Annotated in this window: 51 protein-coding genes (2 of these 51 running past the window's edge); 24 read left to right on the top strand and 27 right to left on the bottom strand. The window is 69.4% G+C overall.

The genetic code is table 11. The features are described from left to right. The 6 genes from ACWGE0_RS04530 to ACWGE0_RS04505 form a co-directional block, all read right to left on the bottom strand. Window positions 1–335, bottom strand: the start of a protein-coding gene (locus ACWGE0_RS04530; RefSeq protein WP_452259507.1) for a FecCD family ABC transporter permease. 730 nt of this gene lie to the left of the window's left edge; only the first 335 of its 1,065 coding nucleotides appear in the window; its start codon is at window positions 333–335; its stop codon lies off the left edge, out of view. A gap of 50 nt (window positions 336–385) precedes the next feature. Then, window positions 386–835 (bottom strand): hypothetical protein, encoded by a 450-nt coding sequence (locus ACWGE0_RS04525; protein WP_452259506.1) that lies wholly within the window; start codon window positions 833–835, stop codon window positions 386–388. 82 nt (window positions 836–917) lie between these two features. Continuing rightward, window positions 918–3,629, bottom strand: coding sequence for a BTAD domain-containing putative transcriptional regulator (locus ACWGE0_RS04520; RefSeq protein WP_452259505.1), 2,712 nt, complete (start codon window positions 3,627–3,629; stop codon window positions 918–920). A 68-nt stretch (window positions 3,630–3,697) separates the two neighbouring features. Next, the gene (locus tag ACWGE0_RS04515; RefSeq protein ID WP_452259504.1) at window positions 3,698–4,084 is read right to left on the bottom strand and encodes a hypothetical protein; all 387 of its coding nucleotides are present in this window, start codon (window positions 4,082–4,084) and stop codon (window positions 3,698–3,700) included. Continuing rightward, window positions 4,081–4,911, bottom strand: a complete 831-nt coding sequence (locus ACWGE0_RS04510; RefSeq protein WP_452259503.1) for an alpha/beta hydrolase — start codon at window positions 4,909–4,911, stop codon at window positions 4,081–4,083. Before ACWGE0_RS04510 ends, ACWGE0_RS04515 begins: the two co-directional genes overlap by 4 nt. Window positions 4,912–5,073: 162 nt before the next feature. Then, entirely contained in the window at window positions 5,074–6,171 is a 1,098-nt protein-coding gene (locus ACWGE0_RS04505; protein WP_452259502.1) for an AraC family transcriptional regulator, read from the bottom strand. Between the two features lie 126 nt (window positions 6,172–6,297). Here ACWGE0_RS04505 and fabG point away from each other — a divergent pair, with 126 nt between their 5' ends. Both fabG and ACWGE0_RS04495 read left to right on the top strand, forming a co-directional pair. After that, the gene (fabG, locus tag ACWGE0_RS04500) at window positions 6,298–7,002 is read left to right on the top strand and encodes a 3-oxoacyl-ACP reductase FabG (RefSeq protein WP_452259501.1); all 705 of its coding nucleotides are present in this window, start codon (window positions 6,298–6,300) and stop codon (window positions 7,000–7,002) included. An 11-nt stretch (window positions 7,003–7,013) separates the two neighbouring features. Beyond that, window positions 7,014–7,631: a LuxR C-terminal-related transcriptional regulator gene (locus ACWGE0_RS04495; RefSeq protein ID WP_452259500.1), complete on the top strand. Its 618-nt coding sequence runs from the start codon at window positions 7,014–7,016 to the stop codon at window positions 7,629–7,631. Here the strand turns inward: ACWGE0_RS04495 and ACWGE0_RS04490 are convergent. Beyond that, window positions 7,615–8,859 (bottom strand): beta-ketoacyl-[acyl-carrier-protein] synthase family protein, encoded by a 1,245-nt coding sequence (locus tag ACWGE0_RS04490; protein ID WP_452259854.1) that lies wholly within the window; start codon window positions 8,857–8,859, stop codon window positions 7,615–7,617. The two genes, ACWGE0_RS04495 and ACWGE0_RS04490, sit on opposite strands and share 17 nt — an antisense overlap. A 181-nt stretch (window positions 8,860–9,040) precedes the next feature. On the opposite strand from ACWGE0_RS04490, the gene ACWGE0_RS04485 reads away from it, so the two are divergent. Both ACWGE0_RS04485 and ACWGE0_RS04480 read left to right on the top strand, forming a co-directional pair. Further along, window positions 9,041–10,723 carry a fatty acyl-AMP ligase gene (locus tag ACWGE0_RS04485; RefSeq protein WP_452259499.1) on the top strand — a complete coding sequence of 561 codons (1,683 nt, stop codon included), beginning with the start codon at window positions 9,041–9,043 and terminating at the stop codon, window positions 10,721–10,723. Continuing rightward, window positions 10,723–12,492, top strand: a complete 1,770-nt coding sequence (locus tag ACWGE0_RS04480) for a fatty acyl-AMP ligase (RefSeq protein WP_452259498.1) — start codon at window positions 10,723–10,725, stop codon at window positions 12,490–12,492. The genes ACWGE0_RS04485 and ACWGE0_RS04480 overlap by 1 nt, the downstream gene beginning before the upstream one ends. Before the next feature lie 57 nt (window positions 12,493–12,549). Here ACWGE0_RS04480 and ACWGE0_RS04475 read toward each other — a convergent pair whose 3' ends face one another. The 3 genes from ACWGE0_RS04475 to ACWGE0_RS04465 all read right to left on the bottom strand — a co-directional run bounded on the left by ACWGE0_RS04475 (window position 12,550) and on the right by ACWGE0_RS04465 (window position 15,208). Continuing rightward, window positions 12,550–14,187, bottom strand: a complete 1,638-nt coding sequence (locus tag ACWGE0_RS04475; RefSeq protein ID WP_452259497.1) for a SpoIIE family protein phosphatase — start codon at window positions 14,185–14,187, stop codon at window positions 12,550–12,552. Window positions 14,188–14,339: 152 nt separating this feature from the next. Continuing rightward, the gene (locus ACWGE0_RS04470) at window positions 14,340–14,963 is read right to left on the bottom strand and encodes an NADPH-dependent F420 reductase (RefSeq protein WP_452259496.1); all 624 of its coding nucleotides are present in this window, start codon (window positions 14,961–14,963) and stop codon (window positions 14,340–14,342) included. Beyond that, on the bottom strand, window positions 14,960–15,208 hold the full coding sequence (locus tag ACWGE0_RS04465; protein ID WP_452259495.1) for an SDR family NAD(P)-dependent oxidoreductase: 249 nt from the start codon (window positions 15,206–15,208) through the stop codon (window positions 14,960–14,962). Before ACWGE0_RS04465 ends, ACWGE0_RS04470 begins: the two co-directional genes overlap by 4 nt. Window positions 15,209–15,392: 184 nt before the next feature. Between ACWGE0_RS04465 and ACWGE0_RS04460 the strand changes: the two genes are divergently transcribed. From ACWGE0_RS04460 to ACWGE0_RS04440, 5 genes are all read left to right on the top strand, one after another. Next, window positions 15,393–16,286, top strand: coding sequence for a LysR family transcriptional regulator (locus tag ACWGE0_RS04460; protein WP_452259494.1), 894 nt, complete (start codon window positions 15,393–15,395; stop codon window positions 16,284–16,286). A gap of 95 nt (window positions 16,287–16,381) precedes the next feature. After that, window positions 16,382–16,708: a lycopene cyclase domain-containing protein gene (locus ACWGE0_RS04455; RefSeq protein ID WP_452259493.1), complete on the top strand. Its 327-nt coding sequence runs from the start codon at window positions 16,382–16,384 to the stop codon at window positions 16,706–16,708. Then, the gene (locus ACWGE0_RS04450; protein WP_452259492.1) at window positions 16,701–17,018 is read left to right on the top strand and encodes a lycopene cyclase domain-containing protein; all 318 of its coding nucleotides are present in this window, start codon (window positions 16,701–16,703) and stop codon (window positions 17,016–17,018) included. The genes ACWGE0_RS04455 and ACWGE0_RS04450 overlap by 8 nt, the downstream gene beginning before the upstream one ends. After that, on the top strand, window positions 17,005–17,697 hold the full coding sequence (locus tag ACWGE0_RS04445; RefSeq protein ID WP_452259491.1) for a class I SAM-dependent methyltransferase: 693 nt from the start codon (window positions 17,005–17,007) through the stop codon (window positions 17,695–17,697). Before ACWGE0_RS04450 ends, ACWGE0_RS04445 begins: the two co-directional genes overlap by 14 nt. Next, window positions 17,694–19,217, top strand: coding sequence for an FAD-dependent oxidoreductase (locus tag ACWGE0_RS04440; protein ID WP_452259490.1), 1,524 nt, complete (start codon window positions 17,694–17,696; stop codon window positions 19,215–19,217). The genes ACWGE0_RS04445 and ACWGE0_RS04440 overlap by 4 nt, the downstream gene beginning before the upstream one ends. Before the next feature lies 1 nt (window position 19,218). Here the strand turns inward: ACWGE0_RS04440 and ACWGE0_RS04435 are convergent, their stop codons facing one another. The 4 genes from ACWGE0_RS04435 to ACWGE0_RS04420 all read right to left on the bottom strand — a co-directional run bounded on the left by ACWGE0_RS04435 (window position 19,219) and on the right by ACWGE0_RS04420 (window position 22,351). Then, window positions 19,219–20,085 (bottom strand): MerR family transcriptional regulator, encoded by an 867-nt coding sequence (locus ACWGE0_RS04435; RefSeq protein WP_452259489.1) that lies wholly within the window; start codon window positions 20,083–20,085, stop codon window positions 19,219–19,221. Next, window positions 20,082–20,369: a WhiB family transcriptional regulator gene (locus ACWGE0_RS04430; RefSeq protein WP_452259488.1), complete on the bottom strand. Its 288-nt coding sequence runs from the start codon at window positions 20,367–20,369 to the stop codon at window positions 20,082–20,084. The genes ACWGE0_RS04435 and ACWGE0_RS04430 overlap by 4 nt, the downstream gene beginning before the upstream one ends. Before the next feature lie 79 nt (window positions 20,370–20,448). After that, window positions 20,449–21,411: a DUF5914 domain-containing protein gene (locus ACWGE0_RS04425; protein ID WP_452259487.1), complete on the bottom strand. Its 963-nt coding sequence runs from the start codon at window positions 21,409–21,411 to the stop codon at window positions 20,449–20,451. 13 nt (window positions 21,412–21,424) lie between these two features. Further along, window positions 21,425–22,351, bottom strand: coding sequence for a phytoene/squalene synthase family protein (locus ACWGE0_RS04420; protein ID WP_452259486.1), 927 nt, complete (start codon window positions 22,349–22,351; stop codon window positions 21,425–21,427). A 144-nt stretch (window positions 22,352–22,495) separates the two neighbouring features. On the opposite strand from ACWGE0_RS04420, the gene ACWGE0_RS04415 reads away from it, so the two are divergent. The 3 genes from ACWGE0_RS04415 (at window position 22,496) to ACWGE0_RS04405 (ending at window position 26,527) form a co-directional block, all read left to right on the top strand. Then, window positions 22,496–23,572 (top strand): polyprenyl synthetase family protein, encoded by a 1,077-nt coding sequence (locus ACWGE0_RS04415; protein WP_452259485.1) that lies wholly within the window; start codon window positions 22,496–22,498, stop codon window positions 23,570–23,572. Between the two features lie 17 nt (window positions 23,573–23,589). Continuing rightward, on the top strand, window positions 23,590–25,050 hold the full coding sequence (crtI, locus tag ACWGE0_RS04410; protein ID WP_452259853.1) for a phytoene desaturase family protein: 1,461 nt from the start codon (window positions 23,590–23,592) through the stop codon (window positions 25,048–25,050). Window positions 25,051–25,159: 109 nt separating this feature from the next. Then, window positions 25,160–26,527, top strand: a complete 1,368-nt coding sequence (locus ACWGE0_RS04405; RefSeq protein ID WP_452259484.1) for an AbfB domain-containing protein — start codon at window positions 25,160–25,162, stop codon at window positions 26,525–26,527. Between the two features lie 16 nt (window positions 26,528–26,543). On the opposite strand, the gene ACWGE0_RS04400 is transcribed toward ACWGE0_RS04405, so the two are convergent. Then, window positions 26,544–27,131 carry a TetR family transcriptional regulator gene (locus ACWGE0_RS04400; protein ID WP_452259483.1) on the bottom strand — a complete coding sequence of 196 codons (588 nt, stop codon included), beginning with the start codon at window positions 27,129–27,131 and terminating at the stop codon, window positions 26,544–26,546. A 95-nt stretch (window positions 27,132–27,226) separates the two neighbouring features. On the opposite strand from ACWGE0_RS04400, the gene ACWGE0_RS04395 reads away from it, so the two are divergent. Beyond that, entirely contained in the window at window positions 27,227–28,270 is a 1,044-nt protein-coding gene (locus ACWGE0_RS04395; RefSeq protein ID WP_452259482.1) for an NAD(P)-dependent alcohol dehydrogenase, read from the top strand. A gap of 65 nt (window positions 28,271–28,335) precedes the next feature. Here ACWGE0_RS04395 and ACWGE0_RS04390 read toward each other — a convergent pair whose 3' ends face one another. Then, window positions 28,336–29,460, bottom strand: coding sequence for a glycosyltransferase (locus tag ACWGE0_RS04390; RefSeq protein ID WP_452259481.1), 1,125 nt, complete (start codon window positions 29,458–29,460; stop codon window positions 28,336–28,338). A 2-nt stretch (window positions 29,461–29,462) separates the two neighbouring features. Continuing rightward, window positions 29,463–29,594, bottom strand: coding sequence for a hypothetical protein (locus ACWGE0_RS04385; RefSeq protein WP_452259480.1), 132 nt, complete (start codon window positions 29,592–29,594; stop codon window positions 29,463–29,465). A gap of 275 nt (window positions 29,595–29,869) precedes the next feature. Between ACWGE0_RS04385 and ACWGE0_RS04380 the strand changes: the two genes are divergently transcribed. Continuing rightward, complete coding sequence (locus ACWGE0_RS04380) at window positions 29,870–30,319, top strand: hypothetical protein (RefSeq protein WP_452259479.1); 450 nt, start codon at window positions 29,870–29,872, stop codon at window positions 30,317–30,319. Window positions 30,320–30,343: 24 nt separating this feature from the next. Here the strand turns inward: ACWGE0_RS04380 and yjfF are convergent, their stop codons facing one another. The 4 genes from yjfF to ACWGE0_RS04360 form a co-directional block, all read right to left on the bottom strand. After that, on the bottom strand, window positions 30,344–31,333 hold the full coding sequence (gene yjfF / locus ACWGE0_RS04375; protein WP_452259478.1) for a galactofuranose ABC transporter, permease protein YjfF: 990 nt from the start codon (window positions 31,331–31,333) through the stop codon (window positions 30,344–30,346). Further along, window positions 31,330–32,307 (bottom strand): ABC transporter permease, encoded by a 978-nt coding sequence (locus ACWGE0_RS04370; protein ID WP_452259477.1) that lies wholly within the window; start codon window positions 32,305–32,307, stop codon window positions 31,330–31,332. The genes yjfF and ACWGE0_RS04370 overlap by 4 nt, the downstream gene beginning before the upstream one ends. Further along, a complete protein-coding gene (locus tag ACWGE0_RS04365) occupies window positions 32,304–33,833 on the bottom strand; it encodes a sugar ABC transporter ATP-binding protein (RefSeq protein ID WP_452259476.1) in 1,530 nt (509 codons plus the stop codon). The genes ACWGE0_RS04370 and ACWGE0_RS04365 overlap by 4 nt, the downstream gene beginning before the upstream one ends. Window positions 33,834–33,915: 82 nt before the next feature. Further along, window positions 33,916–34,884 (bottom strand): ABC transporter substrate-binding protein, encoded by a 969-nt coding sequence (locus ACWGE0_RS04360; protein ID WP_452259475.1) that lies wholly within the window; start codon window positions 34,882–34,884, stop codon window positions 33,916–33,918. Between the two features lie 201 nt (window positions 34,885–35,085). Between ACWGE0_RS04360 and ACWGE0_RS04355 the strand changes: the two genes are divergently transcribed. The 6 genes from ACWGE0_RS04355 (at window position 35,086) to araA (ending at window position 44,739) form a co-directional block, all read left to right on the top strand. Next, on the top strand, window positions 35,086–37,563 hold the full coding sequence (locus tag ACWGE0_RS04355; RefSeq protein WP_452259474.1) for an alpha-L-arabinofuranosidase C-terminal domain-containing protein: 2,478 nt from the start codon (window positions 35,086–35,088) through the stop codon (window positions 37,561–37,563). Next, window positions 37,560–38,993, top strand: a complete 1,434-nt coding sequence (locus tag ACWGE0_RS04350) for a family 43 glycosylhydrolase (RefSeq protein WP_452259473.1) — start codon at window positions 37,560–37,562, stop codon at window positions 38,991–38,993. Before ACWGE0_RS04355 ends, ACWGE0_RS04350 begins: the two co-directional genes overlap by 4 nt. An 83-nt stretch (window positions 38,994–39,076) precedes the next feature. Next, window positions 39,077–40,090 carry a LacI family DNA-binding transcriptional regulator gene (locus ACWGE0_RS04345; protein WP_452259472.1) on the top strand — a complete coding sequence of 338 codons (1,014 nt, stop codon included), beginning with the start codon at window positions 39,077–39,079 and terminating at the stop codon, window positions 40,088–40,090. Window positions 40,091–40,874: 784 nt separating this feature from the next. Further along, window positions 40,875–42,560, top strand: coding sequence for a ribulokinase (gene araB, locus ACWGE0_RS04340; protein ID WP_452259471.1), 1,686 nt, complete (start codon window positions 40,875–40,877; stop codon window positions 42,558–42,560). After that, a complete protein-coding gene (locus ACWGE0_RS04335; RefSeq protein WP_452259470.1) occupies window positions 42,560–43,213 on the top strand; it encodes an L-ribulose-5-phosphate 4-epimerase in 654 nt (217 codons plus the stop codon). The genes araB and ACWGE0_RS04335 overlap by 1 nt, the downstream gene beginning before the upstream one ends. 17 nt (window positions 43,214–43,230) lie before the next feature. Next, entirely contained in the window at window positions 43,231–44,739 is a 1,509-nt protein-coding gene (araA, locus tag ACWGE0_RS04330) for an L-arabinose isomerase (RefSeq protein ID WP_452259469.1), read from the top strand. On the opposite strand, the gene ACWGE0_RS04325 is transcribed toward araA, so the two are convergent. Continuing rightward, window positions 44,709–45,524, bottom strand: coding sequence for an alpha/beta fold hydrolase (locus ACWGE0_RS04325; protein ID WP_452259468.1), 816 nt, complete (start codon window positions 45,522–45,524; stop codon window positions 44,709–44,711). The genes araA and ACWGE0_RS04325 overlap by 31 nt on opposite strands. Before the next feature lie 179 nt (window positions 45,525–45,703). On the opposite strand from ACWGE0_RS04325, the gene ACWGE0_RS04320 reads away from it, so the two are divergent. The 4 genes from ACWGE0_RS04320 to ACWGE0_RS04305 all read left to right on the top strand — a co-directional run bounded on the left by ACWGE0_RS04320 (window position 45,704) and on the right by ACWGE0_RS04305 (window position 50,958). Beyond that, window positions 45,704–46,477 (top strand): hypothetical protein, encoded by a 774-nt coding sequence (locus tag ACWGE0_RS04320; protein ID WP_452259467.1) that lies wholly within the window; start codon window positions 45,704–45,706, stop codon window positions 46,475–46,477. Window positions 46,478–46,638: 161 nt separating this feature from the next. Beyond that, window positions 46,639–48,621, top strand: a complete 1,983-nt coding sequence (locus tag ACWGE0_RS04315; protein ID WP_452259466.1) for an RICIN domain-containing protein — start codon at window positions 46,639–46,641, stop codon at window positions 48,619–48,621. 12 nt (window positions 48,622–48,633) lie between these two features. Beyond that, window positions 48,634–49,539, top strand: a complete 906-nt coding sequence (locus tag ACWGE0_RS04310; RefSeq protein ID WP_452259465.1) for a cellulose binding domain-containing protein — start codon at window positions 48,634–48,636, stop codon at window positions 49,537–49,539. Between the two features lie 141 nt (window positions 49,540–49,680). Further along, the gene (locus tag ACWGE0_RS04305; RefSeq protein ID WP_452259464.1) at window positions 49,681–50,958 is read left to right on the top strand and encodes an RICIN domain-containing protein; all 1,278 of its coding nucleotides are present in this window, start codon (window positions 49,681–49,683) and stop codon (window positions 50,956–50,958) included. A 77-nt stretch (window positions 50,959–51,035) separates the two neighbouring features. Here ACWGE0_RS04305 and ACWGE0_RS04300 read toward each other — a convergent pair whose 3' ends face one another. The 5 genes in view from ACWGE0_RS04300 to ACWGE0_RS04280 are tightly spaced (each overlapping or abutting the next) and all read right to left on the bottom strand, a layout consistent with a single transcriptional unit that may run on beyond the window. Next, the gene (locus ACWGE0_RS04300; RefSeq protein ID WP_452259463.1) at window positions 51,036–51,872 is read right to left on the bottom strand and encodes a LacI family DNA-binding transcriptional regulator; all 837 of its coding nucleotides are present in this window, start codon (window positions 51,870–51,872) and stop codon (window positions 51,036–51,038) included. Then, window positions 51,872–54,325 carry a glycoside hydrolase family 2 protein gene (locus tag ACWGE0_RS04295; RefSeq protein WP_452259462.1) on the bottom strand — a complete coding sequence of 818 codons (2,454 nt, stop codon included), beginning with the start codon at window positions 54,323–54,325 and terminating at the stop codon, window positions 51,872–51,874. Before ACWGE0_RS04295 ends, ACWGE0_RS04300 begins: the two co-directional genes overlap by 1 nt. Then, complete coding sequence (locus ACWGE0_RS04290) at window positions 54,322–55,083, bottom strand: ABC transporter ATP-binding protein (protein WP_452259461.1); 762 nt, start codon at window positions 55,081–55,083, stop codon at window positions 54,322–54,324. Before ACWGE0_RS04290 ends, ACWGE0_RS04295 begins: the two co-directional genes overlap by 4 nt. Further along, on the bottom strand, window positions 55,080–56,834 hold the full coding sequence (locus tag ACWGE0_RS04285) for a dipeptide/oligopeptide/nickel ABC transporter permease/ATP-binding protein (RefSeq protein ID WP_452259460.1): 1,755 nt from the start codon (window positions 56,832–56,834) through the stop codon (window positions 55,080–55,082). The genes ACWGE0_RS04290 and ACWGE0_RS04285 overlap by 4 nt, the downstream gene beginning before the upstream one ends. Continuing rightward, window positions 56,831–57,362 carry the 3' portion of an ABC transporter permease gene (locus ACWGE0_RS04280; protein ID WP_452259459.1) on the bottom strand. It continues 467 nt past the right edge of the window, so the window shows 532 of its 999 coding nt (coding positions 468–999); its start codon lies off the right edge, out of view; it ends in the stop codon at window positions 56,831–56,833. Before ACWGE0_RS04280 ends, ACWGE0_RS04285 begins: the two co-directional genes overlap by 4 nt.

The raw sequence follows: 57,362 nt of genomic DNA, 5'->3' as shown, positions 1-57,362 counted from the left end.
CCGGTGTCCGCGATGGGGTTGCGGGTGTGGCCCTGGATCAACGCCCCCGCGACGCCGAGCGCGACGCCCGCCACGATCGCGAGCACGGTCCGCGGGATCCGCAGGGTGTGCACGATGAGCGTGATCTCGGTGAGCCGCTGATCGGTGCCGGGATCGCCGAACAACCCATGCCACACCTCGGCCGGGCTGAGCGACCGCGCGCCGATGACCAGCGACAGCACCACCGCCACGGCGAGCAACACCACCAGGCACGCCAGCCCGAGCAGCCGCCGCTGCCGCGGACTCGCCCCGGCCGGTGCGGACTCCAGCCCGCGTTGCTCCACCACGATGCTCACGACGGGTTACGTTAGCTTCCGCCGATCCGTCGGACCCAGGGCACCCTTACCTAACTGTTGGTGACTCGCGTCTCGATCGCCTTCACCGTCTTGGCGAACGCGCCACCCAGGACCTGCTTGCCGAACAGCACGAGCACGGCGGCGAGCAGACGTCCCTTGAGGTTCTTGCCGTCGCGCACGATCTCCGCGTGCACGATCGTCGTTCCGTCGGCCTGCCTGGTGAAGGTGTAGGTGTGGCCGGAACGCCCGCCCCACAGGTTGGAGTCGACGGTGGTCAGCACGACCCGGTTGAGGTCGGACCAGTCGTAGTGCAGGCGTTCCCAGATGCCGCCGTTGCCCTCGGTGACGTCGGCTGACGTCTTACCCTGCTCGTGGACCTTCAGGGAGTCGTCGCTGCTGTTCGGGAAGAGCTGCTTGCGGCCGGGACCGAAGTCGGTGAGCCCGGCGACGAACTGCTCAGGCGTGGCGGCGGTCCGCTGGTTCAGGGTGATGGTGGTCATCTCGTCGCTCCTCGGTTGCTGTCTGCCGGAGCTACCTTCCTCGTGTTCCCGCGGATTCGCGCCCGTGAGTCACCCTGGTCGTTCAGTCCCTGGGGACCGCGGCGAGCTGCTTGCGCATCCGGTCGGCCTCGTCCTCGCGGCCCTGCTGCTCGAACATCTCCAGCGCCTGCTCCCAGACCTCGATGGCCTGGTCCCGCTGGTCGAGGGCCAGGTGCGGGTGGCCGAGGTTCGTCAGCACGTTGGCGGTGGTGTAGTCGTCGTTCTCGGCCCGGTACAGCTCGATGGCGTGCTCGTAGAGGGCGATGGCCTTGGCGTGGGCGCCCACCTGGTGCTCGATCCGGGCGAGGGTGTCGACCGCGGTGGCCTCGCCCTGCCGGTCGCCCAGTTCGTGCAACAGGGTGAGGGCGTTCGTGGCGTGTTCGCGGCCTTGGCCGGTGTCGCCGACCTCTCCGGCGCAGTGGCCGATGTTGTTGTGCGCCAACGCGATCAGCATCTGGTTGCCGGTCTTCTGGTAGTGCGGCAACGCGGCCTTGGCGTGCTCGAAGGCCTTGCCGTACTCCGAGCGGCTGGCCCACAGCCAGGCCAGGGTGCCGTGCGCGTCGGCCAGTTGAAGCGGTTCGCCCACCTGTTCGGCCAGCGCCAGGGACGAGGCGAGGTGGTGTTGTGCCTCGTCGAAGCGGTGGACCTGGCCGAGACTGCTGCCCATGATCCGGTGCGCGACGACGCGGTCCCGCGGGTCGTCGGCGGCGTCGATGGCGGTCTGCCACATGGCCAGCTCGTCGTCGAGGTGACCGCGCAGCTGGTGGTAGGCGTGCGACACCCTGGCCAGCAGCACGACCCTGTCGTTCCAGCCGCGCCAGGCGGCGGTCTGCTGGACGGCCTGGCGCGTGCCCCGTTCCGCGTCGAACCACGCCAGCGCGCCGGCCCTGTCGGCAGCAGGTGTGACAACGGTCTTCGGGGAAGCCTCGCCGAGTTCGATCAACGGGCGGTGCGGGTCGATCAGCCGGTCGTTGGCGTGCGCGGTATGCGCGTGGTGGTCGACGAGCCGTCGCAGCGCGTCGTCACGGTCGACGGGTCGTTCAGCCGCGTAGGCGCGGACCAGGTCGTGCATCCGGGCGCGGAACCCGCTGCCGATCGAGATCAGCGACGCCTGTTCCAACGCTCGCAACGTCGTCCGTGCGTCCTCTGTGGACAGACTGGCGAGGCTGGCCGCCGCCGGCAGGCCGATGTCCTCACCTGGGGCGCTGCCGAGCAGGGCGAACAGGTCCTTCTGCCGGTCGGTCAACGCGCGGTACGACCAGGACAGCACGACCGGCACGCTGACGCTCGGGTCGGCGTCGAGCGCGCCCAGGCCGAGTTCCTCGAGCTGCCGGGCGATGGCGGCCAGCGAGAGCTCCGGTTCGGTGAGAATGCGCGCGCCCACGATGCTCAACGCCAGCGGCAGCCCGCCGCACAGGTCGATCAGCCGTGCCACGGCGAGAGGTTCGGCGCTCAGCCTGGTCGCGCCGATCCGGCCGGCCAGCAACGCGCTCGCGTCGCTGTCGGCGAGCACGTCCAGCCCGACCGCGCGGGCACCGTGCGCGGTGACCAGGCCCTGCAGCCGGTTGCGGCTGGTCACGAGCACGCGGCAGGTGTCGCCGCCGGGCAGGATCGGGACGACCTGCGCGACGTCGACAGCGTTGTCGATCACCACGAGCATCCGTCGTTGCGCGGTCAGCGTGCGGAACAACGCGGCGCGAGCGCGCCTGTCGGCCGGGACGCTGTTCGCGTCGAGGCCGAGCGCGTGCAGGAACCCGCGGATGGCGACGTCCGGCTCCATCGGCGTCTCGTCGGGACTGAACCCGCGCAGGTCGACGAACAGCTGGCCGTCCGGGAAGCGGTGCAGGTTGCGGTGCGCCCAGTGCAGCGCGAGCCACGTCTTGCCCATGCCGCCCGCGCCCGCGATCGCCGCGACGCCGTCCGTGCGCATCGCGTTGTCCAGCTCGGCCAGATCTTCCTCGCGGCCGACGAACTGCGCGGGCGCGGAGGGCAGCTGCCGGGGCACCTCCGCGGCCGGTTCCTGGTCGCTCAGAAGGAGTTTTTCGTGCAGTTCGCGCAGTTCCGCACCCGGTTCGGCGCCCAGCTCCTCGACGAGCCTGGCCCGGACGACGCGGAACTGGTCGAGCGCGTCGGAGATCCGGCCGGCCTGCGCGAGTGCCCGCATGTGCTGTGCCGCAACGCGTTCGTCGAACGGCCGGGCGGACGCACGGGCCGAGATCGTCGCGAGCAACTCAGGCCCGTGGCCGAGCCGCAGCCGTGCGTCGACGAGATCCAGCTCGGCGGCATCGCGTTCGAGGGCGAGCCGGTCACGGGTGAGATCGGCCCACTCACCACCGACTCCGGTCAGCGGTTCACCACGCCACAGGGTCGACGCTTCGGACAGGATTCGCGCGATTGCCTCGTCATCGGTCTGCCGGCGCGCGTCGTCACGGAGCTCCCGGAACCGCGTGAGGTCCACAGCGGACTCGTCGACGACGAGCGCGTACCCGCCCGCCCGGCTGGCCAGCTCGATGTCGGTGTCCGCGAGCGCCTGCCGCAGCCGGGATACGTAACTGTGCAACGTTGCCCGCGACCGCGCCGGCGGATCAGCACCCCAGATGCGTTCGGTCAGCTGCGGCACCGACACGGCCCGGTTGACGTCGATCGCCAGCGCCGCGAGCACGCACCGCTGCCGCGCGGGGCCCAGTTCGACGCCATGGCCGCCGACCCGCGCGCTCACCTCTCCGAGCAGGGCGATTTCGACCGCCGATCCCACCGAACCTCCCGTCAGCGCCGTCAACCAGCCTATGACACCGAGTCGGAGCGGACGGGCGGAAATACAGATCAGCGCTGTTTCTTCGACGCGAGCAGTGAAACGACGGCCAGCCCGGTGTTCACGGCCGAGATGATCGTGGTGAGCTTCGCGGCCTTTGCCGGAAGCTCGCCGCGCTTGGCCGCGTAGAGCGCAGCGGCCGTGTCGGTGGCGTGGATGAGCACGGCCTGACGCAGAACGCGGGGAGCCGACGGGTCATCGGCCTTCAGCGTCAGCAGATCGACGCCGAGAACGAGCGTGCGGATGCCGAACATGCGGGCCGGGTAGACGAACCTCCTGTCGTCACCCAGTTCGCCGCCGAGGCTCTTCGCCATCTTCCCGGCCGCGAACAACCCCAGCGCGCCGTTGAAGATCCGGACGCAGGCCAGTGCGGTCCGCGTGACATCGCTCAGCTTCATTCAGCCACCTCTCGTTCCGAGGCGGAGTCTAGGCGGCCGGCGAGCCACCGCTCGATGTCGTGCCGGGCTGTCCTGGCCACGTCCGTGTCCCGGTTGGTGAAGGCGTGCGGCGCGTCCGGGTAGGTCCGCAGGTCGACCTCACCGCCGGCCGCCGACACCTGCGCCGCCATGGCGTGGTTGTCCGCCAGCAACACGTCCGCGGTGCCGACGACCATCAGCAACGGAGGCAGGCCCCGCAGGTCGCCGTGGACGGGGGAGATGTCCGGAATGGTCCTGTCTGTCACATGACCGGCGTACGCCTCGATGAAGTACTCGTCCGCGATCAACCGGCCGGCGGGCGTCAGTCCACTCAGGTCGTACGTGCCGAACTGCAGCGAGGCCCCGGCGAACCGATCGGACAGACCGCGATCACGCAACCGCAGCAGCGTCGTCACGGCGAGCGTGGATCCCGCCGAGAACCCGCCGATGGTCAGCCGGGCCGTGCCGAACCTCGCTTCGGCGCGCTCGATCAGCCACAACGCCGCCGTCTCGCAGTCGTCGGGCGCGGCCGGCCAGGGGTCCTCCGGCGCGATCCGGTAGTCCACGCTCACCACGACGACCCCCAGTGCCTCCGCGAGCTGCTGGTTGCGCACGTTCTCCCGGACCGTCGGGCCCAGGTAGAAGCCGCCGCCGTGGATGTCCAGGTGGACGCCACGCGGCGTGACTTCGGGAGTGAAGACGCGTACGGGCACCTGCCGTTGGAGCACTTCAACGACCTCGTGCGAGGTGGCCGCATCCCGCCCGGCCCGCAACGCCAGCAGCTCGTCGTGGTTGCTCGGGCCTTTCATGGTGTCTGCCGACACGTGTGTGTACCCCCAGGTGGTCGTCTTGCTGCCAGATTGTCCCGCAGCGGGGACACCAACCCGCCGCTGCCGGGTGCGCTCGCCGAGGCTGAGGGCGATCGTGAGGTGCGGGAGGCGCGGAACGTTCTCGAACGCGGCGGCTTCTGATCAGGGCCATGCGCGGCCACGGTCGTGGTCCTGACCAAGCGGTCGGCGATTGCCGGAGAACCGTTGGTGGCGGCTCGGATGGGCACCGGGCGTGGTGCCCGTCCATCTGCGGAACGCGCGGATGAACGCGGCGGCGTCGGCATAGCCCAGCCGCAGCGCGATCTGCTCGACGCTGAGGTGGTGCAGGGTCATGAGCTCGATGGCCTTGGCGTGCCGGACCTCGTCGAGGAGGTGGCGCAGTGACGTCCCTTCCGCGGCGAGATGCCGGCGCAGGGTGCGGGCCGACAAGTGCAGGCGTGCGGCGACGAGGCCGCCGTCGGTCACTCCTTCGGCGATGATCGTCCGCACGTTCTGCGCCACGCAGGGGGAGCAGCGTTCGCTCAGCAGCGAGCGGCACGCGCGCTCGCACGCCGTCATGGTGAGCGGATCCGACTGGGGCAGCGGAAGATCCAGCACGGTGATGTCGGTGACGATCGCGTTGTGCGGCGCGCCGAACCGCACCGGTGTCCTGAGCGCCTTCTCGTAGTCGACGGACACCGCCCGGGGGACGCGGAACTCCACGCGCATCGACGGGGGTGACTCGCCGAGAATGGTGCGGAGGATGCCTGCCGTGACCGCGATCTCCCGTTCGACGAGGAACGGCCGCAGCGCCGCCGAGGAACCGTCGTCGTCCACGATCAGACAGGCCTCGTCGCCGGACACCCGCATGCTCAGACCGGTGACCGCGTAGGTGAGCGGCAGGTACCGCATGCCGAACTCGACGGCACCCCGGACCGTCGGGCAGGTCAGCAGCGCGAAGCCCCAGACACCGTAGGCGCGCAACGAAAGCCGCTCGCCGACCGCGAGTCCGACGCCGGACGCGCTGCCGGTCGCCGTGACGAGGTTGGCCGCGACGGCGAGCTCCTGCGTCCCGCTCACCACCGTGTCGCCGTGCAGCATCGCGGGGGAGATCCCGGTGTCGTGCAAGCACTTCCGCGCGTCCACGCCGTGCTCGGCGCCGACCTCGACCATCGCCCGCACGCCGGCCGCGCCACGACGGAACCGCTGCGGATGGCCGGAAAGGTCAACACGTCGGCCACGAAGGCCATCAGGCGGCACCGTTGATCTCCCTAACCTCGAACCAGGTTGAGGGCGCCGGTGCCCGAATCCGATCCCACGATAGGGGCGGCCGGGACACCGACCTGCGGCATCACCCGGACGCCGATGATCCGAAAGGAGCACGCCATGACCCGCACAGTGCTGGTGACCGGAGGCAACCGGGGTATCGGCCGGGCGATCGCGGAGGCGTTTCTCTCCGACGGCGCGAAAGTGGCGGTGACCCATCGAGGTGGCGACTGCCCGACGGGTGCGTTCGGCGTGAAGTGCGACGTGACCGACGGAGAGCAGGTCGACGCGGCTTTCACGGCGGTCGAGTCGGAACTGGGGCCCGTCGACGTGCTCGTGGCCAATGCCGGGATCACCGACAGCACCCTCATCACCAGGATGACCGAGGACAGGTTCACCTCGGTGCTCGACACGAACCTCACCGGTGCGTGGCGCTGTGCCCGGCGGGCCGCCACGCCGATGACGCGGGCGCGGGACGGTCGGATGATCTTCATCTCCTCGGTGGTCGGGATGTACGGCAGCGCCGGCCTGACCAACTACGCCGCGAGCAAGGCGGGGCTGATCGGGCTCGCTCGCTCACTCGCCCGTGAACTGGGCGGTCGCGGCGTGACCGCGAACGTCGTCGCGCCGGGGTACGTCAACACCGACATGACCGCGTCGCTGCCCGAGCAGTACGGCAAGCAGTACCGGGACTCGATCCCGTTGCGCCGCTTCGCCGAACCCGAGGAGGTCGCCGCCGCGGTGGTGTGGCTGGCCGGTGACTCGGCGCGGTACGTGACGGGGGCCGTCCTGCCCGTCGACGGTGGAATGGGAATGGGGCACTGATGCTCGTCTCCGTGCTGCTCATCGATGACGAGGTCCTGGTCCGCACCGGGTTCCGGCACGCATTGGAAGAGGACGCCGACGTGGTCGTGGTGGGGGACACGGCTCGTGCGGCCGAAGGACTGCTGCTCGCGCAGAGACATCGGCCGCACGTGGTGATCACCGCAGACGTCACCGCGGTAGCGCGACTCCGGACGTGCGCAACCGGCGTGATCGTTCTCGCTGTGGAGAACACCGACGAGCAGCTGCACCGGGTGCTGAGCGACGGCGCGCGAGGCTTCCTGCTCAAGCGGTCGAGCCGGGAGGAGCTGCTCGCCGCGGTGCGTGCCGTGGCGCGGGGCCACGCCTACCTCTGCGCCGAGGTGACGGGACGTCTGCTGGACCGGTTCGAGATCGTGCCGCCGGCCGAGGAGCTGGATCGGGGGCTGGGACTGCTCAGCGACCGGGAACGCCAGGTGCTCGTCAGGATGGCTCGCGGCCGCAGCAACGACGAGATCGCGCGCGAGCTCTACCTCACCTGCGCCACCGTCAAGTCCCACGTCTCGCACGTCCTCGCGAAACTGGGACAGCCCAACAGGATGCACGCGGCACTGCTCGCCCAGCGCATGGGGCTGCTCAGCCGGGCCGGGTGAAGGCGAGCACGACGTTGTGGCCGCCGAAGCCGAACGAGTTGGAGATCGCCGCGCCGATCCGCGCGTGCCTCGGCCGGTCCGCGACGATCTCCAGCTTCACGTCGGAGTCCTGGTCGTCGAGGTTGCGCGTCGGCGGGACGATGCCGTCCCGCACGGCGAGCACGGTGAAGATCGCCTCGACCGCACCCGCGCCGCCGATCAGGTGACCGGTCACCGACTTCGTCGCGGTGACCAGCGGGTGCGGGCCGAGCGCCTCCAGCACGGCGGCCGCCTCGACACGGTCGCCGACCTGGGTGCCAGGTGCGTGCGCGTTGACGTGCGTGACGTCGTACGGGCTCAGCCCCGCCGACCGCAACGCCTGCCGGATGGCGCGGATCTGGCCGTCCGGTGATGGCGCGGTCATGTCGTGCGCGTCGGAGGTCATGCCGATGCCGGCGAGCTTGGCGGCGATTCTGGGCCCTCGCGCGCGGGCGAACGAGCCGCGTTCGAGCACGAGCGCGCCCGCGCCCTCACCCATGACGAACCCGTCCCGGCCGGAGTCGAACGGCCGGGACGCGCTCTCCGGCCGGTCGTGCCTGCGGGACAGCGCTCCCATCCGCGCGAACGCCGCGATCGAGAGTCTGCCGAGGCACGCCTCGGTGCCGCCGGCGACGACGACGTCCGCGAGCCCCCGGCGCAACAGCGCGGCACCGAGCGCGATCGCCTCCGCGCCGGACGCGCACGCGCTGGTGGGGGCATGCGCACCACCTCGCGCACCGAGATCCATGCTCACGGCGGCCGCCGGGCCGTTCGGCATGAGCATCGTGACCGTGAACGGCGACACGCGGTCGGGGCCGAGCTCCTGGCAGCGGTCGTACTGCTCGACCAGAGTGCCACCACCGCCCAGGCCGGTGCCGAACACCACCGCCAGCCGTTCCGGCTCCACCTCCGGCGCTCCGGCGTCCGCCCACGCCTGCCGTGCCGCGACGACGGCGAGCTGCTGGCAGCGGTCCATTCTGCGGCGTGCCACGCGATCGAGCATCGAGCCGGGATCCTCGCGAACCGGGGCACCGAGCCGCACGGGCAGATCGGCCGCCCACGGCTCGTCGAGCAGGCGCACACCGGAGGTGCCTGCCAGCAGTCCGTCCCAAGTGGACTGGACGTCACCGCCCTGCGGAGTCGTCATGCCCATGCCGGTGACGAGGATTTCCTCCTCTCCGCCCGGCAACGGCGGCAGGGACGGGTGCATCAGTGCGAAGTCGAGGAACGTGTGTTCATGAGGCATACCACGAGGAGAACACCACAACGTCCGCGGCGGCAGCGGTCGCGCGACGGATCCGCGCCTCCGTCGCGCGACCGATTACGGCGCCGCTCGATCTCCGTAACGTCCGCACCGCAAGGAAATCACCTCAGACGGGAGTTGATGCGCGGTGTCAGCGGAAACGGCGGCAGACGTGGCGAACCTGGCGGAGCTGTGTCGCAGACACGCCGAGCGCAGAGGTGAGGAACGCGCGTTCGTGTTCCTGGAAAGCGGTGTCGTGGAATCGGCCTCGCTCACCTACGGAGAGCTGGATCGGCGGGCACGCGCGATCGCCGTGCGGCTGCGATCGCTCGCGATACCTGGATCGCGCGCACTGTTGTGCCATCCACCCGGACTCGACTTCGTGACGGCGTTCCTCGGTTGCCTGTACTCGGGAATCATCGCCGTGCCGGCCCCGCCGGTGCGGCGGGCGGCCGGCGACGCCCGGCACACCCGGTTGCTCGCCATCGCGGACGACTGCGACCCCGCGCTCCTGCTGTCCACATCGGACACCATCGCAGGCGTGCAGGCGGTGCTCGGCGACCGGCTGATCGTCCCGCTCGCCACGGACACCGTCACGGACGGCGAGTCCGAGTGGCGCGAGCCGGACGAGCAGAGTGGGATCGCCTATCTGCAGTACACCTCCGGCACCACGGGCAGGCCCAAGGGCGTGGTGCTGACCCACGCGGGCGTGCTGCACAACCTGGAGCTCATCGTCCGGGGCGGCTCACGACCGGACGAGGACTACGGGCGGCTCGCACCGACGGTGTCCTGGCTGCCGGTGTTCCACGACATGGGGCTCGTCGGCGGCGTTCTGCAACCGCTCTTCCTCGGTCAGCTGTCGGTGCTGATGTCGGCGCAGTCCTTCGCGCGGGTGCCGGCCAACTGGTTGCGGGCGATCTCCCGCTACGGCGCGGAGATCGCCGCCTCGCCGAGCCTCGGGTACGAGCTGTGCCTGCGCAGGGTGACCGACGACCAGCGGGACGGCCTCGACCTGAGGCGCTGGCGCATCGCCGCGATCAGCGACGAGCCGCTGCGCGCGTCGACGATCGACCGGTTCGCGGCGCGGTTCTCCCCGTGCGGGTTCCGCCGGGAGGCGTTCTTCCCCAGCTATGGCATGGCCGAGTCGACCGTGCTGATCAGCGGTGGTCCCCTCGAAGGTCAACCGGTGGTGCGCCCGTTCGACTCGGCGGCGCTGGAACACGGCCACGTCGAACGGGCCTCGAGCGGCGCCGGCGCGCGGAGCCTGGTCGGCTGCGGCGAGCCGGACCCGTCGCTGGACGTGGTCATCGCGGATCCGGAGACCCGCGTGCCGCTCGGAGCCGGCGAGGTCGGCGAGATCCTCGTGTCCGGCCCGAGCATCGGCGCCGGGTACTGGAACGACCCCGCCGGCACCGAACGCACGTTCCGCGCGCAGGTCGGGGACCGCCGGTTCCTGCGCACAGGGAATCTGGGCTTCCTCTTCGAGGGTCAGCTCTTCGTCACCTGCCGGATCCCGGACCTGCTCGAGGTCGACGGTCGTCAGCTCTACCCGTACGACATCGAGGCGACGGTGGTGGCAAGCCATGCCGGGGTGCGGACGGCGTGTGCGGTGATGGACGGCACGCACGTCGTCGTGTTCGCCGAGGTCGACCACCGGTACCGCGGCACGTCCCAGGACGAGATCCGGCATGCCGTCTCCGTGGCGGTGCACGCGGAGAACGGGGTGGTGCTCAATCGCGTCTCGCTGCTGTCACCCGGCACGTTGCCGCTCACCACGAGCGGGAAGCTGCGCCGGGCCGCCTGCCGTTCGCTCATGCTGGGAGACAAGTGATGCACATCCGCAACGGAGTGCGGCTGCCGAAGGGCGTCGCGGGCGGCAGGCGCAAGTTCACCACGCTGGTCGAGCTGTGCCAGGCCCGTGCCGCCGCCGAGCCCGACCTGCGCGCGTACTCCTTCTACGCCGACGGGCGAACGGAGTGGGACGCGCTGACACTGGCCGACCTCGACCGCCGGGCACGGGCCTTGGCGGCGCAGCTCACCGGACTCGCGCCCACCGGTAGCCGTGCGTTGCTGTGCTTCGAGCCCGGCCTGGACTTCCACATCGCGTTCCTCGGCTGTCTGTACGCCGGGCTGATCGCGGTGCCGGTCGCACCACTCGACGGCACCCGCACGAGTCTGAAGGTGGGCAGGATCGAGTCGATCGTCGCGAGCTGCGCGCCCGAACTGCTGCTCTTCACCGGCCTCACCTTCGCCAAGTGCCTCGCGGTGGTCGAGGAGTCCCCGGCACTCGCGGGGCTGGTGCGGGTCGCGATCGACGAGACGGATCCGGCGCTCGCGCAGCGGTGGACGCCGCCCGGCATCGGCATCAACACGCCGGCCTACCTGCAGTACTCCTCCGGATCGACCGGTGAGCCCAAGGGCGTGACGCTGACCCACGGCAACGTCCTGCACAACCTCGCGCTGATCCACGACAACCTGTACCGCCCGTCCGACGAGGAAGGGCTGCCCCGCCCGCCGAGCGTGTCGTGGCTGCCGTCGCACTACAACATGGGCCTGATCGGCGGCGTGCTCGATCCGCTCTACGCCGGCCGGTCCGCGCTCCTGTTCCCGGCCGGGGTGTTCGTCCGCAGCCCGATCAGCTGGCTGCGGCTGATCTCGCAGCTCGGCAGGGCGGACAGCTGTGCGCCCAACTTCGCGCTGGACCTGTGTGTGCGGCGCATCTCCGAGGTCCAGATGTCAGGCCTCGACCTGAGCGGCTGGGAGATGGCGCTGATCGGCGGCGAGCCGGTCAGGGCCGAGACGCTCGACCGGTTCTGCGAGGTGTTCGCTCCCACAGGTTTGCGCAGGGGCACGCTCGTGCCTGGATACGGCCTCGCGGAGTCCACCGTGATGGTCACCAGTTCGGTGGTCGGCGAGGGGCCGGTGGTGTTGCGCTGCGACGCCGACGCCCTGACCAAGGGGCGGGCCCGGCCGGTCGACCCGCCAGGGGGACGGCGGTTGGTGGGCAGCGGTCCGATCTCGCCGTCGATCACCCTGGTGGTGGCCGATCCCGACACGCTGCAGGAGTGCGCTGAAGGCGAGGCCGGCGAGATCTTCGTGCAGGGCCCGAGCGTGGGTACCGGTTACTGGAACCGGCCGGACGAGGTGTTCCACGCCGAGCTGCCCGGCAGGCGCGGCACGTTCCTGCGCACCGGCGACACCGGCTTCCGCTGGGACGGCGAGCTGTTCGTCACCGGCCGGGCCAAAGAGGTGATCATCGTCGCCGGCGCGAACCACCATCCGCACGACCTGGAGGCGACCGCGGAAACCGCGCATCCCGCCGTGCTCGCGTGCTGCGTGCTCGGCGTCGACGACGGGCAACGCGAACAGGTCGTCGTGCTGGCGGAGGTGCTCGGCGAGGTCGACGCGGAGGAGATCGCGATGACGGTGCGGCGGACCGTCCACACCGGACACGGCGTGCGGGTCGACGACGTCGCGGTGGTCCCGCCGGGGTCGTTGCCGCGCAGCTCGAGCGGCAAACTGCTGCGCGCGGGATGCCGGGACGCGTACACGGCGGGTGCGCTCGGCTCGGCCGGCCTCGGATCCGGCACCGGGCGGTGACGGACGCTCAGAGCCAACCCGCGGGGCGCCTCGTTCGTCGCCGGCACGGGTGCGACCTCACTGCGCTGCGCCTCGCACCGGTGGTTTGTGGCGCAGGGCGAGTACGCAGACGTCGTCGCGGCCTCGGTCGGGGGCGGCGGCGTTGATCACCGCCGGTACGAGGTGGTCGAGGCGTTCGGGCACATGTGGTGCCGTGACGGCAGCGCACAAGGTCTGGATGCACGTGTCGATGTCCGCGTCGTGATGTTCGACCAGCCCGTCGGTGTAGACGAACAGCACGTCACCTGGTCTCAGCGATGTCTCGAACGCGAGGTAGTCGGCCTGTGGCGTGGCTCCCGTGATCAGCCCGTGCCGGTGCGCCATGGGACGCGCGGTGCCGTCGTGGACCAGTAGCGGGTGGGGGTGGCCTGCGTTGGCGTAGCAGAGGGTGCCGTCCCAGGGGGTGTAGACGCCGTAGAAGACCGTGGTCATCGTCATGTCGCTGCACGAGCAGACGAGCCGGTTCAGTTCACGCAGCACGTGGTCGGGAAGGGGGTTCTGCATCGCATAGGCGCGCAGGGCGCTGCGGACGTTGCCCATGGTGACCGCGGCTTCGACGTCGTGCCCGATCACGTCGCCGACCGCGATCGCGAGCCTGCCGTCCGGCAGGGGGAACGCGTCGTAGAAGTCGCCGCCCACCCCGGCCGCGCTGTCCGCGGGTTGATAGGCGGCGGACAGCTCGACGCCCTCGACGTCGGGGAGACTGGGCGGCAGCAGAGCTCGTTGCAGCTGCAGCACGACCTGTCGCTCGTCCTTCAGCTGCGCGGTCATCTCGTCGGCCCGCACCACGGCCGCCCGTGCGGTGGCCTCGGCGGTGCGGCGAGCGGTGCGGTCGACGCACATACCGCGCATCGCCACCACTGTGCCGGTGGTGTCCGCGACCGGCTCGGCGATCGACGAGACCACGACCATCCGTCCGTCGGGCGTGCACAACCGGTACTCCACGTCCGATACCGGTGAGTGCACGGTGTGGCCGCTGAACGAAGCACGGGCTACCTCGACGTCTTCCGGGTGCACCAGCGCGAGGACTTCCTCGACGGTGTTCGGCGACTGGGTCACACCGGCGATGCGGCACAGGTTCACCGACCACGCGACCCGCCCGGTGCGCAGGTCGATCTCCCACGACCCGGTACCGCCGGCACGGTGGGCCCGATCCAGCCGGTCGGTCCACTCGGCATGCAGGCGCAGCCCTTCGAGCTCGGCGACCTCGTGGGACTCGGTGACGTCCTGGACCGCGATCACGGCGGCGACCACCTCGTCATCGTGGCCGCACAACGGGAACAGGTTGAGCAGGAGGTGTTTGGCGGCCTCACCGGCCTCGCCGCGCGTCTCGACATCGCGATGCACGGCGCCGGTGCGGAGCACGTCGTCGATGAGGGGTTCCACGGTTGTCGCATGGGCAGGCGGAACGATTTCGCTGATCGTTCGCCCGGCGTACTGGCGCGAGGACAGGCCGTGCACCGCTACGAACGCCGGGTTGACGTAGAGGACCCGCATCTCTTCGCCCACGACCGCGAAGCCCACGGGCGCCCGTTCGAGCACCGCCGTGATCTCCGGGAGCGATCCACCCGAACCTGCGAGACCACGTGCCAGTTCGATACTGCCCACCGGCGCGCCGTCGAGGAACTTCGAGGCATTTCCGTCCACAGACCACATTGCTGCTCGTTCCTCCTGTCTCACCACACAGGCCTGACTCCAACTCCCTTGTCATGGCACCACTTCCGGACAATCCAATACCCGATCAAGGACCTGAGTAAACATGCTCGTGGTCAGTCGATGAGCGGGTGCAACAGATCGCTGACCTGCGCTCAGCCGGTGAACTCGTTGACGCCGAGGGCGAAGTCCCAGTGGCCGACCCCGTTGCGGGCGAGGCCCATCGTGACCAAACCCATTCCTTCCAGCCAGTGCGCCATTGTCAGGCCGCCGACGTCCAACGGGCGCAGCCCGAGGCTCTCGATGAATGCCGCCACCCCGGCCTTGGCCCGCGCATCGTCGCCGGCCATGAAGACGTTGGGCCGCCCCTTCTCCAGGACGTTGCGGAAGATGGTGTTGAACGCCTTCACCACGCTGGCGCCGGCCGGGGCCACCTTGGCGACCTCCTGCGCGACCGAGGTCTCCTCGTTGTGGGCCAGTCCGTCGAACGTGGCGTTGAAGGGGTTGCTGATGTCGACGACGACCTTGCCCGCGAGGGCGTCTCCGTATTCGGCGACGACCGGAACGACACCGTTGTACAACAGGGCCGTGACGACGATGTCCCCGGCCGGGACGGCGCCCCACTTGCCCGCCGTCGCGCCGCCGCCCAGAGCCTCGGCCAGGCCGTCGGCCTTGGCCTGATCGCGTCCCATGACCTCGACGGTGTTGCGGCCCGCGACCGCGAGCGTGCCGATGGCACGGGCCATGTTCCCCGTACCGATGAGGGTGATGCTGCTCATGATGTGTGCTCTTTCTGTTTCGAGGTGCCGCTCTGTCTCGTTCGCGGCATTCCTGGCGTGCCCATCTCCCCGCGGGGGATGAGGGACTCGAATGCGGCCTTCGTCGCCTCGTCGTCCAGTGCTTCCTGCCGCCGGGCCTGGATGAAGACGTGCGCTCCTTCCTCGACGAACAGTTTGGCGCCGGCCAGTGCCATGCCGGTGGATCCGCCGGTGATCACCGCTACCTTGCCGTCGAGCTTTCCCACGATCACTCCGTTGAATCAATCGATATCCGATTCTCGGCCTGAGCCCTGCTGTCAAATACCGCTGTCGAATTCTTGTACCGAATTCGCTCGGGCCCCATTGACGATGTCATTGGGCTGAGTGTGTGTCCAAGACTTCTTTCAGCCGCGGTGATACCTTGGAGGCATCACCAGGCCAGGAGGCGTCATGGATCTGGACCTGCGCAAACTGCGCTACTTCGTCGCCGTGGCCGACCGGTTGCACTTCGGCCGCGCCGCCGAAGAGCTGCACATCGCGCAGCCGGTGCTCAGTCGGCAGATCCGCGCGCTGGAGCAGGATCTCGGCGCCTCGCTGTTCACCAGGGATCGCCACGGCGTGGCGCTGACCGACGCGGGCCGGCAACTGCTGACCGACGCCGGTCCGCTGCTCGCCTCCGCGCACGCGGTCCGCCGCCGGGTGTCCGTGGCCGCCCGCGGCAGCCGGCGGCTGGTGGTCGGCTTCCGGGCCGGCATCCCGGTCATCCCGGCGGCCAGGGCGTTCGGGGCCCGGCATCCGGACGTGGTCGTGGACGTGCAGCGGATGGAATGGGACGACCAGGCCTCGATGCTGCTCGACGGCCGCGTCGACGTCGGCTATGTGCGGCTGCCCATCGACGAGACCGCCCTGCGCCTGACCCCGCTGTACACCGAGCCGCTCATGGTGGTGCTGCCCGCGGGCCACCGGCTGGCCGGCAAGGAGGAGGTCACCGAGGCCGACCTGGCCGGTGAGCCGCTGGTCTGGCATGCCGACCCGAGCACGCAGCCCACCAGGCGCCCGCACCCCGACTCCGGGCTGCGGGTGCGCGGGGTGGAGGAGACGCTCGAGCACGTCGCGGCCGGCCGGGGAATCTCGTTCGTGGGGCGTTCTGCGACGGTGTTCTACTCGCGTCCGGACATCAGCTACGTACCCATCCCGGAACTCGCGCCCGACCAGGTGTGCCTCGCGGTGGCGGCATCACGCACCTCGCCGCTGGCCGACGACTTCTTCTCCGCGGCGCTGGCGACGGCCGAGATCACGGCGGAATGCGGGAACTACGATTCGGGTGCGGCTGTCGTGGAGTGATCACGCGGCCGGTGCGATGAGCCCGCCGACGTCGTCAGTGCCGCCGTTGTGCAGACCCGCCGCAGCGCCCATACGGTCGTTGCGGGAGGTCGGTGATGCGAAGCCAGTACGAGTACATCGTGGTGCTGGGCGCGTGTGTGCTCATCACGGTGCCACTGGAATGGATGGGACGCGGCGTCTACCGGCGCGGCTCGGAGTTGGTGCGTGCCATCGCTCCGGTGCTGCTCGTGCTCGCGGTCTGGGACGTCGTCGCGATTCTGCGCGGTCACTGGAGTTTCCACCCCGAGGCCACCACGGGCGTGACGATCGGCGGGGTGCTGCCGATCGAGGAAGTCCTGTTCTTCATCGCCATTCCGATCTGCGCGGTGCTGACCTATGAGGCCGTGCGCGGACGTTCGGACCATTGGTTGCGCGATGGTTGAGGAGTACCTGTTCGCCGCGATGGCGGCGGTTGTCGTGGTGCTGCTGCTTGAGCTGTGTGTGCTGCGCACGGGGTTGTTCAAGCGGCCAGCCTATTGGGTCACGATGGTCATCGTGCTCGCGTTCCAGGTTCCGGTGGACGGGTGGCTGACGAAACTCGACGCGCCGGTCGTGCTGTACGCGGACTGGGCCATCAGCGGCTTGAGGGTGCCGTGGGACATTCCGGTGGAGGACTTCCTCTACGGGTTCGCCATGGTCACCGCTGTGTTGTTGTTGTGGGAGCGGGGAAGGCTGGCACGTGAACAAGCTTGAGGTACCGCGGAAGTTCGACCGCGCCGCTCGTGGTTACGACTTCCTCGTCGGGCTCAATCCCGGCTATCACGAGGCGTTGCGCCGCTCGGCCCGGGCGCTCGGCCTGCGCCCCGGCATGCGGGTGCTGGACCTCGGTTGCGGCACCGGTGCGTCCACCGCTGCGTTGGTCGCGGCCGCGCCCGGTGTGGAGATCGTGGCCGTGGACGCGTCGGAGGGCATGCTCGCGCGGGCGCGGGAGAAGCGTTGGCCGGGCAGGGTGAGGTTCGTGCACAGCCGTGCCGAGGACGTGGACGAAGGGATGTTCGACGCGGTGTTCGCCGCTTACCTGGTGCGCAACCTGCCCGAGCCGGACGCCACGTTGCGGCGTGTCCGCGACATGCTGAAACCTGGTGCGCCGTTGGTGCTGCACGAGTACTCGGTGCGGGACTCGCTGGTGAGCACAGCACTGTGGACGGTGCTGTGCGGGTTCATCGTGCCGGTGGGATGGCTGGTCACGGGCGACCGCTCGCTCTACACCTACCTCTGGCGCAGCGTGATGAACTTCGACGGCGCGACCGCGTTGCGAGACCGGTTGCGCCGCAACGGTTTCGTCGGCGTGCGCAGTGCTCAGCTGCCGGGCCTTCAACTCGGCGTGGTGCACACCTTCGCCGGTCACGTGCCGGAGCAGGGGCAGCGGTGAGGGATCGCAGGGCGGTGCGCGTTCCCGCGCCGGTCGGGCGGGCGCAGTTCGAGGGAGACGCGCCCGCGATCGTCGTGGTGGGCGGTGGCATCGCGGGGCTCTCCGCGGCGACTCTGCTCGCCGAGCGCGGGGCTCGGGTCGTGCTCTGCGAACGGGAGAACTACCTGGGCGGCCGGGTCGGCGGCTGGAGCACCAGGCTCGCGGACGGCAGCGAAGCCACGATGACGCGCGGGTTTCACGCCTTCTTCCGTCAGTACTACAACTTGAGGGCGTTGCTGAAGCGCGTCGACCCGGCCGGACGTGCCCTGACCGGGCTGCCGGACTACCCGCTGCAACACGCCTCCGGTCACCGGGACGGATTCGCCGGGCTGCCGACGGCCGTGCCCTGGAACGCGCTCGCGTTCCTGCGCGGCAGCCCCACTTTCCGCTGGCGCGACCTGCCCCAGGTCAACGCGCGCGGTGCGCTGTCGCTGCTCGACGTGTCCGTACCGCGGGTGTACGAGGAGCTCGACGGCATCGACGCCGCGTCCTACCTCGAACAGATCCGCTTTCCCGAGGCCGCGCACGCGCTCGCCTTCGAGGTGTTCTCCCGCAGCTTTTTCGTGCATCCCACCCAGATGTCGGCCGCCGAGCTCGCGGTGATGTTCCACATCTACTTCCTCGGCTCCGACGAGGGCCTGCTGTTCGACGTCGCGGCGGACCCGTTCCCGCACGGCCTGTGGGAGCCGCTGAGGCGCCACCTCGCCTCCCTGGGCTCGACCGTGTGCACAGGAGTCGAAGTCAGGTCCGTGCAACCGGGCGAGCACAAGCGTTTCTCGGTCGCCATCGGCGACGGCGCGATCGAAGCGGACGCAGTGGTGCTCGCCGCGGACGTCCCAGGCTTGCGCACCCTCGTCGGTGCGTCACCCGCGCTCGGGGACGCGGCGTGGCGCGAGCAGATCGGCGAGTTGCGCACCGCACCCCGGTTCCTCGTGTCGAGGTACTGGCTGGACGCCCCGGTGGATCCGGACCGGCCGGGGTTTCTGGGCACCAGCGGCCATGATCTGCTCGACAACATCAGCGTGCTGAACCACTACGAGCACGAGGCACGGGCGTGGGCCGCGCGCACGGGTGGTGCCGTGGTGGAGCTGCACGGCTACGCGTTGCCGTCCGATGTGGACGAACGATCGGCGCGTGCCCGGCTCTGGGAGCAGCTCACCGAGGTCTATCCGGAGACCAAGCGGGCGGTCGTGGTCGACGAACGGCATGAGCTGCGTGAGGACTGCCCGTTGTTCCCCGCCGGGGGTTACCCGCGCAGGCCGGCCGTGGTGACACCGGACGACTTCCTGGTGGTCGCGGGAGATCTGGTGCGCATCGACCTGCCGGTCGCGCTGATGGAACGTGCGGCCACCACGGGTTTCGCGGCCGCCAACCACCTGCTGAGCCGATGGGGCGTGGCGGGCACCGATCTTTGGACCGTGCCGGTCGAAGGCCGGGTGCCGTTGCTGCGCTCGGTGGCCCGTCGCTGGAGGACGTTGTGATCTAGTGCCGCACGCGATCCAGCACCAGCTTGAGCGCCTCGGCCAGGGTGCTCGGCCGATGCACGAGTGACGGCAAGGACAATCCCGTCCACCCGGCTCCCGCGACCGCGAGCAGGGCGCTGGACCTCGCGCCGAGTTCTTCGAGGGGCACCTGTTGTGCGAGATCCGCGCGATGCGCCCAGATCAGCACGACGGTGGGGCGCAACCGGTGCACGGCGTCGCACAACGCGTCCGCCGGCACCCGTGCGCCGAGGGTGCGCCAAGGGCAGTCCTGTTCGGACAGTGCGGCGCCCAGAGCCTCCAGTGCGAGCGTGTGCTGCTCGTCCGGCGCGCAGGACAGAAGGGCGGACAGCACACCGGGCTTGCTCGGGCGCGGAACGCCACGCAACGCGCTCTGCAGGCTCGCACTCGCCACGTGCTCGACGTCCACACCCCGGCCGCTCTCGGCGACCAGGTGGCCCAGTTCCACCAGGCACGGAACGAACACCGACTCCCAGGCGGAGACGACGCCGTGATCGGTGATGAGGCCGGCGGCGAGTTCGAGCATCAGCGACTCGTCGAGGCGCTTCGCCGCGGTGAGGAATCCCCGCCGCGCTGAACGCGCCGACTCGTCGCTGATCTCCGCGTGCCGGGTGTCCGGTCTCGCCACCGGTTCCTGACGGGCCAGCACTGCCGCGGAGGCGGGAGCTACTCCCTGCCCGGTCCACATCACCATGCGGCGCAGTACTTCGACGTCCGCTTCCTCGTAACGGCGATGCCCACCGTCGGTGCGGCCGGAGGGGCCCAGCCCGTAACGCTGGTCCCACGTTCTCAGCGTGGTGGGGGCGATTCCGAGCATCGCCGCGACCGCACGTGGCGCGTAGATCATGGTTTGGGCGCACGCCCCGCGAGGATCGCTCTCAACTCGCTCTCACCGAGCCCTCCCCAGATGCCGAAGGTCTCGTGCACCTCCAGCGCGTGTGATCGGCACTTTTGCATGACCGGGCACCGTTGGCAAATGGCCTTGGCCGCGGCTTCGCGCTGCTCACGGGCTGCGCCGCGTTCGTTGGGCCGGTGGAAGAAGTAGGTGCTGTCCATGCCGCGGCACAGACCGGACAGCTGCCAGTCCCACGACTCCGTGACCGGCTGAGGCAGACGGGACAGTTCTGGCATGACGCACGTCCTCTGCTGGGTCGACGCGGATGATGCCGCCATCCTAGAATCGACTCAGAAACGTTTCAACTCGACGCGGTCAGTCTGGAAAACGGCCTGCCCGGCGCAGTGCGTACCGGCGTTCGGCGTAGGCGAGGTCGTCGCGCCACAGTCGTGCCGCCGCCCAGCGCATGACCGGTCGCAACCCCCCTGCGGCGGGCCTGGCCAGCGCGAACCCGCGACGGCCGGAGTGCGCGATGGTCGCCTCCACGACGGCGGTCCGGCCGTCGCGGATCGGGGTCGCGTGCGTTTCGACGACGCTGCCCTCACCCTCACCTTGGACGATGTGCATCACCACGGTTCGCGGCTCCGGGCAGGTGAACGCGGCCACGACCGGCACGCCGACGCGGCCCGCGAGGCGGAAGGTGACCTCGACCAGGAAGCGGTCCTGCGCCTCGGTCGGGGTTTCCAGAACGTGCAGGTTGGCGAACGAGTACGGGTGGAACCACGCGCCGTGCCAGGGATCGAGCCGGTTGGCGACGACGTCCTCCGGATCGCAGCGGCCGACGAGCGTGGCCACCGCGTCGATCGACCCCGGCGGCGGGCGTTCGGGCAGCACCGGTGCGGGCAGCGGCTCCTCACCGCCCGCGTGGTCCAGCCGGACCCACACCAGCACGCCGTCGTCGTGCGCGGGGTAGGGCGTCCACGCGCCGAACCGCGTGCCGTCGAGCGCGAGCCCGTGCCAGCGGCAGATCAGCTTGCCCTCGGCCACAGCGCCGTCGCACAGCGGAGCGCCCAGGTGCGGGCACGAGCCAGAACCCGCCATCAGGGCGTTGTGCGGTCCGCGCCAGAGCACGACCTCGTGACCCGCGATGGTGCGCCCGCACGGCTTTCCCTTGACGACGTCACTGCTCGCCCCCGCCACGAACCAGTTGCCGGACGGCCGGGCGGTCGCGCGCTTGAGCGCGGCCTCGATCAGCGCCGGCTTCGCGTCCTGCCACGTCGGCCGTTGTGCCCGCCACGGCGGACTCGAATAGATCCGCAACGGAATGCGGTCGCTCAAGGAAGTCCTCTTCTCACGCGGCACGGGCGAACACCGCCCTGGCCAACGCCGGTAGCGCCACGGCAAGCCGTCGTCCGTTGGACACGACGACACGGCGCGACAGCACGTCGTAGTCCGCGTTCTCCACGAGATCGAGAATGCGTCCGTACAGCTGATAGGCCGTCGACACGCACGGGCGTGATCTCGGCGCCAGCATTCCGATGCCGGGCAACGCACGCGTGTACACCTCGCGGGCTCGCCGCACCTGATCACGCAGAGCGGCCCGGACCTGCTGGTCGGCACGCCCCGCAGCCCGCGCCCGCAGCAGGCGTTCGCGGTCAACGCCGAACTCCGCCAGCTCGTCCGCGGGCAGGTACACCCGGCCGCGGTCGAGATCCTCACCGACGTCGCGGATGAAGTTGGTGAGCTGGAAGGCGATCCCGAGCGCGGCGGCGGCAGGCTCTGCATCCTCCCTGGACACGCTGGTCCCGAGCACCGGCAGCATCTGCAGGCCGATGACGGCGGCGGAACCGTGCACGTACCGGCCGAGATCGGCGTAAGTCGGGTAGTCGGTGACGGTGAGGTCCATCCGCATCGAAGCCATGAAGTCCTGGAAGTGCCGGACCGGGATGTCGTGGCGGTGCACGGTGTCGATCAACGCGGCCAGGACGGGTTCGTCGGACGTGCCGGTTTCCAGGGCTGCCTGCAGCCGGACGTCGACGGCTCCCAGCTCCGCCGCCTTGTCGTCTGGTCCACTGTGGACGTTGTCGACCACGTCGTCGACCCATCGGGCGAACCCGTAAAGCGCGTGCACAGCAGGACGTTGCTCCGCGCTGAGCAATCTCGTCGCCAGGTAGTAGGTGCGGCCGTGCTGGGCGTTGAGCGCACGGCAGCGCCGGTACGCGTCGCGCAGCGCCGGAGCGGTGACGCCCGCGGCGTCCAGTTCGCGCTCAGCCGACATGAGCGGTCCTTTCGCGGAGGAGATTCCTCCACGCTAAGTCGGCGAGTTGCCCTTCGCACAACGGCGGCACTCATCATGCAGACCCCTCGGCGCGCTGCTTAGCTCGAATCACCGAACTCCGACCGAACCCCAGAGGGACCGCCGATGTCGCTGGTGACCAGCGTGGACGCTGGCCCGTCGCAGGTGGACGACTTCCGCGTCCTCCTCGACGAGGCGTTGCACGACTTCCTCCGCGCCAGACAGGACCTGGCACCCGAGCTCACCGCGGAGCTGCGCCGCCTGATCCTGGCCGGTGGCAAGAGGATCCGGCCCACCTTCGCGTGGTGGGGATGGCGCGCGGCGGGCGGCTCACCGCGTGCGGACGACGTGGTGCGGGCCATGGTGGCGTTGGAACTGCTGCAGTGCTGCGCGCTGGTGCACGACGACGTGATGGACCGCTCGACGACCAGGCGCGGCAGGCCCTCCGTGCACGAGTCGTTCGCGGCGCGGCACCGGCACGAACGGTGGGCGGCCAGTGCCCGCCAGTACGGTGACTCCGCGGCGATCCTGGTCGGGGACCTGGCGCTGGCCTGGGCGGACGACGCTCTCGTGACGGCCGGGCTGCCCTCCGGCGCGCTGAGCCGTGCCTGGCAGCCGTGGCAGGCGATGCGGACCGAGATGATCGCGGGACAGCACCTCGACCTGCTGGCCGTCGCCCGGCGCGAGGAGTCCCTGGAACACGCCGTCCGCGTGGCCGCGTTGAAGACCGCCGCCTACACCGTGGAACGGCCGCTGCACCTCGGTGCGGCGCTTGCAGGAGCTGATGACGACGTCGTGGAGTGCTTGCGCGCGTATGGACACGACATCGGTGTGGCCTTCCAGCTGCGGGACGACCTGATCGGTGTGTTCGGCGACTCCTCGGTCACGGGGAAGCCGGTGGGGGAGGACCTGAGGGAGGGCAAGCGGACGGCGTTGATGGCGATCGGGCTTTCGCGCGCGCAAGGCAAACCCTCGGCGCAGAGGCTGCTTCGGCGATGCCTCGAGAGCGGGAACATCAGTGAACGGGCCGTCGGTGAAGTGAGTGCGCTGCTGGTGGAGCTCGGAGCCGTTTGCGCTGTGGAGGAGCACATCGAGGCGCTGGCCGATTCCGGGCTGGCGGCCCTGGAGCGTGCCGAGATCGACGACGAGGCACGCCGGGAACTGAGGCGGCTCGCCGGCCGTGCCGTCACGAGAACGACCTGACCAAGGAGATCGCAGTGGTGCACGTGGTGAAAGGCCGCACGGACCGCGTGGTCGTGGTCGGGGCGGGGCTCGCCGGGCTGTCGGCCGCGCTGCACCTGCGTGGCGCGGGGCACGAAGTCGCCGTCCTCGAACGGAACGCGCACCCAGGTGGGCTTGCGGGCCGCCTCGACATCGATGGCCACCGGATCGACACCGGCCCGACCGTGCTCACCATGCCGGAACTGCTCGACGACGCGTTCGCCGCTGTCGGCCGACGGCGAGAGGACTACCTCGAGCTGCTGCCGCTGCATCCCGCCTACCGCGCGACGTTCGCTGACGGCACTGCTCTGGACGTGCACACCGACGCGCACCGCATGGAACAAGCGGTGCACGACTTCGCTGGCGGCCGGGAGGCACAGGGATACCGCGATCTGCGAACCTGGCTCACCCGGCTCTACGAGGTCCAGCGCGACAGGTTCATCGGCGCGAGCTTCGACTCGCCGCTCGACCTCGTGGGACCTGATCTGGTGCGACTCGCCCGGCTCGGCGGCTTCGGCTCACTCGCCCGCGCCGTGGGGAAGTTCCTGCACGACGAACGGCTCCGGCGGGTCTTCACCTTCCAGTCGCTCTACGCCGGCGTCGCACCGCGAGACGCCCTCGCGGCCTACGCCGTCATCGCCTACATGGACACCGTGGCCGGCGTGTGGTTCCCGCGCGGAGGCATGCGCACCGTGCCACAGGCGCTGGCTGACGCGGCTTCCGATGCAGGGGTTCGGTTCCACTACGGCGTGGAAGTCGAAGAGCTCGAACGTGTGGGACACCGGGTGGCCGCCGTGCGCACGTCCGACGCCCGATTTCCTTGCGATGCGGTCGTTCTGGCCACCGGGCCCGCGCAGAGCACCCGTCTGCTGCGCGGCGAGCCGCGCCGGATCAGGCCGCTGCGGTGGTCGCCGTCCGCGGTCGTGGTGCACCTGAGCGCTCGCCGTGTGGTGGACGACCTCGCCCACCACACGATCTCCTTCGGCGACAAGTGGAACGGCACGTTCGACGAGATCATTCGCCAGGGGAAGCTGATGAGCGATCCCTCGTTGTTGCTGACCACGCCGACGCTGACCGACCCCGCGCTCGCCCCCGCGGGAAGGCACCTGCAGTACCTGCTGGCGCCCTGCCCGAACCTGGACAGTGCCCCGATCCGTTGGGACGCAATGGCACACCGGTACGCCGAACAGCTCGTCGAGGAGATGTCCTCCCGCAAACTCGTCGTCGACGCCGAGCCGCTCGCCGTGGTGACACCGGACGACTGGGCACGCGACGGCCAGGCCGCCGGCACGCCGTTCTCCGCCGCGCACACCTTCGCGCAGACGGGTCCGTTCCGGCCGGGCAACCTGCCGTTCCGCGACGGCAACGTCGTGCTCGCCGGCAGCGGCACCACGCCCGGTGTCGGAATCCCGCCGGTGCTCATCTCCGGCAGGCTCGCCGCCCAACGGCTCCGGCGCTAGCTGGTGTTATCGCTAACGTTGGTAGAAGGCCATTGCCACCCGGCCAGCAAAGCCTCATAGTGTTAGCGCTCACTATCCGGTGCCTCTCAACGTTGCAAGGAGCCGGTCCATGCGCTCGTCCCTGCCGCGCGCTGCCCGTTTCGCGCGAAAGTCCGTGCTGTTCGCAGCCACGGCCATCCTCGTTGTCGTCGCGAGCATCCTCGTCCCGCCGGTGGCTTCGGCCGTCGGTCCTGCGCCGCACTACCTGATGACGGCGTTCACCAACAGCAGCGAGTCGAACATGTACGTCTACGACTCGGCGAACGCGACCAACTTCACGCAGGTCAGGGCCAACGCCTACACGCCACCGTCAGGCCTGATCCGCGATCCCAGCGTGCTCCGGCACACCGATGGCTACTACTACATCGTCTACACGACGAACTGGACAGGCGACACGATCGGTTTCGCCCGCAGCGCCGACTACGTCTCCTGGACGTTCCTGCGCAACGTCAGGGTGGGCCTCAACGGGGCCACTGGCAGCACGTGGGCGCCGGAGTGGTTCAAGGACTCCGACGGCAGCGTGCACGTGATCTTCTCGGCGTCGACGACGGGCACGGCCGGGCAGTTCCGCCCGTACCGGATCACCGCGACGAACTCGGACCTGTCGGCGTGGACCAGCCCGGTGGCGCTCGGCATCCCGGCCAACTTCATCGACAGCTTCGTGGTCAAGGTCGGCGGGACCTACCACAACTTCCTCAAGAACGAGACCACGAAGTACATCGAGCACGCGACCGCCACCTCGCTGAACGGGCCCTGGACGTTCGCTGGGACGGGCAACTGGGCGGGCTGGGGCGCCGGCCTCGAGGGCCCGGCACTGGTGCGGCTGCCGGACGGCCGCTGGCGGATCTACTTCGACCAGTACGGCCAGCGGCGCTACTTCTACGCCGACAGCGCGAACCTGAACTCCTTCGGCGCCAAGGTGGAACTGCCCGGCCTGTCCGGCGTGGCACGTCACTTCACGGTGCTGCGGGAGGACTCGGGCGACAACACCGCCGTGCCGACCGGAAACCGTTCCCTGCGCTCGATCAGCGTTCCCGACCGCTTCGTCCGCCACCGCGACAACCTGGCCTACGTCGAGCCGGTGAGCTCCTCCAGCAGCGTCACCGCCCGTCAGGACGCGACGTTCGCCATCGTGCCGGGACTGGCGAACGGCAACTGCTACTCGTTCCGGTCGGTGAACTTCCCGGACCGCTATCTGCGGCACTACGCCTTCCGCGTCCGGCTGGACGCCAACTCCGGTGACTCGGTGTTCGCCCGCGACGCCACGTTCTGCGGCCGCGCCGGTCTGGCCGGTGGTGCGAGCACGTCGTTCGAGTCCTACTCCCACCCAGGCCGCTACCTGCGCCACTACAACTACGAAGTGCGGGTCGACTGGCGCACTTCCGATGCGGCGTTCGCGGGAGACGCGTCGTTCACGGTGTCGGCGCCACTGGCCTGAAAGGACAGTCGCCGGGCTAGGGACCGGTGACAGCGCGCCGGACGCAGTCGCGGAGCAGGGCCCGGCGCTGTTCGTGCACCTCGGCGGGTTCCTGAGCGGTTGCCGCGTAGACGTTGCTGACCGGTGACCAGGCCATGGACATGGCGATGACCACGGCCATGACGTCGAACGGGTCGCCGGGGCGCACCAGGCCGGCGGCCTGGGCCTCGGCGATCGCGCGCAGTTTGTGGTCGTCGAGGCGGTCGGGGGAGTCGACCAGGTGGCCGGTCGGGCGGCGCTCCAGCCGTGCCCAGGTGGCCAGCCGGATGAGGTCGGGACGGCGAAGGTATTCGTCGTAGAGACGCACGGCCCAGTCGGCGAGGTCGGAGGCGTCGATCGGGACGACGTTCACGATCCGTTCCAGCGAGCCGAAGAAGATGGCGTCGAACAGACCTTCCTTGCTGCCGAAGTAACCGTAGAGCTGCGCCTTGTTGGTGTGGGCCGCGGCCACGATCCGCTCGACACGTGCGCCGGCGATCCCGTACTCGGCGAACTCCTGGGTCGCGACGTCGAGGATGCGCTGGTACGTGGCGGCTCCACGCGTGCTCAGGGGCCGATCAGCCATGTCCTCACGGTATCAAACAGAACAGTTGGTTTGCCTCGGCCGGGGAACGCGTCTACGGTGAAATAGACCAACCAGTCTGTCTGTGAGGAGACGACATGAGGAAGACCGTTGGCTGGCAGGTGGAAAGCCCCTCGACGACGTTGCGGCGGACGACCCTGGAACGGCGCGACCTGAGGCCGGACGACCTCGCGATCCGGGTGGACTACTGCGGTGTCTGCCACACCGACCTGCACTCCATCAGCGGCCAGGCCGGCGACGAGGGCAGGCTGCTGGTGCCAGGGCACGAGTTCACCGGTGTGGTGACCGAGATCGGGCAGGCGGTGACCCGGTTCAGCGTCGGCGACCCCGTCGCGGTGGGCAACATCGTCGACTCGTGCGGCGAGTGCCCGATGTGCCGGGCCGGGCAGGAGAACTTCTGCCACGAGTTCCCCACCCTGACCTACGGCGGCGTCGACCGGCACGACGGATCGACCACGCTGGGCGGATTCTCGCGCGAGCACGTGGTCCGCGACCGGTTCGCCTACCACCTCCCCTCCGGTCTCGACCCGGCCGCCGCCGCTCCACTGCTCTGCGCCGGCGTCACCGTCTGGGAACCCATGCAGGCTCTCGGAGTGGGGCCCGGCAGCCGTGTCGCCGTGGCAGGACTGGGCGGCCTGGGTCACCTGGCGGTCAAGATGGCCGTTGCCCTCGGCGCCACGACGTCGGTCATCAGCCGTTCGCCCGGCAAGGCCGACGACGCACGCCGTCTCGGCGCCCAGGCTCTCGTCGTGTCCACGGACCATGAACAGATGGCCGCCGCCCGGGACGGGTTCGACGTCGTGATCGACACCATCTCCTCGCCGCACGACCTGGGACCGTATCTGCGACTCGTCGCCGTGGACGGCACCCTCAGCCAGCTCGGCCACCTCGGACCGGTCACCGTGGAGACCCTGGACCTGCTCGTGGGCCGCAAGAAGCTCAGCTCGGCGGGCAGCGGCGGGCGTCCGGCGACAGCGGCGATGCTGAGGTTCTGCGCTGACAACGACATCGCCGCCGAGATCGAGCTGCTCGCGTCGGCTCAGGTGAACGAGGCCCTCGACCGCCTGGGCCGCAACGACGTCCGGTACCGGTTCGTGCTCGACATGTCCGACCTGGGCTGAGTGTCGTGCTCAGCCGCGGCACAGGGGTGACAACCGGTGGACGGCTCCAGGTCGCTCGTGCCATGTCACGTGCGGACGAGATCGGCGGCACGCTGGTAGACGCGAATCGCCTCCTGCACGACACGATCCCAGCTGTACCGCGCCCGCACCCGGTCGGCGGCCGCGAGACCGAAGGCTTCCCGTCTGGTCGAGTCCGCGACGAGCTCGCGCAGGGCGACCATGAGGGCGTGCGTGTCGCCTGGCGGCACGAGCCGACCGGTGACCTTGTCGACGACCACGTCCGCGAGCGCTCCCACCGCCGACGCGACGACCGGCAGGCCGCGTGCCATCGCTTCCAGCGCGACGGTTCCGGACGGGTCCTGCCGCGGCGCGGTGACCACGAGGTCGGCCGAGCGCAGCAGCGTGATCACGTCTGCCCTGTTCGCGGTTCCGAGTACCGACACCCGGTCCTGGACACCGAGCCGCACGGCCAGCTGCCGCAGTCGTCTCGCCTCCTGGTCGGTGTTGCGATCGAGCATCTCGACCGGTGCGGCGATGACCAGAGCGGCGTCGCGCACGTCGGCCAGCGCCGCGACGACGGTGTCGAAGCCGTGACCTGTCAGCAGACCACCCAGACCGAGCACGTTCACGCGTCCGGTGGGGCGTATGGCGGCATCGGTCACGTCCTGGTCGTCGAGGTCCACGCCGGGCGATGCCACCGAGATCCGGGAGCGCGGCACGCCCGCCAGGCACAGGCCGCGCACCTGATCGCTGCTGGTCGCCACGACGTGAGCGGCGTGCCGGCAGATCAGCCGTGTGATCCGCTCGTGCTCGGGGGCCGGCTCGTGGTGGGTGTGCACCACCGGCACGGCGTGGTCCCGTGCGGCCAGCAACGTGGCGAGGCCCGCCATCGACCCGTGCGAGTGGGCGACGTCAGGCTTCGTCTCGTTCCACTCGCGGCGAAGGAATCGGGCGAAGTCGTCGGTATAGGACCACGCTGCGTCCGCGGAGATCGGGCGGGCGGGTCCGAGAGGCACGTGCACGACCTGGTAACCGTCCTGGGCGCGTTGGCGTTCCTCGAGATGCGCCGCGTTCCTGCGGGCGTAGACGACGACTTCGTGTCCGTGGCGCGCCAGCGCTCGCGCGCACTTGGCGGTACTGGTCTCGTAGATCACCTTGTCGGTGTGGCTGCTCACCAATGCGATTCGCACGCTCACACGCCTCCCCGACGACCGTCCACCGCCGACGCGGGGTGGTCAGGGCCGAACGGGTCGGTGTGCGTCGGTGTGCGCGGGTCGTCCAGCACAGCGGGTAGCAGCAGTTCCACCCGTGTTGGCGTCGCCATGGTCATCTCCTCGTCGTCAGACGAGGACTCCGGGACGAGCCGCACGGCGGGAGCGTTCCCGCCGGCTCCTGACTGAACCGGATGATCGTGCGATGTCCGGTGTGCCCCGTCCATCATGAGTCGCATCGGGCCGGCGCCACTGCTCGACGCGTGAGGACCGCGGATCTGATGAGCCTAGCGCGGTCGCGGGCTCCTTCGCACGACCGAACCGGTGACCGTGCGGATCGAACGATCAAGACGAACACCGATACGGGGAACCTGGCTAGGTTGGGCACGTGACGAACAGGCTGGTAGCTGTGGAAGCTCAGGTCGGGATGGGGAACCGGCACTGCTACATCGAGGACATCTCCGTCGAAGAGCCGATCGACGCGCTCGACTTCTCCCGGCCAGGTCGCTGGCTGCTCGCCATGACGAACCGCCTGGCGTTGCTCAGTGAGGCGCACAGCTACCACCACGCATTGGTCCGGGTCGAGGCTTGGACCGCGGAACCGCCGCCCGCGGACGAGTGGGGCGAGGCACAGGACGTCGCACTGTGGCTGGACGAGGGGCAGGTCGAGATGTGGGAGCTCGGCGCGGGCCGGGCGACCGCGGGGCCTGTGGCGCTGGGGTTTCGCGGCGAGGTGCGGGCGCGCGGCTACCGCAGTGGTGGGCGGGCGGTCGACGCGCAGGGAGGCGTTGCGCGCGGTGTGGAGAAGTTCCTGGTGCGGTTCTGGCCGGCGAACTGAACCGGCCAGAACCGACGCGAGGAATCAGGACGCGAGTATCGCCCGCCGTCGTGGGCCGCGGGCCATTCCCCGCTGCACCGCGATGAAGACGAGCAGCAGCGCGCCGATCACGATCTTGGTCCACCACGAGCTGAGCGTGCCCTGGAACGAGATCAGCGTCTGGATCGTGCCGAGCACCAGCACGCCGGCGAGCGAGCCGAGGACGTAGCCGACGCCGCCCGCGAGCAGGGTGCCGCCGATGACGACGGCCGCGATCGCGTCCAGTTCCATGCCGACGGCGTGCAGGCCGTAGCCGGACAGCATGTAGAGGCTGAACAGCAGGCCGGCGAGTGCCGAGCAGAAGCCGCTGATCACGTAGACGCCGACCTTGGTGCGCGCGGTCTTGAGGCCCATGAGCAACGCCGACTGCTCGTTGCCGCCCACCGCGTAGACGGACCGGCCGAACCTGGTGCGGTGCAGGACGTAGAGCGCGGCGAGCACGACCAGGAGTGCGATCACGACGTTGTAGGTGATCGTGACGCCGCCGGGCAGTTCGATGACGGCGGTGGCGACCGCGCGGAACGTGGGATCCTTGATGGACACCGATTCCACGCTGATCAGGAAGCACAGGCCGCGGGCGAGGAACATGCCGGCGAGGGTGACGATGAACGGCTGGATGTCGAACTTGTGGATCACCAGCCCCATCAGCAGGCCCAGCGTGGAGCCGATGACCAGCACGGCGACGACCACGAGCGGGACCGGCCAGCCCGCCTTGAGGCCCGCCGCGGTGACCATTGTGGACAGTGCCACGACCGAGCCGACGGACAGGTCGATGCCGCCGCTGAGGATCACGAACGTCATGCCCGCCGCGAGCACGATCAGGAACGCGTTGTCGATGAACAGGTTCGCGATCACCTGCCCGGACGCGAAGCCGTCGTAGCTCGCCGAGCCGGCGCCGAAGGTGAGCACGAACAACACCACGGTCGCGAGGACGGGGAGGAACCGCGCCGGAATCCGTTCGGTGAGAGCGGTCATGACACGGCCACCTTCCGGAAGCTGAGCATTGCGCGGGCCTTGGGTGCCTGGACCAGGCACACGGCGATGACGACGACCGCCTTGAACACCAGCGTGATCTCGGGCGCCACGCCGATGGTGTAGACGGTCGTGGTGAGGGTCTGGATGATCAACGCGCCCAGGAGCGTGCCGGTGAGGGAGTAGCGGCCGCCCGCGAGGGACGTGCCGCCGATGACGACCGCCAGGATCGCGTCCATCTCGATCCACAGCCCGGCGTTGTTGGCGTCGGCGGCGTTGACGTTCGAGGCGATCATCAGGCCCGCGATGCCAGCGCACACCGCCGCGAACACGTACACGGTCCAGATGATCGTCCGTGACCGCACGCCGGCCAGCCTCGACGCCTCGGGGTTCACGCCCACGGCTTCGATGAGCATGCCCAGCGCGGTCTTGCGCGTGGTGAGAGCAACCAGGCCGAGGACCGCGAGGCTGATCAGGATGGAGATCGGGAGTCCGACGAACCCGGCGCCGACCTGCCGGAACGCGTCGTTGTTGACGGTGATGATCTGGCCCTCGGTCACCAGCATCGCGATGCCGCGGCCCGCGGTCATCAGCACCAGGGTGGCGATGATGGGCTGGATGCCGAGTCCGGCGACGAGGAAACCGTTCCACAGTCCCAGCAACACGCACAGCACCAACGCGATCGCCATGCCTGCGAGCGCCGTGCCCGCGTCACCGGACGTTCCGATGTGGACACACGTGACCGCGCCCGCGATCGCCGCGACGGCGCCGACGGACAGGTCGATGCCGCGGGTGGCGATCACCAGCGTCATGCCCAGCGCGATCAGGAGGGTCGGCGCGCCGTTCTTGAGCACGTCGACCAGGCCGCCGTAGAGGTGACCGTCCTGGATGCGCAGCGAGAAGAACGACGGCGTGACCACGAGGTTGAGCAGCAGCAGCGCGACGAGCGCGATCAGCGGCCAGAGCAGGCGCTTCATGACGCCGTCCTCTCCGGAACCGGGTCGCCCGCGATGAGTTCGACGACCTCGTCGATGCTCGCGCCACCGTCCAGTTCGGCGATCTTGTGCCGGTCGCGCAGCACGACGATCCGGTCGGCGATGCGCACGACCTCCTCCAGTTCCGCCGAGATGAACAGCACCGCTGTCCCTTCCGCGGCCAGGGTCGTGACGAGCTGCTGGATCTGGGCCTTCGCGCCGATGTCGATGCCGCGCGTCGGTTCGTCCAGGATCAGCAGTCGTGGTTCGGTCACCAGCCAGCGGGCCAGCAACACCTTCTGCTGGTTGCCGCCGGAGAGCGTGCGCACCAGCGCGTCCGGGTTGGCGGGCCGGATGTCCAGCGCCGTCAGGTACTTCTCGACGAGGCTGTCCTTGAGCCGGCGCGACACCGGGCGGCTCCACCCGCGTGCGGCCTGCATCGCCAGCACCAGGTTGTCGCGGATCGAGAGGTCCGCGACGAGTCCTTCGCCCTTGCGGTCCTCCGAGCAGAACGCGATCCCGGCCCCGATCGCCGACCGCGGCCCGCGCAGGTGCAGCGGCACGCCGTCGACCAGCAACCGGCCGGTGTCGGCCTTGTCGGCACCGAACAGCAGCCGGGCCATCTCCGTGCGGCCGGACCCGAGCAGTCCGGCCAGCCCGACCACCTCGCCCGCGCGGATCTCCAGGTCGAACGGCGCGATCGCACCGCGCCGGCCGAGCCCTTCCGCGTGAACGAGCACCGGGCCGGAAGCGTTCCGGCGCTCGCTCGCGTCCTCGATCGCCTCCAGCACGCCCAGCTCGCGGCCGATCATGGCGGAGATCAGCGCACGCCGGTCCAGTTCCTTGGTGAGGTGCTCGCCGACCAGGGCTCCGTTGCGCAGCACGGTCATCCGGTCGGAGATCTCGTAGACCTGGTCCAGGAAATGCGATACGAACAGGATCGCGACGCCCTCGTCGCGCAGCACCCGCATGATCCGGAACAGCTCGGCGACCTCGCCCGCGTCCAGACTGGACGTGGGTTCGTCGAGCACGAGCACCCGGCAGTCAACGGCGATGGCCCGCGCGATGGCGACAAGTTGTTGCACCGCAATGGGGTGCGTGCTGAGCACAGACCCGGGATCGATGTGCACGCCGATGCGGGCCAGCACCTCGGCCGCCCGCGCGCGCATCGCCGGGAAGTCGATGCCGCCGAACCGCCGGGGTTCGCGGCCCAGCAGGATGTTCTCCGCCACCGTGAGGTTCGCGCAGAGGTTGACCTCCTGGTACACCGTGCTGATCCCGGCCTGCTGAGCCTGTCCGGGAGAGGAGAACGCGACGGCGTCACCCGCCAGCAGCACTGAGCCGCTGTCCGGGGCGTGCACGCCCGTCAGCGTCTTGATCAGGGTGGACTTGCCGGCGCCGTTCTCGCCCATCAGAGCGTGCACTTCGCCCGGGAACAGCCGGAAGTCGACGTCCTGCAACGCCTTCACGCCGGGAAACGCGAGGCTGATGCCCCGCATTTCGACGAACGGCGGCGGTGACTCGGTCATGGCGGGAGCCTTCGTCGCTGGAGTGCGGGGCCCGGCACCGGATGCGCAGTCGGTGCCAGGCCCCGCAGTCTGTGGGGAGAGATCAGTACTGGCGCTGGGGGAGCGCGGCCTTGGCCTGCTCCGGCGTGAACGTGCCCTCCACGGTCACGACCCGCGCCGGCACCTCCTCGCCCTTGACGACCTTCTTCGCGAGCTCCATCAGCTGCTTGCCCAGCAGCGGGTTGCACTCGACGATGAAGTTGATCTCGCCGTTGGACAGCGCGGTCATGCCGTCCTTCACCGCGTCGACGGTGATGATCTTGATGTCCTTGCCGGGCACCTTGCCGGCGGCCTTGATGGCCTCGATCGCGCCCAGGCCCATGTCGTCGTTGTGCGCGTAGACGACGTCGATCTTCGGCTGGGACTTGAGGAACGCCTCCATGACCTGCTTGCCGCCGGACCTGGTGAAGTCACCGGTCTGCGAGGCGACGACCTTGATGTCGGGCTTGGCGGCGATCTTCTCCTCGAAGCCCTTCTTGCGGTCGATCGCGGGCGCGGCGCCGGTGGTGCCCTGCAGCTCCACGACGTTCGTCGGGCCGGTCGCGTTGGCGACCATCCAGTCGCCGGCCTTGCGGCCCTCCTCGACGAAGTCCGAGCCGAGGAACGTCTTGTACAGCGACGTGTCGTCGGAATCGATCGAGCGGTCGGTGAGGATCACCGGGATGTTGGCGCGCTTGGCTTCCAGCAGCACGGTGTCCCAGCCGGTCTCGACGACCGGGCTGAACGCGATCACGCTGACCTTCTGCTGGATGTACGAGCGGATCGCCTTGATCTGGTTCTCCTGCTTCTGCTGAGCGTCGGAGAACTTCAGGTCGATCCCGGCGGCCTTGGCCTCGTCCTGGATCGACTTGGTGTTGGCGGTGCGCCAGCCGCTCTCGGCGCCCACCTGGGCGAAGCCCATCGTGATGGTGTCGCCGGACGAGGCGGTGGTGCCACCGCCAGAGCCAGAGCCACAAGCTGTCAGCGCGAACAGCGCGATCACGCTGGCGGCTGTCGTGATCTTCTTCAGCACAGGGATTCCTCCGAGGTGACTACGGTGTCGCGGAGCCCGGCCGCGAGTGCCGCGGCTGTCAGGTGGACAAGAGTGAACGCTCACAACAGTCCCGTCAAGCCTTCAACCATAACGACTTGTGAGCGTTGACCTGATCTGCTGGCAATCGTATGTTAGCGCTAACTTTCGCAGCGAACCCACGAACGCCGGGAGCTCACCCGCATGTCCCCCAGGCACGTTCTGCTGTCCGCGGCACTCGCGGCCTCCCTGCTCGCCGCCGTCCCCGGTTCGGGGGCGGCGGCCGAGACCGATTACACGCTCAAGGTCGACGCCACGAAGAAGGGCGCGTCGATCGACGACACGATGTACGGCGTCTTCTTCGAGGACATCAACCGGGCCGCTGACGGTGGCCTGTACGCCGAACTCGTGCAGAACCGCTCGTTCGAGTACGACAAGGCCGACAACGCCTCGTACAACGGCATGACCTCCTGGGCACCGCACAGCGGAATTCTCGACGTGGCCGACGACAACGGCCGGATGAACGAGCGCAACCGCCGTTACCTGAAGCTCGGCCTGCCCGCGGGCGTGATCAACTCCGGCTACAACTCCGGCATCGCCGTCCAGGAGGGTCAGCGCTACGACTTCTCCGTCTGGGCGCGCACCGACCAGGGCAGCGTCCCCCTCACCGCGGCGATCACCGACCCGGCGGGCAACCCGCTCGGCGACCCGGTGAAGGTCCAGGTCAGGGGCGACGGCTGGACCCGCTACACCGGCACCGTCCGCGCGAGGAAGACCACGACGACCGGCCGGCTGCTGGTCACCGGCGGCGGCACCGGAACCCTGCGCCTCGACATGATCTCGCTGCTGCCGCAGGACACCTTCAAGGGCCACGGCCTGCGCCGCGACCTCGCCGAGAAGATCGCAGCCCTGAAGCCCGGCTTCGTCCGGTTCCCGGGCGGCTGCCTGGTCAACACCGGCAGCCACTACGGCTACGACGCGCCGAACTACGAGCGCCGCCGGTCGTACCAGTGGAAGGACACCATCGGGCCGGTCGAGCAGCGCGCCACGAACTCGAACTTCTGGGGCTACAACCAGTCCTACGGCCTCGGCTACTACGAGTACTTCCAGTTCAGCGAGGACGTCGGCGCCATGCCGCTGCCGGTCGTGCCCGCGCTGGTCACCGGCTGCGGCCAGAACCGCGCCACCGACGACCCCGCGTTGCTGCAGCGGCACATCCAGGACACCCTCGACCTGATCGAGTTCGCCAACGGGCCCGCCGACTCCACCTGGGGCCGCAAGCGCGCCGAGATGGGGCACCCGAAGCCGTTCAAGCTGACCCACCTCGGCGTCGGCAACGAGGAGAACCTGCCGGACGAGTTCTTCGCCCGCTTCACCGAGTTCCGCAAGGCGATCAACGCGAAGTACCCGGACGTCGCCGTGGTCAGCAACTCCGGCCCCGACGACACCGGCGGCACGTTCGACCGGTTGTGGCAGCTGAACAGGCAGGCCGGCGTGAAGATGGTCGACGAGCACTACTACAACAGCCCGAGCTGGTTCCTGGAGAACAACAACCGTTACGACTCCTACGACCGCAACGGCCCGAAGGTGTTCCTCGGCGAGTACGCGTCTCTGGACAACAAGTACTTCAACGCGCTCGCTGAAGCCGCGTACATGACCGGCCTCGAACGCAACGCCGACGTCGTGAAGCTCGCCTCCTACGCGCCGTTGCTGGCCAACGAGGACTATGTGCAGTGGAAGCCGGACATGATCTGGTTCAACAACCACGCGTCGTGGGGCTCGGCGAGCTACGAGACGCAGAAGCTGTTCATGAACAACGTCGGCGACCAGGTCGTGCCGAGCACCGCGTCGGCCACGCCGTCGACGCAGGGTCCGATCACGGGCGCGATCGGCCTGTCGACCTGGGCGACCGCGGCGTCGTACGACGACGTGCGCGTCACCAGCGCGGCCGGTCAGCAGCTGTTCAGCGACGACTTCTCCGGCACCGACGCGCAGTGGACCAAGACCGGGCCGGGCGCCTGGAACGTCGTGAACGGCGCCTACGTCCAGTCCGACGCCGCCGCCGAGAACACCCTCGTCACGGCCGGCTCGCGGGACTGGCGCGACTACACGCTGAACCTCAAGGCCACCAAGCAGTCCGGGCGCGAAGGTTTCCTCGTCGCGTTCGGCGTGCAGGACACCGGCAACTACTACTGGTGGAACCTCGGCGGCTGGAACAACACCCAGTCCGCCGTGGAGAAGGCCGTGGCGGGTGGCAAGAGCACGCTGATGAGCAACGGCACCAGCATCGAAACGGGCCGCACCTACGACGTGCGGGTCGAGGTGCGCGGGCGTCAGGTCGCGCTGTTCCTCGACGGCCAGAAGTGGGGCGAGTTCACCGACGACTCGCGCGTTGAACCGTTTCGACAGGTCGTGACCCGCGACAACGCGACCGGCGAACTGATCGTGAAGGTCGTCAACGCCCAGGACAACGCCGCCCGCACCAACATCGACCTCGGCATGCCGGTGGCGTCGACCGCGCGGGTCACCGTTCTGCAGGGACGTCCCGACGACGTGAACACCGAGTTCGCCCAGCCGATCAAGCCGCGCACCACCCAGGTCAGCGTGCGCACGTCGTTCAGCCACACGTTCCCGCCGAACTCCATCACGGTCTTCCGCGTCAAGGACAGGAGCCGCAAGTGATCGACCGCAGAACCCTGCTGCTGGGCACGGGCGGCGCGCTGGCCGTGGCCGGCACGCTCACCGCCGCTGCTCCGGTCGTCGCCGCGGCGGAACCTCCCGCCGAACTGCCGACCCGCAGCCCGCTCGTCGAGCAGCGCGCCGACCCGTTCATCACGCCGCCGACCGACGGCATGTACTACCTGACCGGGTCCGTGCCGGAGTACGACCGGATCGTCGTGCGCGGCGCGTCCACCTTGGACGGTCTGACCTCCGCGCGGGAACGGACGATCTGGCGCCGTCCCGCTGCGGGCAAGATGGGTGGCTACATCTGGGCGCCCGAGCTGCACCGCATCGACGGCAAGTGGTACATCTACTTCGCCGCCGGGGACAAGGACGAACCGTTCCGGATCCGCACCTACGTGCTGGAGTCCTCGAACGCTGATCCGCGGGCCGACGGCTGGGTGTTGCGTGGTCAGGTGGTCACGCATCTGGACACCTTCACGCTGGACGCGACGACGTTCGCGCATCGCGGGAAGCGCTACTTCATGTGGGCGCAGAACGATCCCGCGGTCGGTTCCGGCACCAACCTCTACATCGCCGAGATGGCCTCGCCGCTCGCGTTGAAGACGACGCCGGTCCGGATCGCGACGCCCACGCTGTCGTGGGAGGTGCAGGGTTTCCGGGTGAACGAGGGGCCGGCGGTGCTGATCCGCAACGGCCGGGTGTTCGTCACGTTCTCCGCGAGCGCCACCGACGCCCGTTACTGCATGGGTTTGCTGACCGCCGACGAGAACGCGAACCTGCTCGACGCCCGGTCGTGGACCAAGTCGCCGAACCCGATTTTCGCCACTCACGTGCCGACGTCGCAGTACGGGCCGGGGCACAACTCGTTCACCACGGTCGGTTCTGCTGACGTGCTCGTCTATCACGCACGCGACTACCGCGACATCAGCGGAGATCCGCTGTTCGACCCGAATCGTCACACGCGCGTGCAGCAGTTGCACTGGAACGACGACGGCACACCGAGTTTCGGCGTGCCGGTCGGCAAGGGTGGGCCGATCGTGCGGCTGGCCACGTTGGACGGTCTGTTCGTGCGGCACTACGAGTACCGGATGCGGGTCGACGGCAACGTCCGCGAGCTGGCCGACTCGCAGTTCCGTTTCGTACCGGGGTTTCTCGGCTCCGGCACGGTGGCGCTGCAGTCGGTGAACTTCCCCGACCGGTACGTGCGGGTGGACGGGGATGCCATCCGCATCGACCCCTTCGAGGACGCAGATGCCTACGGTCGTGCGGCGAGTTTCGTTCGCGTGCCAGGACTCGCTGACAGCAAGGCGATTTCGTTGAATGTTGGAGCAAGTTCTTATCTCATTCACGATCGGGGCAGACTGGTGGTCGCCAGCCCAGGCAACGACCGCGACGCGCGCCGACGTGCGACGTTCCGGCTCGGATAGACGTCACAATGGGTGCGCTGCAACGAGGCCGAGACGTGTGATCGCTAACATCATCGGTCTAGACCAAGGATCGGAGCCCGTCCGTGGACCAGAAGACCCAGCGCGATCCCGCGATGACCGATGTCGCCCGCCTCGCCGGGGTGTCCCACCAGACGGTTTCGCGCGTCCTCAACGACCACCCGAACGTCCGTGAGCAGACCCGTCTGCGCGTGCGTGCCGCCATCAAGGAACTGGGCTACCGCCCCAACCGCGCGGCGCGCGCGCTGGTCACCGGCAAGACGCAGCTGATCGGCGTGGTGGCGCAGAACTCGACGCTCTACGGCCCGGCCTCTCTGCTCTCCGCCTTCGAGGAGGCGGCGGGCGAGGCCGGGTTCGCGGTGAGCATCGGCCGGGTCAAGGTCCTGGACCGCGAGTCGATAGCGGGCGCCGTGGAACGCCACCGCGACCAGCGCGTGGCCGGCCTGGTGGTGATCGCCCCGAACGCCTCCGCCGCCGACGCGCTCGCCGACGTCCCCGCCGGTCTGCCGCTGGTGACTGTGGACGGTGACCCGGAACGCACGACCGCACTGGTCACGGTCGACCAGGCGGCCGGCGCGTTCGAGGCCACCACCCACCTGCTGGAGACGGGCCACCAGACCGTCTGGCACGTGTCGGGCCCGCAGGACTGGTTCGACGCGGCCGGCCGGATCCAGGGCTGGAAGCGAGCCCTGGACGCGGTGAACGCCGAGATCCCGCCCGTGGTGGCGGCCGACTGGAGCGCCGCCACCGGCTACAAGGCGGGCCAGATGCTGGCCAGGATGCCCGAGGTCACCGCCGTGTTCGCGTCCAACGACCACCTCGCCCTGGGCGTGCTGCGCGCCATGCACGAACGCGGCCGCCGGGTGCCGCACGACGTCAGCGTGGTCGGGTTCGACGACGTCCCGGAGGCGGCCTACTTCATCCCGCCGCTCACCACCGTCCGCCCGGACTTCGCGGCGGTGGCACGGGAGACGCTCGGGCTGCTGCTCGAGCAGGTCACCGCGGGCGAGTCCACGACGTCGAGGCGGACCATCGCGCCGGTGCTGGTGCGGCGGGAGAGCGTGGCGTTCCCGTCCTGACCGAGGGGCTGTCCGGCGTGCGGGCGACGGCGCGTGCCGGGCCACTGGGCGGTCAGCTGCGGGCGTCGGCCGCGGGGCCGTTGGCGGTGATGCGCGGGCCGGTGGCCGGGCGATGGCGCGTGCCAGGTCGCTGGGCCACCAGCTGCGTGCGGTCGGCGGTGATGAACGGGGCTGGGCATCGTGGGCTGGAGCGTGGTGTCGGTGGGTACGGCGACGGGTGGAGTGCCGGTGAGGCGAGAGCACACGGAACCGCTGAGCAGACCGCAGAGCCTGGCCGACGGGTGTGACGGCGCAGGCCAGGCCCTGCGGGTCGGCGGCGATGCGTGAGGTGCCGGGACCACCGTGCCGCGTGGCGAAATTCCGGCCGGCACGGTCCTGCCGCTCACAGGACGGGTCGCGGCGCATCGCGGTACACCGGTCGGCGGCGTGTGACACCGCAGCTCCTAGCGGCGGTGCGTGAGGTGTCAGGGCCGCCGCGCCGCGTGGCGATGTTCCGGAAGGCGCTGTGCCGGTCCCACCACTCGCGCGCGGAGGGGCGGCGCATCGGCAGAGGCGGGTCGGCGGTGCGTGACGCCGTGAGCCCGAGCGGCGATATGCCGGTCATGGCACTTCAGTGCGGGGGTGGTGGCCGTCCTGACGCCGTTCGGCCGGGTAGGGGGCGGGATCAGCTGACCGGGGGCTTTGTCGTGCGTTCACTCTCCTGCGCATCCGGTGGTTCATCACGGGTTTCGCGACGTTCGGCCCGCATCTTGACGCGCGGAATGTTAGCGATAACACTCATCTCGTGACTGACGAGACGATCCATCCCGACGCCTGTGTGGTGGGCGTCGACTTCGGTACGTTGTCCGGGCGCGCGGTGGTGGTCCGCGTCCGCGACGGCGCCGAGCTCGGCACCGCTGTGCACGACTACGGCCATGGTGTGGTGGACCGCGCTTTGCCCGGGTCGGGCAAGGCGCTGCCGCCCGAGTGGGCGTTGCAGGTGCCGTCCGACTACGTCGACGTCCTGCGGACCGCCGTCCCGCAGGCCGTCGAGGCGGCCGGGGTCGCGCCGGAGCTGGTCATCGGGATCGGCACCGACTTCACCGCCTGCACGATGGTGCCGGTGACCGCGGACGGGACGCCGTTGTGCGAGCTGCCGGAGTTCGCGGACAACCCGCACGCCTACATCAAACTTTGGCGCCACCACGCTGCCCAGCCGCAGGCTGATCGCATCAACGAGCTTGCGGCGCAACGGAAGGAATCGTGGCTGCCGCGGTACGGCGGGCTGATCTCCTCCGAGTGGGAGTTCGCCAAGGGCCTGCAGGTCCTCGAGGAAGCGCCCGAGGTCTACGAGGCGATGGCCCGCTGGGTCGAGGCCGCCGACTGGATCGTCTGGCAGCTCACCGGTGAGTACACCCGCAACGCCTGCACCGCCGGTTACAAGGGAATCCTGCAGGACGGCGAATATCCGAGCGAGGACTTCCTCGCCGCGCTCAACCCGGCGTTCGCGAAGTTCGTCGCGGACAAGCTCGACCACCCGTTGTCCGCTCTCGGCGACAAGGCCGGCAGCCTGACCGCCGAGGCCGCGGCCTGGACCGGTCTGCCGCAGGGGATCGCGGTGAGCGTCGGCAACGTCGACGCGCACGTCACCGCGCCGGCCGCGCAGGCCGTGGAGCCGGGGCAGATGGTCGCGATCATGGGTACCTCCACCTGTCACGTCATGAGCGGCGAGGTGCTGCGCGAGGTGCCGGGCATGTGCGGCGTCGTCGACGGCGGGATCGTGCCGGGCTTCTGGGGTTACGAAGCCGGGCAGAGCGGTGTCGGCGACATCTTCGGATGGTTCGTGAAGAACCAGGTGCCGCCCGCCTATCACGAGCAGGCGAGCGAACGCGGGATCACCGTGCACGAGCTGCTCACCGAGCTCGCGAACGAACAGGCGGTGGGGGAGCACGGGCTGATCGCGCTCGACTGGCACAGCGGCAACAGGTCCGTGCTCGTCGACCACGAACTGTCCGGTGTGGTCCTCGGGCAAACGCTGGCCACCAAAGCGGAGGACGTCTACCGCGCGCTGCTGGAGGCCACCGCGTTCGGCACGCGGGTGATCGTCGACGCGTTCACCGACGCCGGTGTCCCGGTGACCGAGCTGGTGATCGCGGGCGGACTGATCAAGAACAAGCTGCTGATGCAGATCTACTCCGACGTCACGGATCTGCCGCTGTCGGTCATCGGGTCCGCACAGGGTCCGGCGCTCGGTTCGGCGATGCACGCCGCGGTCGCCGCGGGTGCGTTCGCGGACATCCGTGAAGCAGCCGCCGCGATGGGATCGGTGCAGCGCCACGTCTTCACGCCGATTCCGGACAACGTCGACGCCTACGAGGCGTTGTTCCTCGAATACCAGGAGCTGCACGACCACTTTGGACGCGGTGGCAACGATGTCATGCGCCGGTTGCGCAGGTTCCGCCGTGAGGCGCTGGAAGGGAAGCTGAACTGATGTCCGCCACGGCAGAGCTGCGCCAGACGGTCGCCGACCTGCACCGCGAGCTGACCCGCTACGAGCTGGTGATCTGGACGGCGGGCAACGTTTCCGCGCGGGTGCCCGGTCACGACCTGATGGTCATCAAACCGTCCGGTGTGTCCTACGACGAGCTCGGGCCCGACGCGATGGTCGTGACTGATCTGCACGGCAATCTCGTCGAAGGTGAGCTCGCGCCCTCCTCGGACACCGCGGCGCACGCGTACGTGTACCGCCACATGCCCGAGGTGAACGGTGTCGTGCACACGCATTCCCCTTACGCCACAGCGTGGGCGGCACGCGGTGAGCCGATCCCGTGCGTGCTGACGATGATCGCGGACGAGTTCGGCGGCGACATCCCGGTCGGCCCGTTCGCGTTGATCGGCGACGACTCGATCGGCCAGGGCATCGTGGAGACGCTGAAAGCCAGCAGGTCCCGCGCGGTCCTGATGCGCAACCACGGCCCGTTCACGATCGGCCCGACGGCACGGTCCGCGGTGAAGGCCGCGGTGATGCTGGAGGACGTCGCGCGGACCGTCCACTTCGCACTCCAGCTGGGCAAGGCCGAAGTGATCGAACAGCAGCACGTCGACCGTCTTTACGAGCGCTACCAGAACGTCTACGGGCAGTGAGCCCACGAGGAGAGCACATGTCGTTCGCGGGCAAGCCGCAGATCTGGTTCCTCACCGGTAGCCAGCACCTCTACGGCCCAGAGACGCTCGACCAGGTGGCGGCGCAGTCCCAGCAGATCCAGCGGATGCTCGGCGACTCCGGCCGGATCAGCGCGGAGATCGTCTGGAAGCCGGTGCTCACCGACGCCTCCGCGATCCGTGCGGCCATGCAGGCGGCCAACAACGACCCGTCCTGCGTGGGCGTGATCGCGTGGATGCACACGTTCTCGCCGGCGAAGATGTGGATCACCGGCCTCGATCTGCTGCGCAAACCGTTGCTGCACCTGCACACGCAGCTCAACGAGGCACTGCCGTGGTCCACGATCGACATGGACTTCATGAACCTCAACCAGGCCGCGCACGGCGACCGCGAGTTCGCCTACGTCCAGACGCGCATCGGTGTGGCGCGCAAGACGGTGGCCGGGCACGCGAGTGACCCGGAGCTGGCCGGGCGGATCGACGGCTGGGCCCGTGCCGCCGCCGGTCTGGGGCACCTGCGGACGTTGAAGCTCGCGCGGTTCGGCGACAACATGCGCGACGTCGCGGTGACCGAGGGCGACAAGGTCGAGGCCGAGCTGCGGTTCGGCGTCTCGGTCAACACCTACGGTGTCAACGATCTCGTGGCCGTGGTGGACGCGGTGCCGGACGAGGACATCGACCTGCTCGTGGCCGACTACGCCGAGGCGTACCGGCTCGCCCCCGAGCTCGCGCGCGGGGGAGAACGGCACTCGTCGCTGCGGTACGCGGCCCGCATCGAGATCGGTCTGCGGTCCTTTTTGGACGACGGCGGGTTCGGTGCGTTCACCACGAACTTCCAGGACCTGGGCGGACTTCGGCAGCTGCCGGGAATCGCGGTGCAGCGGCTGATGGCCGACGGCTACGGCTTCGGCGGCGAGGGCGACTGGAAGACCTCGGCGTTGCTGGCCGCGGTGAAGGTCATGGGCGCGGGAACCGGTCGCGGCACCTCGTTCATGGAGGACTACACCTACCACTTCGGTCCGGGTGAGCCGAAGGTGCTGGGCGCGCACATGCTCGAGGTGTGCCCGACGATCGCGGACGGCCTGCCGTCGTGCGAGATCCACCCGCTCGGCATCGGCGACCGGGAGGACCCGGTGCGGCTGGTGTTCGACGCGGCGGCCGGTCCCGCGGTGGTGATCGGCCTGGCCGATCTCGGCGACCGCTTCCGGTTGGTGGCCAACGAGGTCGAGGTGGTCGGCCCGGACGAGCCGCTGCCGAACCTGCCCGTCGCACGGGCGGTGTGGCGGCCGGCGCCGTCGCTCTCGACGTCCGCGGAGTGCTGGCTCACCGCGGGCGGCCCGCACCACACCGTGCTGACCCAGGCGGTCGGCTCGGAGTCGTTGCGGGACTTCGCGACCATGGCGGCCACCGAACTGGTGCTGATCGACTCGTCGACCACCCCCGACCAGTTCGGCGACCGGCTGCGCTGGAACTCCGCCTACCACCGCCTCGCCGCGGGAATGCGCTGACTGGCCGTGCGCGCGTAGAACTCGGCGATCCGCTTCCAGGTCGCGACGGGGTTCGAGTAGATCGGGAGATGCCCGCTGTGCGGGATCTCGGCGAGCTCGACCCCGTTCGCGTCCAGCAGCGGCAGATAGGACAGTGACGCGCACTCCTCGCCGTAGAGGTACATGCGCGGGAAGGGCAGCGAGAGGAACTTCGGCAGCAGGTCGCCGTGGTCGGCGAGTTCCACCACGGACCTGAAGATGCTCGGCACGGCGCCGCGGCGGACCTTGTGCGGCAGTCCGGTGGCGTACAGGCCGCCCGAGTAGCCCTGCCCACTTCGGATGATGTCGAGGAACCGGGTGAACACGTCACCCGGTTCCTGGTTCGACAACACGTGCCTGGTCGGCGCGCAGTCCTCGGGTGCCAGCGTGCCCTTGATGTTCACGAAGCTGAGCACACGGCCCGGTTCGCGGTGCGCGAGCAGCAGCGCGGTCAAGCCACCCAGTGAGTGCCCGACCAGGTGGTATCGCCCGATACCTGCCCGGTCGAGCACGGCTCTGGCCGTGTCGACCAGGAACGGCACGTCGATCGCCCCGAGATCGGCGCACTCCGTGGCACCGCAGCCCGGTGCGTCGTAGGCGAGAAAGGCGCGGCCGGCGAACTCGTGCCGCTGCGTGATGTCGGTGTAGTCCTCCTTGCTGGTTCCGAAACCGTGCATGAAGACGATCGGTTCGCCAGTGCCGCCGCGGTGCGTCGCGGCGATCTTGAGATTGACGCCCCGGACTCTCAGGCGGAGTTGTTCGTCCACGACTCTGTGCCCCGATGGCATGGTGATTCCCCGAATTCTGCGCAGGTGCGGGTCTGCGTGACGAGACGGCCAGCATGCCATCGACTGTGAACGCTCACAAGTAGTTGAACCCTGTACGGTCCCGGTCCGTATCCCGGTATGCCGGCAAATGACGTCCACCGATTCGTGAGGGTTCGAACATGTCGAGAGCACATGCAAAACCAGAACGGCGCAAGAGGGTGCTCGTTGCCGGGATCGCCGTCGCGGCCACTTTGACCGGCGTGACCGCGGTCGCCGCGTTCGCCGGTGGGGAGAGCGCGGGCACTCAGTCGATCGCCTGTCCGCAGCCCGTCGTCCCCGCGGTCCCCGCGCAGGCGCAGGCCGAGGTCCAGCGCGAACTGGCCAATCTGGACAAGCAGATCGCCGAGGCCAACAACCGGTTGCGCACCTCCGCGGGCGAGGGCGGGCCGAACTTCGTGCAGAACGCGATCCTCGGCCCACTCGCGAGCAAGCGGGTCGCGGCGCTGAACCGGATCGAGACCGCGATCGGCCGCGTCGCCGAGAAGCCGGAAGGTCTGGAACGATTCGCGACCTGCGGACTCGGCCAGGCGCCCGCCGTGTCCGCGGCACCGACGACGACTCGGTCCTCGTCCGCTGGAACCGGCTCCGGTACTGGCTCGTCGGCGTCGGGGAAGACGATCGAGTGCCCGTTGCCCGTCCTGCAGAACGTGCCCGCCAAGGCTCAGGCCGAAGTGGACCGTGAGCTCGCGAACCTCAGCAAGCAACAGGCCGAGGCGAACGAGCGGCTGCGCACGTCTGCCGGTCAGGGCGGGCCGAACTTCGTGCAGAACGCGATCCTCGGCCCGTTGGCGGGCAAGCGGTCCTCCGCGCTCGACCGGATCGCGATCGCCATCGGCCGCGTGGGCGAGCGGCCTCAGGGACTGGAACGATTCGCCACCTGTTCGCTCAAGTAACTCTCCTCGGGGTTTTGAGCGTCCAGGGCCCGCCTCTCCTCGGGGGTGAACGTCCCAGAGGGTCTGCCGAGCGGAACGCGCCACCGCTCGGCAGGCCCTTGACGTGCAGGGTGGTTCTCGATAGTTGTTAGCGTGAACATCGCCCGTTCAACGGAGAACCGATGACCAGATTCCCTGCCTTTCTCGCCGCCTCGGCGCTCACACTGTCCACAGTGGTCTACGGCGGCGCACCCGCTTCGGCCGCCGTGGAATCCGTGACCGTGCGGCCGGATCCGACTTACCAGCAAGAGCCTTTTCAGGGTTGGGGAACGAGCCTCGTGTGGTTCGCCAACGCCACTGGGGGATACCCGGACGAGATCCGCAACCAGCTTGCGGAGCTGTTGTTCGGAGAAGACGGGCTGAACCTCAACATCGCCCGCTACAACATCGGCGGCGGCAACGCGCCGGACGTCCCCGAGTACCTCCGCGCGGGTGCCGCGGTGCCCGGCTGGTGGAAGGCACCGGCGGGCACGAAGCGCACGGACACCGACTGGTGGAAGCCGGGCGACCCCCGGTTCTTCGACGCCGCGGCGGATCCCCGTCAGCGCTGGTGGGTCGACCGGATCAAGTCGCAGGTGACCAAGTGGGAGGCGTTCAGCAACTCGCCGCCGTGGTTCCAGACGGTCAGCGGGTACGTGTCGGGTGGGTTCGACGCGTCCGCGGACCAGCTGCGGGAGGACAGGGTCAAGGACTTCGCCGCGTACCTGGCGCAGGCGACCGCGGAGCTGGAACGCTCGCACGGCATCAAGTTCGCGACGGTCGATCCGTTCAACGAGCCCAACACCCCGTACTGGAGCACCAAGCTCGGTCCTGACGGCAACCCGACCGGTGGCCGGCAGGAGGGCGCGCACATGAGCCCGGCGCTGCAGGCGAAGGTCGTGCCCGCGATGGCGGACGCGTTGCGCGCCAAGCGGTTGAAGGCGACCGTCTCCGCGCCGGACGAGACCAACCCCGGCATCTTCGCCGACGACTGGGCCGGCTATCCGGCCGCCGTGCGGTCGCAGGTGAGCCAGTTGAACGTGCACACCTACGGCCAGGACCGCCGCACGTCCGCCCGTGACATCGCCAAGGCCGCGGACAAGCCGTTGTGGATGAGCGAGGTCGACGGCTCGTGGGGGACCGGACAGAGCTTCACGGCCATGGACTCCGGGCTGGGCATCGCCGCGCGTGTGATCGACGACGTGCGCGAGCTGGAACCGCGCGCCTGGCTGCTGTGGCAGGCGATCGAGGACTACGACAACATGAAGCCCGGCGGTGAGACGCCGGCGGGCATGAACTGGGGTGTCGTCCAGATCCCGTTCAACTGCGGCCCGCAGGACACGCTCGCGACGTGCCCCGCGCGGGTCAACAGCAAGTTCCACACGCTGCGGAACTTCACGCACTACGTCAAGCCGGGCGACCGGATGGTCAAGGTCAACACCAAGACCGACATGGCGGCGGTGCGCAACACCGAGCTGAAGACCGTGGTGCACCTCAACCAGTCCGAGCAGCCGCAGTCCGTGACGCTGGACCTTTCGGCGTTCGGCTCGGTGCGGCCGAACGCGTCCGTCCGGCCGATCGTGACGGACATGTTCGGTGCGCTGGTCAAGGGCGCCCCGGTGCGCGTGAAGGACCGCAAGGCAACGCTCAGCGTGCCCGCGCGGTCGGTCGTGACGTTCGACGTGTCGGGCGTCAGCGGTCTCGACCGGTCGGCCGCCCTGAACGGCACCTACCGGCTCACCGGCGCGCAGAGCGACAAGTCCCTCGCCCCGTCGGGCACCACGCTCGTCCAGCGCACGACGAACACCGGTGCGCAGGACCAGGTGTGGCGGCTGGAGCGGCGGACGGGCGGGTACGGCAACGACGTCGAGTTCTCCATCGTCAACGCCGCCACCAAGCAGCGAATCGCCGCTGTGGACGGTAACGCAACGTTGATCTCCACCGACAGTCCTGCCGCCAGGTGGGTGCTGTCGTCGACCGGGGACGGCAGCTGGACGTTCGTGAACGCCGTCACCGGATCGCTGCTCGACGTGGTCGGCGAGTCGCGTGAGGACGGTGCCAGAATCGGTTTGTACCACGCGACTTCCGGTGCGAACCAACGTTGGTCTGCTTTGTCGGTCAGGTAGTCGGGAGTGACGGTGGCACGCAAGCACTTGTTGGTGATGTTGGTTCTGCTCAGCGGAGCCTGCACGGCTGATCCGACCGCGCCGCCACCGTCATCCCGCACCCCGCTCAAACCGCCCACGCTCATCAACGAGGTGGTGCCGCCGCAGAACGTGATCACCGTCGTGCGAGACGTGATCGACGGCCGCACGATCGAGCTCGCCGACGGCTCGAAGGTCCGCATCGCCTCGCTGGCCCCTCCCGCACCCTGCTGGGCCGACGCCGCACTGGCGTTCGCCAGGAAGACCCTGCTGGCGAGCTCGGTCCGGTTCACCGGCCTGCAGCCCGGCGAGATCACCCTGGAGCTCGAGGACGGCACCGACTACGCCGTGCTGGCCGTGCAGGAGGGCGCGATGCGGCCGGAAGGCGTCGACGGCGGACCGCTGATCAGCGCCCAGTCCGAGGCGGCAGCGGCCAAGAAGGGCCTGTGGGGCCCGCCGTGCGACGGCTCGGGGACCTCGAAGCCCGCTCCACCGTCGTCGACGACAACGCCTCCCGCTGCTTCGCCGCCGGCACGTCCGGCGCCGACGACCACCCCGCCGCCACCGCCACCGCCGGCCAAGCCCTGCGCGGTCGCGTACCGCATCACCGGGCAGTGGCAGGGCGGTTTCCAGGCGAACGTGACCGTGCGCAACACCAGCACGAAGTCGACGAACGGCTGGTCGCTGCGCTGGACCTTCGCCAACGGCGAGTCCGTCAGGGACATGTGGAACGCCTCGCCGCGGCAGTACGGCGCGACGGTCACCGCGGTGAACGCCGACTACAACCCGCAGATCGCACCCGGTGGTTCGGTGCAGATCGGTTTCAACGGCAACTCGCGCGGTGCCAACTCGGCGCCTGGCGCGTTCACGTTCAACGGGGCGCAGTGCTCGGTCGAGTAGCACGGTCGTCGTCCCGGTCGCGGTAACGGCGCGGATAGGTCTGGACCACTTGGCTTCGGGTGTGCCTTAATCCGAGTGCGGGTTCGAGACCGTTCCTCCCTGCCACCCGGCGCGTCCCCGTCGCGCCGGAAAGGACGCCCCATGCCGAGAAGCTTCTTCAAGCGCGCCTGGAAAGCGTTTGCCGCCGGTGCCGCGGCAGGACTGGTCGCCGGCGCGGCGGCGGTCACGCCACCGGCCGAGGCCGCCGCCCCGTTCAAGGTCCTCGCCTTCTACAGCGAGGCCGCCGACCAGGCGCACCGCAGCTTCCAGCGGGAGGCGAACGTCTGGTTCCCGCAGCAGTCCGCCGCCAACGGCTTCACCTACACCGCGACCAAGGACTGGAACCTGCTGACGAGCATCACGCCGGGCCAGTACCAGGTCGTGATGTTCCTCGACGACAAGCCGCACACCCAGCAGCAGTACGAGGGCTTCAAGCGCTACCTGGACGCGGGTGGGGCGTTCTTCGGCTTCCACGTCTCCGGCTACTCCGACTCCGGTGACCAGGCCTACACCCGTTGGTACCACTACGACTTCCTGGGCTCGGGCCACCTCGCCGACAACAGCTGGGCGCCGACCGCCGAGACGTTGCGGATCGAGAACCACGGCAACCCGGCCACCGCGAACCTGCCGGACACCATCCTGTCCTCGGCCAGCGAGTGGTACGCGTGGGAGAAGAACATTCGGCAGAACCCGAACATCACCGTGCTCGCGGCGCTGGACCAGTCGACGTTCCCGGTCGGCGACAGCGCCGGTGAGATCTGGTACTCCGGCGACTACCCGATCATCTGGACCAACAAGAACTACAAGATGCTGTACGCGAACTTCGGCCACAACAAGATGAACTACGCGACCGACACCCCGTTGTCGTCGACGTTCGAGAGCGCGCAGCAGAACAAGCTGATCCTCGACGGCCTGCGCGGCCTCGGCGGTGGCACGAACGACCCCGGCGGCATCTCGCCGAACGTCTGGTACCCGGTGGTCAACAAGGCGAACGGAAAGTGCGTCGACGCGAGGGCCGCGGGCTCGGCCAACGGCACGGTGATCCAGCAGTACTCCTGCAACGGCACCACCGCGCAGCAGTTCCAGTTCCAGCCGACGACCGGCGGCTACACGCGGGTCAACAACCGCACCAACGCGACGCAGGTGCTCGACGTGTCCGGGGTGTCGCTCGCCGACAACGCGGGTGTGCAGCTGTGGGCGTACGGCGGCGGCAACAACCAGCAGTGGCAGGCGGAGTCCGAAGGCGGCGGCTACTACCACCTCGTCGCCCGGCACAGCGGCAAGTGCCTGACCGTCCCCGGCGGTTCGACGGCGGACGAGGTGCAACTGGTGCAGGCGGCGTGCAACGGCGGCGCGGCCCAGTCGTTCCGCATCGCGTGAGTGCTGTTGGTAGTAGAAAGGTGCCTGTTGATGTTGAGTTGGTGGTACTTGCAGACGCCATCAGGGCCAGGCATGGCTCAGACGGAGGGTGCGGTGGTGCCGCGCGCCAGGTAGCGGGCGGTGGGCGACCAGCGCGGCGTGACGAGGAGGCCGTCGATCCCCTCGAGCACCGACTCGGCCACGGACACGCCGAACTGGTGCACGTCGACGCTCATGGTGGTCAACGCGGGCGAGGCCAGCCGGCACAGCGTCGAGTCGTCCCACGCCACCAGGCTGAGCTGGTCCGGCACCACGACGCCGAGCGCGGTGGCCGCGGCGAGACCTGCCACGGCCATCACGTCGTTGTCGTAGAGGATCGCGGTGGGCGGTTCCGGCCGGGTCAGCAGCGCGGTGGTCAGCTTGGCGCCCGCCTCCTCCGAGTAGTCGCCTTCGACGATCACCGGGTCGACCCCGGCCGCCGCGCAGCCCGAGAGCAGCGCGGCGGTGCGGGCCTGGGTGTGTTGCAACGACGACGGACCGGTGACCCTGGCGATCCGGCGGTGACCCAGGTCGAGCAGGTGGCCGAGCGCCTCGGTGATCGGGCCGGCGTGGTCGGTGCGGACCGCGGGAAGGTGCGGATCGTCGCCGACGACCACGGTGGGCAGGGCCAGTTCGGCCAGCACGGCAGGACGTGGGTCGTCGGCCGCGGGGTTGACCATCACGATCGCGTCGACCAGGCCGCGTGCCGCCCAGCGACGGTACGCGGCGATCTCGGCCTCGTGGTCCCCGACCACGTGCAGCAGCACCGACAGGTCGCGTTCGGCGAGCCGTTCCTCGATCCCGGCGATGAACTCCATGAAGAACGGCTCGACACCCAGCAGCCGCGCGGGCCTGGCCAGCACGAGCCCGACCGCGCCGGTCAGCGAGTCGTGCATCAGGGCACCACGCCGAGATCGTTGGCACAGCGCAGGACCAGCGGATCGGTGAAGGCCATCGGGTCGACGGCGGCGTCCGTGCGGATGTGGAACACGCGGACCTCCCCGGCGAGCATCGGCACGAGCATGTCGTCCACCACCGCGTCCGGCGCGACCCGGTCGGCCAGGATCGCCACGTCCTGTGCGAACGACTTGGCGCGCACCTCGACCTCGTAGCCACCGCGCACCGCCTCGGCCTGGGCGGCCAGGGGAGCGGGGTGGTACGACAGCTCGGAGTCCGGGCGGAACGAGAAGATCGCGCGCGCGTCGGCGGTGGTCGCCACCATCACCTCCGCGTCGTCGTGCACCGGCTGTCGCAGCGCTTCGTCCAGGTGCACCACGAGGGTCGACCGCGGCGGCACCGTCCGGCGCAGTCTAGTCAGGTGCAGCGTGACGCCCCGGAACGTCTGCCGGTCCAGCGTGAGGTGCGCGTCCCACGGTTCGTCGTGGTCGTTCACCGCGATCAGCACCAGCGCGCCGTCGCGTGGCTGGAAGGTCAGCAGCCGCGGCGCGAACGCGTGCCGCAGGCCGTACCAGAGCGGCTTCAGGCGCTCCTCGCTGTCGATCGCGGCCCACGACGTGACCGGCCAGCAGTCGTTGAGCTGCCAGACGATCGCGCCGGCCGTGCGCGGCCACCACGAGCGGAAGTGCTCGATGCCGAAGCTGACCGCCCGCGCCTGGTTGAGCTGGGTCGCCCAGTGCCAGTCCGGGAATCGCTGCGGGACCGGAAGGTGGGCCGCCAGGCCGCGGTCGAGCTTGCCGTTGCCGTCCTCGGCCTTCTGGTGCGTCAGGAAGCTCGGTGACGCCGGGGTCAGCGGCTCGTCGTGGATCCAGCGGGTGAGGGTGGCCCACGCCGGCGGGCCCTGGAACCCGAACTCCGAGCAGAACCGCGGCACGTGGTCGCGGTAGTGCGTGTAGTCGATCTCGTTCCAGACCTGCCAGTCGTGCCGGGTGCCGTGGTTCTCGTCGTTCGGGTGCAGGCCCTCCACTGGGCTGTACGGGCTGCTGGGGCAGTAGAAGCGGGTCGGGTCGAGCTCCGCCACGATCCTCGGCAGCACCTCGTCGTAGTAGCCCAGGCCCCAGGTCCTGCCCTCGAGCTGCTCCGGCCAGTCCCAGTCGGCGAACCCCCAGAGGTTCTCGTTGCCGCCGTTCCAGAGCGCCAGCGAGGCGTGGGACATCAGCCGGACCACGTTCTCGCGCGCCTCGGCCTCCAGCTCGGCGCGCACCGGCTCTTCCTCCGGATACGCGGCGCACGCGAGCGGGAAGTCCTGCCACACCAGGACACCGCGTTCGTCGCACACGTCGTAGAAGTCGTCGGACTCGTAGATTCCGCCGCCCCACACCCGCAACAGGTTGATGTGCGCGCCCACGGCCTGGCCCACCCGCCGTGCCAGGCGTTCGCGCGTGATCCGGGTGAGGAAGTGGTCGTCGGGAATCCAGTTGGCGCCCTTCACGAAGAGGGGCGTGGAGTTCACCGCGATGGTGAACGGCGTGCCGATCTCGTCCGGTGTGGTGTCGACGGTGATCGTGCGGAACCCGATCCGCCGCTTCGCACCGTCCACAGTGGCCGATCCGCTGCGGAGCACGACGTCCAGGTCGTAGAGCGGCTGGTCGCCGTGCCCCGCGGGCCACCACAGGTCGACGTCCGGCACGTCGACGCGTGCGACGACGGTCTGCTGCCCTGCGGGGACGACGACGGTGTGCTCGCAGGAGCCCACGCTGATCTCCAGCGCCAGGTTCTCGCGCGGCGCCTCGGTCCACTCGACGTCGACGTGCAGCTCGACGTGCCCGGTGTGGTCAGGGGAGACCGTCACGACGGGGCGCACCTGAGCGAGCCGGGCGGTGTGCCAGCGTTCCAGCCGGACCGGCCGCCAGATGCCCGCGGTCTGCAGGTCCGGCCCCCAGTCCCAGCCGAAGCTGCACGCCATCTTGCGGATCATGTTGAACGGGTGCGTGTTGACGTGAGGCCGGCGGCCGAGACCGGCCTCGACCTTCTCGGCGTGCGCCAGGGCGGACGAGAACGTCACCGTGAGCTCGTTGCCGCCGTCGACGAGGAACCGCCGGGCGTCGAAGCGGTAGCCGCGGTGCATGTTCGCGGTGTGGCCGAGCAGATGCCCGTTGAGCTCGATCGCGGCCATCGTGTCCAGGCCGTCGAACACGAGGTCCACCCGATCGTCCGACGACACCGCCGCGGCCAGGAACGTGGTGCGGTAGCGCCAGTCCGCGCGGTGCATCCAGGTCAGCTCGGTCTCGGCCTGGTCCAGGAACGGGTCGGTGATCAGCCCGGACGACAGCAGGTCGAGGTGCGTGCTGCCGGGCACGGTCGCGGGCACGGTCCTGCCCCGGATGTTGTCCGGCACCTCGTTCGTCGTCGCGGTCAGCTGCCAGCCGTCGTGCAGGTACTGGCGGATCAAGACGGTCCTCCCGGGGAGAAGCGGGCTTCGGGGTCGGGTGCGGCGGCGGCCAGCCGGCGGGTGTAGGGATCCTGTGGACGGACCAGCACCTCGTCGCTGTCGCCGCGTTCGACGATCCGGCCCTGGTGCATCACCAGGACCTCGTCGGAGAAGTGCCGTGCGGTGGCCAGGTCGTGCGTGATGTAGAGGACGGCGAGGTTCTCCTCGCGTTGCAGGCGGGAGAGGAGTTTGAGGACTCCCAGCCGGATCGAGACGTCCAACATGGACACCGGCTCGTCCGCGATGATCACCTTGGCGCCGGGTGCGAGCGCGCGGGCGATGGCGACCCGTTGCCGCTGCCCGCCGGACAGCTCGTGCGGCCGCCTGTGCACGAAGTCCCCGGCCGGCGTGAGGCTCACGCGTTCCAGCAGTTGCGGCACCTCCGAGCGTGCACGTCCGTGCAGTCGCAGCGGCCGGGCGAGGTGGTGTTCGACCGTGTGGAACGGGTTGAGCGACGCGAACGGGTCCTGGAAGATCATCTGCACGTGGTCGCGGTAGCTCCGCCGCGGCACCGGTCTCCCGTCCGGCCCGGTCAGCACGATCTCCCCGGAGGTGGGACGGACCAGGTGGGCGATCATCCTGGCGATCGTCGACTTGCCGGAACCGGACGCGCCGACCAGCGCGACGGTCCGGCCCGCGGTGAGCGTGAACGAGACGTCGTCCACCGCGCGGGTCGATCCGAACGCCTTGGTCAGGCCGCGAACTTCCAGTGTGGTCATCGGATCAGCGCTCCTGGCTCGCCGGTGAGACTGGGGAACGACGCCAGCAGCTCGCGCGTGTACGGGTGCTGGGGCCGCAGGTACATCTCCTCGGCCGCGGCGTACTCGACGACCTCGCCGTCGCGCATCACCGCGATCCGGTCGCTCAGCTCCAGCAGCAACGGCAGGTCGTGCGTGATGAACACGACCGCGAACCCCAGCTCGTCGCGCAAACGCTTGATCTCGTTCAGGATCTCGCGCTGCACCAGGACATCGAGTGCGGTGGTGGGCTCGTCCATGATCATGACCTGCGGGTCGAGCAACAGCGCCATCGCGATCATCACCCGTTGCCGCATACCGCCGGACAGCTCGTGCGGGTACGCGCCGAGGCGGGCCGGGTCGACGCCGACGAGCCGGAGCACCTCCGCACACCGTGCCTCCCGGTCCGGAGTGGACATCGAGGGCCGGTGGGTGCGCAGGACGTCGTGCAGCTGCGCGCGGATCGGGGTGACCGGGTTCAGTGCGTTCATCGCGCCCTGGAACACCATGGAGAGCCGGGCCCAGCGGAACTCCCTGAGCTCCTCAGGCCCCAGCGCCAGCACGTCGACGTCCTCGAAGGTGACGGAGCCGGACGTGACCTCGGCCGGTGGCCGGTGCAGGCGGTTGATCGCGTAGGCGAGCGTGGTCTTGCCGCACCCGGATTCCCCGGCCAGACCGAGGATCTCGCCCCGCCGCAACGTCAGCGACACGTCCTTGACGGCGTGCACCGGCTTCTCACCCCGGTACACGACGTTGAGGTTCCTGACCGTCAGCACGGCGTCCGGTTCCGCGGGGACCACCTCACCTGTGGTGGCGACGACATCCCGTTCACGCCTGGTGCGATCGCGCAGCTTCGGGTTGATGATCTCGTCGATGCTGAAGTTGATGAGCGCGAGCGCACCACCGAACAGGGCGATGATCAGGCCCGGCGGCACGAACCACCACCACGCCTCGCGTTGCAGCGCGAAGCCGTTCTGGGCGTAGTAGAGCATCGTGCCGAGCGTCGACGAGTTGGCCGCGCCGAGCCCGAGGAACGACAGCCCTGCCTCGCTGAGGATCGCCAGGACGACCGCGAACACGAACTGGGAGGCCAGGATCGGCAACAGGTTCGGCAGGATCTCCACGCAGATCACCCGCCAGGTCTTCTCTCCGGACACCCGCGCCGCTGCCACGTAGTCCCTGGTGCGCAACGACAGCGTTTGCGCGCGCAGCACACGGGCAGCCGCGGCCCAGCCGGTGATCGCCAGCACCAGCGAGATCGTCGCCGTGCCGCGCTGGTCGGGAGGGACGAAACCGGCGATCACGATGACCAGCGGCAGGCCGGGGATCACCAGCATCACGTTGGAGAACAGCGAGAAGACCTCGTCCACCACGCCGCCCGCGTAGCTGCCGACAATGCCGAAGACACCGGACAGCACGGTCGCCATGATCCCGACGAGCAGGCCGATCTGCAGCGACCCGCGGGTGGAGTGGGCCAGCTGGGCCAGGATGTCCTGGCCGGTGACCGTGGTGCCCAGCAGGTGCTCGCCGCCGGGAGGGGTGAGCCCGATGTCCCTGATCGTGGCGGGATCGCCGGTGAGCAGCGGGCCGATCAGTCCGAACAGGACGATCGCACCGGCGAGGCCGAGTCCGGTGCCCAGCCTGGCGGACCAGCGCGGCAGGAGGCCTCGCCAGCGGTTGCGCGATCTCGGCACTTCCGGCGTGATCTCGGTGAGCGGACTGAGGTTGGTCATGACACCACGCTCCGATCCCTGGTCCGAGCGTCGATCAGGCCGTACAACAGGTCCACGACCAGGTTGGCGCCCAGCACCGCGATCGTGATCACCAGGAAGATCCCCTGCATCAGCGCGTAGTCGTTGTTCTGCACGGCCTGCAGCAGCTTCGACCCGATGCCGGGGTAGGAGAACACCAGCTCGGTGACGATCGACCCGGACACCACGAACCCGAGTGAGATCGCGAACCCGGCGACCGACGGCAGCACCGCGTTGCGCGCCGCATACCCGATCATGATCCGGCTGTCCCGCAGTCCCTTCGCCCTGGCGGTCAGCACGTAGTCCTCGGACATCGCCGAGACCATCATGTTGCGCATGCCCAGCAGCCACCCGCCGATCGACGAGATCACGATCGTCAGCGCGGGCAGGATGCCGTGGTAGATCGCCGAACCGAGGAACTCCCCGCTCCAGCCGGGATCGAGGACCACGTCGTAGCCGCCGTTGAGCGGGAACCAGCCCAGCCCGGTCGAGAGCAGCGCGACCAGGATG

The organism is Lentzea sp. NPDC054927, assembly GCF_053610285.1.
The sequence above is the reverse complement of the archived record's forward strand: the minus strand, read 5'-3'. Positions and strand labels throughout refer to the sequence as shown.

Coding starts and splice junctions, on each gene's coding strand:
- ACWGE0_RS04405 (WP_452259484.1), top strand. CDS start 25,160: ATGCGCTCGTCCCTGCCGCGCGCTGCCCGTTTCGCGCGAAAGTCCGTG.
- ACWGE0_RS04315 (WP_452259466.1), top strand. CDS start 46,639: ATGACCAGATTCCCTGCCTTTCTCGCCGCCTCGGCGCTCACACTGTCC.
- ACWGE0_RS04415 (WP_452259485.1), top strand. CDS start 22,496: ATGTCGCTGGTGACCAGCGTGGACGCTGGCCCGTCGCAGGTGGACGAC.
- ACWGE0_RS04515 (WP_452259504.1), bottom strand. CDS start 4,084: ATGAAGCTGAGCGATGTCACGCGGACCGCACTGGCCTGCGTCCGGATC.
- ACWGE0_RS04370 (WP_452259477.1), bottom strand. CDS start 32,307: ATGAAGCGCCTGCTCTGGCCGCTGATCGCGCTCGTCGCGCTGCTGCTG.
- ACWGE0_RS04300 (WP_452259463.1), bottom strand. CDS start 51,872: ATGCACGACTCGCTGACCGGCGCGGTCGGGCTCGTGCTGGCCAGGCCC.
- ACWGE0_RS04480 (WP_452259498.1), top strand. CDS start 10,723: ATGCACATCCGCAACGGAGTGCGGCTGCCGAAGGGCGTCGCGGGCGGC.
- ACWGE0_RS04305 (WP_452259464.1), top strand. CDS start 49,681: ATGCCGAGAAGCTTCTTCAAGCGCGCCTGGAAAGCGTTTGCCGCCGGT.
- ACWGE0_RS04355 (WP_452259474.1), top strand. CDS start 35,086: ATGTCCCCCAGGCACGTTCTGCTGTCCGCGGCACTCGCGGCCTCCCTG.
- fabG (WP_452259501.1), top strand. CDS start 6,298: ATGACCCGCACAGTGCTGGTGACCGGAGGCAACCGGGGTATCGGCCGG.
- ACWGE0_RS04335 (WP_452259470.1), top strand. CDS start 42,560: ATGTCCGCCACGGCAGAGCTGCGCCAGACGGTCGCCGACCTGCACCGC.
- ACWGE0_RS04450 (WP_452259492.1), top strand. CDS start 16,701: ATGGTTGAGGAGTACCTGTTCGCCGCGATGGCGGCGGTTGTCGTGGTG.
- ACWGE0_RS04400 (WP_452259483.1), bottom strand. CDS start 27,131: ATGGCTGATCGGCCCCTGAGCACGCGTGGAGCCGCCACGTACCAGCGC.
- araA (WP_452259469.1), top strand. CDS start 43,231: ATGTCGTTCGCGGGCAAGCCGCAGATCTGGTTCCTCACCGGTAGCCAG.
- ACWGE0_RS04460 (WP_452259494.1), top strand. CDS start 15,393: ATGGATCTGGACCTGCGCAAACTGCGCTACTTCGTCGCCGTGGCCGAC.
- ACWGE0_RS04490 (WP_452259854.1), bottom strand. CDS start 8,859: ATGCACCCGTCCCTGCCGCCGTTGCCGGGCGGAGAGGAGGAAATCCTC.
- ACWGE0_RS04395 (WP_452259482.1), top strand. CDS start 27,227: ATGAGGAAGACCGTTGGCTGGCAGGTGGAAAGCCCCTCGACGACGTTG.
- yjfF (WP_452259478.1), bottom strand. CDS start 31,333: ATGACCGCTCTCACCGAACGGATTCCGGCGCGGTTCCTCCCCGTCCTC.
- ACWGE0_RS04470 (WP_452259496.1), bottom strand. CDS start 14,963: ATGAGCAGCATCACCCTCATCGGTACGGGGAACATGGCCCGTGCCATC.
- ACWGE0_RS04285 (WP_452259460.1), bottom strand. CDS start 56,834: ATGACCAACCTCAGTCCGCTCACCGAGATCACGCCGGAAGTGCCGAGA.
- ACWGE0_RS04420 (WP_452259486.1), bottom strand. CDS start 22,351: ATGTCGGCTGAGCGCGAACTGGACGCCGCGGGCGTCACCGCTCCGGCG.
- ACWGE0_RS04365 (WP_452259476.1), bottom strand. CDS start 33,833: ATGACCGAGTCACCGCCGCCGTTCGTCGAAATGCGGGGCATCAGCCTC.
- ACWGE0_RS04525 (WP_452259506.1), bottom strand. CDS start 835: ATGACCACCATCACCCTGAACCAGCGGACCGCCGCCACGCCTGAGCAG.
- ACWGE0_RS04435 (WP_452259489.1), bottom strand. CDS start 20,085: ATGATCTACGCGCCACGTGCGGTCGCGGCGATGCTCGGAATCGCCCCC.
- ACWGE0_RS04455 (WP_452259493.1), top strand. CDS start 16,382: ATGCGAAGCCAGTACGAGTACATCGTGGTGCTGGGCGCGTGTGTGCTC.
- ACWGE0_RS04290 (WP_452259461.1), bottom strand. CDS start 55,083: ATGACCACACTGGAAGTTCGCGGCCTGACCAAGGCGTTCGGATCGACC.
- ACWGE0_RS04320 (WP_452259467.1), top strand. CDS start 45,704: ATGTCGAGAGCACATGCAAAACCAGAACGGCGCAAGAGGGTGCTCGTT.
- ACWGE0_RS04475 (WP_452259497.1), bottom strand. CDS start 14,187: ATGTGGTCTGTGGACGGAAATGCCTCGAAGTTCCTCGACGGCGCGCCG.
- ACWGE0_RS04430 (WP_452259488.1), bottom strand. CDS start 20,369: ATGCCAGAACTGTCCCGTCTGCCTCAGCCGGTCACGGAGTCGTGGGAC.
- ACWGE0_RS04385 (WP_452259480.1), bottom strand. CDS start 29,594: ATGGCGACGCCAACACGGGTGGAACTGCTGCTACCCGCTGTGCTGGAC.
- ACWGE0_RS04510 (WP_452259503.1), bottom strand. CDS start 4,911: ATGAAAGGCCCGAGCAACCACGACGAGCTGCTGGCGTTGCGGGCCGGG.